The organism is Arthrobacter sp. M4 (assembly GCF_020251205.1).
Classification (GTDB): Bacteria; Actinomycetota; Actinomycetes; order Actinomycetales; family Micrococcaceae; genus Arthrobacter.
The window spans coordinates 1-52,090 of record NZ_JAIWYX010000022.1; the positions used below are offsets into that span (position 1 = coordinate 1).

The following is a 52,090-nucleotide window of genomic DNA, read 5'->3' on the forward strand; positions in this document are numbered from 1 at the left end:
ATCACGATCAGGCAGCTGGTTCGTCAACACGCTAAGGATGTGTGAGGTGTCTTCTCCTACAGCCACGTCCAACCTCTTTCTTCTTTGAATGTGTGGGCGCTGTACGCACAGTGGAGCCCGCGCGCAGGGTGTGTTCCCGCGCAGACATAGTGTTTCTCGTATAGTGAGAAAGTTTTTCTGTAATTCGAGATTATCGAGGTGGTATCTAGGCAGTCAAGGCGAGGCCGCCGCCATCGGGCATTAAGGCTGTCAGGGATGATTGTGACCGCGCCCCAAATCCGGACACCTTGACCTCCTGTGATCGGGCTCATACCATTATTCCACTATTCAAAACCTAGATTCCGTAATGTGAAAAAGTCTTCCAAGTGCAGGAAGCGCAAAACGACACGCAGGCAAGGTGCAGTCAATGACGACGCCGCAGCCTCAAGCGGAATCGGATCGAAAGCGGAGAATCACCATGATGCAGACGCGTTCCTCAGGCGTCGAAGCTCCGGAAGCAATGGAGGTGGACGCAGCATCCACCCAGCAGCAGGCCAACGAAGCCCTGCTGTTCGACGCTTCCTCGGCCGTAGGCCATTCCATTAGTCCCCAGCTTTACAACCCGGACCTCGCACCCACCAAGCAAAAGGGCCGTAAATGGACCGCCTACAGCATCTTCACGCTGTGGGCCAACGACGTGCATAGCCTCGGCAACTACGCGTTCGCCGTCGGGCTCTTCTCACTGGGCCTCGGTGCCTGGCAAATCCTCCTTGCCCTTGGCATTGGCGCAGTGCTGCTGTTTGGCCTGCTGAGTTTCTCCGGATTCATGGGCCACAAGACGGGTGTTCCCTTCCCTGTCATGAGCCGCATCAGTTTCGGCATCCGGGGCGCGCAGATCGCAAGCCTGATCCGCGGCGCAGTGGCCGTGGCGTGGTTCGGCATCCAGACCTTCCTGGCCTCGGTGGTCTTCCGAGTCATGCTGGTGGCCATGTTCCCGGGCCTGAAGGAATTGGACACCAACTCCATCCTGGGCCTTTCAACGCTCGGCTGGATGACATTCGGCACGCTGTGGCTGATCCAGTTGGTCATCGTCAGCTTCGGCATGGAGATGATCCGCAAGTACGAGGCCTTCGCCGGTCCCATCATCCTGGTCACCATGGTCTCCCTGGCAATCTGGGTGTTCGTCGAGGCCGGCGGAGCAATCGAATGGTCCGGCATCAAGAACCTCGAAGGTGGCGAAATGTGGCGGAGCATCTTCGCCGGCGGCGCCCTATGGGTTTCCATTTACGGCACGTTCGTCCTGAACTTCTGCGACTTCACGCGTTCCTCCACCACCAGGAAGTCGATTGTCCGTGGCAACTTCTGGGGTATTCCTATCAACATGCTGGTCTTTGGCGCCATCGTGGTGATCCTGGCCGGCGGTCAGTACAAGATCAACGGCAAGGTCATCGAAACGCCGTCGGACATCATCCAGACCATCCCCAACACCTTCTTCCTGGTCCTGGCCTGCGCCGCCATCCTCATCCTCACCATCGCCGTGAACCTCATGGCCAACTTCGTGGCACCGGTCTACGCGCTCACCAACCTCCTCCCCAAGAAGCTCGATTTCCGCAAGGCGGCCTGGGTCAGCGGCACCATCGGGCTGGTCATCCTGCCGTGGAACCTGTACAACAACCCCTTGGTCATCGTGTACTTCCTAGGCGGCCTGGGCGCCCTGCTCGGTCCGCTGTTCGGCGTCGTAATGGCCGACTACTGGCTGGTCCGCAAGAGCCGCGTCAACGTCCCGCAACTCTACACGGAAGAGTCCACCGGCGCCTACTTCTACAAGAAGGGCGTTAATCCCAAGGCGATCCTTGCCATGATGCCGGCAGCCGCCGTCGCAATCCTGGTGGCGTTTATCCCCGCCCTGGAGCCGGTGGCGCCGTTCTCCTGGTTCTTCGGTGCGGGCCTCGCCGCGGTGCTGTACTTTGTGATCGCGGACCGCAAGAGGCAGTATGACGACGTGTCGGGTGAGCCGATCGCCGTCGAAAGCGTCCACTAGAGCAAAACGAGAGGGCACCATGCGAATCCTTGTCGCGAATGTCAACACCACCGCATCCATGACGGAGTCGATCGCGGCCCAAGCCAGGCTCGCCGCGGCCCCCGGCACGGAGATCATCGGGATCACACCGCGCTTCGGCGCCGACTCCTGCGAAGGAAACTTCGAAAGCTACCTTGCCGCCATCGCCGTGATGGACGCCGTGGTCAACTATCCGGAACCGTTCGACGCCGTCATCCAGGCCGGCTACGGCGAACATGGCCGCGAGGGCCTGCAGGAACTCCTGGATGTGCCTGTCGTGGACATCACGGAAGCGGCAGCGAGCACCGCCATGTTCCTGGGGCACAAGTACTCGGTGGTCACAACACTGGACCGCGCGGTTCCACTCATCGAGGACCGGCTCAAGTTGGCCGGACTGGAAGCACGCTGTGCGTCGGTGCGCGCCAGCGGCATGGCCGTCCTGGAACTCGAAGAGCACCCGGACCGCGCCGTGGAGGCGATCGTTGGGCAGGCCGAGAAGGCCGTCCAGGATGACAAGGCCGAGGTCATCGTCCTGGGCTGTGGCGGTATGGCGGGCCTGGATGAACAGATCCGCCAGCGCTGCGGCGTCCCGGTAGTCGACGGCGTCGCTGCCGCGGTCACCATCGCCGAATCGCTCGTCCGGCTGGGACTCTCGACGTCGAAGGTCCGCACTTATGCTGCGCCGCGACCCAAAACGGTGATCGGCTGGCCGATTTCGGGCAGCTTGGCCGGCACTGAGACGCCTACCTCCGTGGCATCCCAGGGCCAGGGCCGCTGAGCGTGGCCGAGCACGCAACGTCTGGATCCGGCAACCCCGACGGCGGCAGCCCGGCAGCGGAAGGCCGCGTCGCCGTCGTCACCGGCGCCGGATCGGGGATTGGCCGGGCCGTCGCCCGAATGATGTTCGCCGAAGGCTATCGCGTCGCCCTTGCCGGGCGGCGCGAAGCCGCGTTGCTTGAGACTGCCGCGGGTAACCCCAACGCGCTGACAGTGCCGTGCGATATCACGGCGCCCGACGACGTCGAACGACTTTTCGAAGCCGCGCAGCAACGTTGGGGCCGGGTTGATGTGCTGTTTAACAATGCAGGCACGTTCGGCCCCGCCGGAGGGGTTGACGAGATCAGCGTCGCCGACTGGGAAGCAACCGTGGCCGTGAACGTCACCGGGGCGATGCTGTGCGCGGCTGCGGCGGTGCGCGCCATGAAAGCCCAGTCCCCGCAAGGTGGCCGGATCATCAACAACGGCTCCATCTCCGCGCATTCGCCCAGGCCTCGTTCTGTCGCGTACACAGTGACAAAGCATGCGATTACGGGGCTGACCAAGAGCATCGAGCTGGATGGCAGGGCTTTTGGCATCACCTGCGGGCAGATCGACATCGGCAATACCTGGACCGAGATCATGGATACCATCGGCGTCGGCACGGGAGCTCTCCAGGCCGATGGTACCCGCAAAGTCGAGCCGATGTTCCCGGTGGAGGACGCCGCCCGCGCGGTGCTGCTCATGGCCAACATGCCTCCGTCGGCGAGTGTCGGTTCCCTGCTGGTCACCGCTGCGGGCATGCCGTTCATCGGGCGGGGTTAGGGATTACCGGGTGTTGCTGGCCGCGTTGCCGAGGGGCCCGGGTTAGTCTCGCCCCATGACATCCACCATTGCTGCCAAAGCCACCGAACTCCGCCGCCTCCACGAGGCTCCGCAGGTTCTCCAGATCATCAACGTCTGGGACGTCGTCAGCGCCAAAGTCGCCAGCGAGGTTCCCGGGACGGCCGCCTTGGCCACAGCGAGCCACTCCATCGCCGCGTCCCTTGGATATGAAGATGGCGAGAACATCCCTGTGGACCTCATGATCGAGGCGGCGGGACGAATCGCTGCCTCCTCCAATCTCCCTGTCAGCGCGGACCTCGAGTCCGGATACGGCAACCCAGGGGAGACGGTCCGCAAGGCGATTGGCGTCGGCGTCGTGGGTGCCAATATCGAGGACCAGGCGCGTCCGCTCCCTGACGCCGTCGCCCAGATGTCCGCGGCGGTCCGGGCAGCTGAGTCCGAGGGTATCGATTTCGTCCTCAATGCCCGCACCGACGTCTTGCTCAGAGGCCAGGGGCGTGAACGGCAGGATGTGTTGGCGGACGCGGTTGAACGCGGCCGGGCGTTCCTGGAGGTCGGCGCCACCAACGTCTTTGTGCCGGGCCTGTTGGATGAGGCTGACGTATCAGCCCTGGTTGAAGGCATTGGCTGGAACAAGGTGTCAGTCATCAATGTCCCCGGCTCCTTGCTTCCCGCACGGCTCCAGGAGCTTGGCGTATCCCGGATTTCCTACGGCCCGTGGACCCAGCGGGTGGCTCTCACGGCGTTCGCCGATGCCGTGGCCGGTCTGCTGGACGGAGGGAACCTTCCGGAGGGAACGCGCATCTTGAACTAGCCGTTTCATCCGGCCGTCGTGTCCGGCCTCAGAAAATCGACCAGCCCGAGCGCGTGGTGAAGGCATCCAGCGCTGCCACTCCGGCCACCGAGTTGCCGGAGCGGTCCAGCGCTGGGCTCCAGACGCAGATGGTGCAGTTATTCGGCACGACGGCGATGACGCCGCCGCCCACGCCGCTCTTGCCCGGCAGGCCCACGCGGTAGGCGAATTCGCCAGCGGCGTCATAGGTTCCGCAGGTCAGCATGACGGCGTTAATCCGTTTGGTTTGCGACGCCGGTAGGAAGGCAGTGCCGTCGGCCCGCCTGCCGTTGGTGGCCAGGAACCTGGCCGCGAGTGCAAGGTCTGTGCAACTCATCGCCAGGGCGCACTGTGCGATGTACGCGTCCAGCACCTCGTCTACCGGGTTCTCCAGGTTTCCGTAGCTGGCAAGGAAATGCGCCAGGGAGGCGTTGCGGTGGCTGTTTCGAGCTTCCGAGGCGGCCACTTCGGCATCGGAATCGATGCCGGGGTTGCCGCTTTCGTCCCGCATGAAGCTACGCACGGCTTCCGCCGCGGAGCCGTCCGTGAGGCTGAGCAGCCTATCCGTGACCACCAGCGCACCGGCGTTGATGAACGGGTTGCGCGGAATCCCGTCTTCGTGCTCCAACTGGACCAGGGAGTTGAAGGGGTTGCCGGAAGGCTCACGGAAGACGCGTTTCCAGACGCTGTCGTCGTCGCCAGCCAGCACCAACGCCAGCGTGAATACCTTCGAGATGCTCTGGATCGAAAACGGCACGGTGGCGTCGCCGGAAGCATAGACCTCGCCGCCGCGGGTAGCGACCGCGATGCCGAACTGGCTTGTATCCACGGTCGCTAGTCCAGGGATATAGTCCGCTGCCGCGCCCTGTCCAAGGAATGGCTGGATGTCCCCGACGATATCGTCCAGGAGGTTTTGCAGGTCAATCATTGGGGGCGGCCTCGAATTGCTCGTCCAGCGGCGGCATGGAGTGTGTCCAGAGGCGGATCTGCAGGTGGGCAAGGAGCCGCTGGTCGGGATCCTGCAGGTCGATGCCGCTCAACTCGCAGGCACGGCGGAGCCGGTAATGCACGGTGTTCCGGTGGACTGCGAGTTCTTCTGCGCACCGGTTCACGTCTCCGAAGAACTCCAAGTACGCAAGGAGAGTGGCAGCGAACTCGGGATACCGGTAGCAGAGCAAGGTGATGCCGTCGTGCCGGAGGCGGGTCCTGGAGCCCAGAAGCCCAAAAAGCTCCCGAGTGAGCACTTTGGTTTCAACGTCACTGTAGGAAGCGACGTTGATGGATGGCGTGTCCTCCAAGACCTTCAGCACGCTCCTGACACGGTCCAGCGTGCTGTGCAGTTCATCGAGGCGGTCGACGACGGGCCCCACCGCAGCCTGCACCTGGCAGTGCAGGTGGACGCGGGCATCCCGCACGATCGCCTTGACCAAGCGGTTGATCGCAGGGGGTGACTTCACGGGATCGAGGTCGGGCAGGATCATCGCTATCTCCAGCCCGATGGCCCCCACCACCGCGCCGGGCCGATAGGCCGCGGCGTGGATCGATGCTACGTTGGCCAGCTCACCACGCCGCAGTTGCAGGCCCGGGGCCGTGTCGTCGTCGCCCTTGGCCGAGATAAGAACCAGGGCTGCAGGCTTGGCGGGATCGATGCCCGCGGATTGTGCCTGCGAATGGATCTGAGGCGTGCCGCTCAGCAGGCTGGAAATCCGGTCGCGCCGCAGGGCCTGGGACTGTTCGTTGCGGTGCCTGACAAGTTCGATCGCCGCATGGCGCGCCGCGCCCACCAAGATCTTGTCCGTGTTGGGAGCCAGGGGCTCGGTCCCTTCCTGCAACCAGATGTACCCGAGCACCCGGCGCCCGGCGTGGATCCCCACAGCCACCCGCTCCCGGAGGCCTTCCTGTGGATTGGCGGCCATATGTATGGGCGTTTCAGACGCCTGCAGATGCTTGTACACACCGGATTCCTTGAGCAGCTTTTGGTACCGCTCGGGCCCCCTCCGGCTAAGGATGGACAGCCGGCGCAGCTCGTCGACGTCGTGGGAGGCCGGCGAGTAGGCCAGCACCCTGTTGGCGGGGTCCTCGATGACTACATGTCCATTGGCCAGCGTGGCAGTGGTCGCGGCGATGGCGAAGAGGTCCCGATGCATGACGTCAGAGGCCTCGCTGGAGAGACCGGGCTCCTGGATGCGGTCCCGTGCGATGCCCTCAAAGGCATCCCACCGCATGGTCGGGGGAACTGAGATCAGTCCGACGCCTGCCGGGCGCAGCAGCTCCGCCATGGGCTCAAGCTCGGCCTCGGTGCCCTTGACCGCAATGGCCACGGGCCGTCGCGGGAGCAGCCTGCGAACTGCCGGCAGGGCGGCGCGGCCGCGGGCTCCGATCAGCAGGACCAAGGATCCGGGCTGGAGGGGTTCATCGTCCTCGGCGTCGGCTATGACGGTTCCGCGAACTGTTCCGTTATCCGCAGCCGGGGCTACTACCAGCCGTCCGTGGTCGACTCCGATGTCTTCAAGTATGTCGCTGAGCATGGCGCCTTTGACATGCTCAGCAGATTTGTGGGGTGCCACCGAATTTCTTTCTTTGAGGAGGTTGTTCGGCCAAGAACTTTACTCTCCGCGCGCCGAAGTGGTTTTGTTTTCGCGGCACAACCAGCATCGCGCGAATTTAGCGGCCCGGACAGTTCTTTGTTCGAGGCTGGAACCTAGAGTGGTCTACCGTGCGCCGGGCAATGGGGCCGGGCTCATGAATTCAATGGAGTCAAAGGAGACCCCAGGAATGAAAACCACGCAGTTCGATCCAGCGGACGCCGTAGAAAACGGCCGGGAACTAGTCGGTGACGCGTCCCTGATGTCCTCCATCGCAAGCTAAACCACCAAACCCAGAACCGCTGGCCCGCACCCAAACCAACAATGGAAAACAACTCAACAGTGAATATCGAAGCTGCCCCGAACGACGTTGACACCCCCAGCAGCGCTTGGCGCTCCCGCGCGGACTCCTGGGAGTTCCTGGGCTACGCCTTCAGGCAACTGGCCAAGGGCCGCACGAGACCTGGCGGCCAAGCGGCCAACACTGCCCTGAAGGCTCAGGCGCGTCAGGCGCTCAGCCTGCTGCACGCCGTCGAGCTCTATTGGGCCGCACCGGGGCAAGCCGCGGTGGGACAGTTGCGAGCGGCCCTGGGAAGCGGTGACTTCCAAGCGGGGCTTGAACTGCTTCACGGCCTGGCGCCAAAAGCGCCGGGTCGTGGGGGAGCCCAGTCTCGGAACAACCAGCCGCCGCCCGGCGCTGCTGAAGGGCAGGACGACGACGGCGATGCCCACCGGCTCAATGTGACGCAGCGTGCCGACGAACGGCCCCGATTCGAGGTGCTGGTGGTGGACGACATGACCGCCGACGAAGCGGGCGAACTCAAGGCGGAGCTGATCGCCCAACGGCGGCCCGGCGACGCCTTCACATACGAGCTTGTGGTGGTTCCCAGCTATCAGGACGCCCTCGTTGCAATGCTGCTGAATCCCGCGATCCAGGCCTGCATCCTTCGTCCCGGCTTTGTGGCGACCAGCAGCCAGCCACTGGGCCGGGACCTCCGGACCTACCTGACAACGCACACCACGCCCGCGCCGGCGGGTGCGCGGCCGTTGCAACAAATCCTGGCACTCGCGGAGCAACTCACTGTCCTTCGGCCCGAGGTTGACGTGTACCTGACGGCGGGCGTCTCGATCGAAAGCCTGGCCGGTTCGCTGACTAGGCGCTTCCGGAGGATCTTCCGCAAACAGGATCATCTCGACTTGCACCTGTCGCTCCTGTCCGGCGTCGCGGAGCGCTACCGCACGCCGTTCTTCACCGCCCTGCAGGAGTACAGCCGGAAGCCCGCCAGCGTGTTCCACGCCCTGCCGGTGTCGAGGGGAGGCTCCGTAGTGGGTTCGCCGTGGATCCGCGACATGGCGGATTTCTACGGACTCAACCTGCTCCTGGCGGAGACCTCGGCTACCTCGGGCGGGCTGGATTCCCTGTTGGATCCGCATGGCTCCATCAAGGAGGCCCAGGTCCTTGCGGCGCGCGCGTTCGGATCGCAGCAGACATTCTTCGTCACCAACGGTACGTCCACGGCCAACAAGATCGTCCACCAGTCCATCCTTGCTCCGGGCGACGTGGTCCTCGTGGACCGAAACTGCCATAAGTCCCACCACTACGCCTTTGCACTTGCCGGGGCGCAGGTCAGCTACTTGGACGCCTACCCCCTGGACCGCTACGCCTTCTACGGCGCTGTGCCGCTGGCCAGCATCAAAGCCAGGCTCCTGGAATACCGGAGAGCCGGCCGGCTGGACGAGGTCAAGATGATCACGCTCACCAACTGCACTTTCGACGGCATCGTGTACGACGTGGAGCGCGTCATGGAGGAGTGCCTGGCCATTAAGCCGGACCTGGTGTTCCTCTGGGACGAGGCATGGTTCGCGTTCGCCCGCTCCCACCCGGTCTTCCGCCGCCGCACCGCAATGGCGGCGGCCCGGAAACTGGAAGCGTCCTTCGGCGATCCTGCCTACGGGACCCGCCACGCCGAACAGGCGGCGCGGCTCTGGGATCCGGTGACTGGGCAGCCGGTTGACGATCAAGCCTGGCTGGAGACCCGGCTGATCCCGGATCCCGTCAAGGCGCGACTCCGCGTCTACGCCACGCAGTCCACGCATAAGACGCTGACGTCGCTCCGCCAAGGCTCCATGATCCATGTCTTTGACCAGGACTTCGCCGAGCGCAACCGTGAGTCGTTCCGCGAGGCGTACATGACCCACACATCCACCTCGCCCAATTACCAGATCCTCGCGTCCCTGGACGTCGGGCGGCGCCAGGTGGAGCTGGAGGGTTTCGGACTGGTTCAGCGACAGGCCGACCTTGCCACCAGTGTGGCGCAGTCAGTCGCCCGGCATCCCCTCCTCAAGAAATACTTCCGCGTCCTCACTTCGCGGGACCTCATCGAGGCGCCCTACCGGAAGACCGGCCCGGCAATGCCGCACCGCGACGGTCTGGCCGCACTCGCGGACGCCTGGCAGCACGACGAGTTCGTGGTCGATCCCAGCCGCCTCACCCTGGACATCAGCGGGACCGGGATCGACGGCGACACCTTCCGGCACCGCTACCTCGCCGACGGCCACGGCATCCAGGTCAACAAGACATCCCGCAACACGGTGCTGTTCATGACCAACATCGGCACGTCCCGTAGTTCGGTCGCGTACTTGATCGAAGTCCTCGTCAAGCTCGCCGAATCGTTCGAGGAGGAGCGGTCGACGACGGCACCCGCCACCCGCCGTCGGGCACTTGCCGCGGTTGCTTCGCACGGGCGGTCGGCCATCGGTGCCGTCACCGCAGCCTCCGACGACGGCGGGACGCCGCCGCTGCCTGACTTCAGCCGGTTCGCGGACCGCTTCCGTAGGGACGGGCTGTGTCCCGATGGCGACCTTCGGGCCGCTTACTTCGAAGGCTACAAAGCAGGGTCTACTGAGTACCTTTTCGCGGAGGAACTGGCGGCAAGGATCGAAGCCGGGAAGGAGGTAGTGTCCGCGGGCTTCGTCACGCCGTACCCGCCAGGCTTCCCGATCCTGGTTCCAGGGCAGGTCATTACGCACAAGACGCTGGAATTCATGGCTGCCTTGGACACCAAGGAGGTCCACGGCTTCGATCCGGAAAGGGGGTACAGGGTATTCGTGGAAGCAGGACTTCAGCCTGAACGCCGAACAGCGGACCTGGAGAGAACTGAGTCACAATTCGTCGATAAAGCTTCCGCATCGTGAAAATTCAATTCCCTCTTGTGGAATAGTGTGATCTGGAATACCTTGAAAGAGTCCCCGGTAACCGGGGAGTTCTCAACTGATTGGTACAGATCAATGAAGATCCCAGACTCCGCGGCGCTGAAGGCGAGTTCGGCCCCGCTGAAGAAGAAGCCCCTGTACAGGTCGCTCTTCTTCCAAATTCTGATCGCCGTCGTCGCGGGTGTGCTCATCGGCAATTTCTGGCCGAACATCGGGTCCACCCTCCGGCCCTTGGGCGATGGCTTTATCCAACTCATCAAGATGATCATCGCTCCGCTGATCTTCCTCGTGATTGTCACGGGAATCTCGGCAGTGGGCGACGTCAAGGCTGTCGGAAGGGTCGGGGTCAAGGCACTCCTGTACTTCACGGCTGCAACCCTCTTCGCCCTGGTGTTCGGACTGGTGGTCGGCAACGTCGTCCAGCCCGGTGCGGGCCTCCACATCGATCCCACCACCCTGTCCCAGGAAGCGGTTGACGCCAAGACAGGCCACGCTGTCCCGAAGGACGCCGCCCAGTTCCTCCTGGACGTCATCCCCACCAGCGTCGTCGGAGCATTCGCAAACAACAGCCTGCTCCAGGTCCTGTTCTTCTCCGTGTTCTTCGGTGCCGCAATCGTAGTGATTGGACGCCAGCGCTGCCTCCCGGTCATCAGCCTCATGGAGACAGTCCTGGAACTGATCTTCAAGATCATGTCCTGGATCATGAAGGTCGCTCCCATCGGCGCCTTCGGTGCCATGGCGTTCATCATCGGCCAGTATGGGCTTGGCACGCTGGGGACCTACGCGCTGCTGATACTGGCGTGCTACGGCGCGGCAATTGTGTTCATCGGCTTGCTGTTCATCGTGGCCTGGTCCTTCGCACGCGTTCCGCTGTGGAGCTTCCTCAAGTACACCCGGGAAGAATTCCTCCTGGCGCTGGGCACCGCGTCCACCGAAGCCGTTATGCCCCGCATCATGACCAAGCTGACCAATGCCGGCTGCTCGCGGGCAACCACGGGCCTGGTTGTTCCGACGGGCTACTCCTTCAACCTGGATGGCGCGGCGATCTACCTGTCCATTTCGCTGCTGTTCCTGGCCCAGGCTTTCGGCCACAACCTGGACCTTGGCCAGCAGCTGGCCGCCCTGGGCGTGCTGCTGCTGACGTCCAAAGGCATGGCTGGCGTTCCCGGATCGTCGTTCCTCGCCCTGTCCGCCACGGCCGCTGCCCTCGGCATCTTCCCGGTTGCCGGCGTCGCCCTGCTCCTTGGTGCTGACCGGCTCATGGACTCCATGCGGGTTGTAGTGAACCTGCTCGGCAACTGCGTAGCGACCTTCGTGGTGGCGAAGTGGGAGGGCCAGTTCGACCGCAGCGTTATGGTCCGCGCCTTCCGCGGCGAGATCACCAACGAGGACTCCGCCATCATGCTCGGCCAGGAGGAAGCCTACGAGGAGCAGGAACTCGAGCGCCTCAGTGAAGGCCAGGCCCCGTCACCGAAGTTCCGCGGCGGACCCACCAGCGACGACATCCCGCAGTTCGAGATGAGCAAGCGAGGTCGCGCAGAGCACTCCGGCAGCCAGCAGAACGCCGTCAGTCCGGACTGACCAGCAATGGACGTTTCTTGCCCGCTGTTTCGTTGTTGCCCAGCAACAAAATTGCGGGCGAGGGACGTTTCTTGCGAGGCCTTAGAGCGGGAGGATCCCCGACAAGTCCGCACGCAAACCGGAGGCGGCAACCCGGCCGCCGTCCAGCGCCTCAGCCCAAGCAAGGCGGCCGGTTACCAGGCCAAGCCAAGTATCGGCGTCGCACTCGATCACGTTAGGCGGGGTTCCACGCGTGTGCCGCGGCCCCTCCACGCACTGGGTCACGCCGAAAGGCGGGACCCGCACCTCCACCGAGTTCCCCGGCGCCCGCGCCGTTACCTCCTCGAGCGAATACCGTACCGCCGTCGCGATGACAGACCGCGACGGCGGTGCGGCGTTTCCGTCCGAACCCTGAATTGCGTCCTGCGTCGCCACCCAGGCGGCCAGCGCCGCCTGTCCCTCGCCGACGTCGATGCGGCGACGTGCTCCTGCCATGACCGGGGTCTCCTTATGAGTATCGAAAAGCCTAGTCAAGCATTGCGGACACGGCCCGACCCAGGCGAATCTTGCCCACGGGACGGCCGCCGCCCAGCACCGGCTCCACGACTTTCTCCAGCACGCTCGCAACGCCCGGGATATCCACGGCTCCGGCGACGGCCAAAAGCGTGAGCCCCACCAGCGTCGTCGCGCGGGGGTTCCCGTCCAGCATCTTGATCGCGACGGCGGCGCCCGCCGAGGTGGCCATCGCCAGCACCCCCTCGGCACCGACCTTGGCGATCACATCGAGTTCATTCATCACGATGGTGTTCGCCTCGCCCTTGCCCTGCACGGCCCACGGATAATCCAACATGGACGTGGCAATCGTGGCTGCTCGGGCGTTCGACGACGGGTCCCCCGGAGCACGCCCCAAGCGCGAATAGGCCCGGGCAAGACCCGTCAGGGACACTGCTGCAACCGGCGCGCCACAGCCATCTATGCCGAGGTGCGCTATGGACTCCTCGCTGTACTCCTCGATCACGGCACGAACACGCTGTTGCAGCGGGTGATTAGGTTCCAGGTAGCTGTGCGTGTCCCAATGGTTCTCGACACAGGCCCAAAGGAATGCGGCGTGCTTGCCGGAGCAGTTGTTGGCCAGCCGGGACTGCCCGCTCTCCGAACGCACCAGCCAATTCCTGGCGGTCTCGTCAATTGGCCAGTCAGGCGGGCACAGCAACTGCTCCTCTTTGAGTCCGGCCGCCTTCAACATCCCGGAAACGACGTCCATGTGGTCCAAGGAACCGGTGTGGCTTGCACAGGCAACTGCCACCTGGGCTCCGCGTAGGGGGACGCCAGACTGCATGGAGGCCAGGGCTTGCAGCGGTTTGAGTGCCGAGCGGGCAAAGATTGGTGCGATGATGTCGCCCAGTTGGGTCACCACGCTTCCGTCACGGGCGACGACCACAGCGGAACCGATGTGTCGTGATTCGATGAAGCCGCTACGCTCAATGACTGCCAGCTCGACGGCGGACTCAACTGAGAAGGTTTCATGCGCACGCGTCGGCATGCCAAGAGTCTATGGCCGCGATGCTGTAAACCCCGGTAATCCGCGGCAAAGCCAGCCCCGCAACGTATTCAGCTGGCACGGACTTGGCCCGCGCGGAGCTAGTTTGCGCGGACTTAGGCTCCGGCGAGGAGCAACAGGAAGCCCCCGATGACTGAGAGGATGCCAACAGCGGTCAAGATCCAGCCGAGAATCAGCAGGGTGTTGTCATGCCTAGGCCGTGTGAGGGACCAACGGGCAGGGTGGCACGAGTCGAAGTGAACCGTAATGAGGTTTCCGGGCTCCACGTCCCCGGCTTCGTCACGGGGCAGCAGCGTCAAACGCGTTGATCCGGGTGCGTCCGCCCAGCGGAACCCGGTGTAATTTCCGGCCGCAACAACTTCGGCCGGGGTACTGATCCACGGACAGCGGCGTCTCCGGCGCAGCCAGCCGACCAGGAGTAAGGGCAGCCCTGGGACAAGCCCCACCCAGGTCATCACTTCCAGGATGGGGCCCAGAACATTTCCTGCGGCCATGGCCTGATCTTATCCAGCGCCGTGCCCGCCAACGTAATGCTGGCCACTGTGACAAAACAGCAGATGAAGGAGACTCCAGATCCGGATTGATCCAATCATTGGATGCGGATGGCTCCGGTCATGCTTAGGAGCCAGCAGGGTCTGAGAAGTACGCTAAGAGATTGTGAAGGTACTCGTCATTGGCCCCGGCGGCCGCGAACACGCCATTGTCCGCTCCCTGCTCGAAGACCCAAACGTCTCGGAAGTCCACGCGGCTCCGGGCAACGCAGGCATCAGCAAGCTTGTTCCCACGTACGCAATCGACGGGAACAACCCGGAGGCCGTTGCAGCCCTGGCAACCAAGCTCGCCGTCGACCTGGTGGTCATCGGCCCCGAGGCGCCGCTGGCAGCCGGTGTGTCCGACGCTGTCCGCGAAGCTGGCATCCCGGTGTTCGGTCCCAGCAAGGAAGCCGCGCAGCTGGAGGCCTCCAAGGCGTTCGCCAAGCAGGTCATGGCCGAGGCTGGCGTTCCCACCGCCATGGCCCGTGTGGCCAGCACCCTTGAAGAAGCCGTCGACGCCCTGGATGCCTTCGGCGCTCCCTATGTCGTCAAGGATGACGGCCTGGCCGCCGGCAAGGGAGTTGTGGTCACCAAAAACCGCGACGAAGCCCTGGCCCACGCCCAGTCCTGCTTCGACGCCGGCGGTTCCGTAGTCATTGAGGAGTTCCTGGACGGCCCCGAGGTCTCCCTGTTTGTCCTCTGCGACGGCCACACCACCGTGCCCTTGTCCCCGGCGCAGGACTTCAAGCGCATCTTCGACAACGATGAAGGCCCCAACACCGGCGGCATGGGTGCTTACACCCCGCTGGATTGGGCTCCGGAAGGCCTGGTCCAGGAAGTCATCGACCGCGTTGCCCAGCCCACCGTGGACGAGATGGCCCGCCGCGGTACACCGTTTGTTGGCGTACTCTACTGCGGCCTCGCCCTGACCTCGCGCGGCACGCGCGTCATCGAATTCAACGTGCGCTTTGGCGACCCGGAGACCCAGGCAGTCCTCGCCCGACTGAAGACCCCGCTCGGCGCCCTTCTCCTCGCAGCCGCCAAGGGCGAACTGGACAAGGCAGAAGAGCTGCGCTGGTCCAAGGACTCGGCTGTCGCCGTCGTGGTTGCCGCCGAAAACTACCCGGACACGCCCCGTACCGGTGACCGCATTCGCGGCCTGAAGAAGGTGGACGAGCTGGAAGGCGTGCACGTCATCCACGCCGGTACCAAGCTCGACGACGAAGGCAAGGTTGTCTCCGCCGGCGGCCGGGTCCTCGCCGTGGTTGCCCTGGGGACGGACCTCGTTGAGGCACGCGAACGGGCGTACGACGGCGTTGAACTGGTTCAGCTCGAGGGCTCCCAGTTCCGCACGGACATAGCAGGCAAGGCCGCCCGCGGCGGCATCCGCGTCCCGTATGCGTCCACCGGAACTATCCCGAAGGTGCAGGCCTAAATATGAGCGAATCCACCACGCGAGGCTTTGCCGCGCCCATCCTGGACCTGCCTGGCTGGAAGCACGTTTACTCCGGCAAGGTCCGCGACCTTTACGAGCCTGCCGATGACGCGATCCGCGACGCCATCGGCCAGGACGCCGTCCTGGTGGTCGCCAGCGACCGCATCAGCGCCTACGACCACGTTCTGTCCAGCGAGATCCCGGACAAGGGCCGCATCCTGACGCAGCTCAGCCTCTGGTGGTTTGAGCAATTGGACGTGGAACACCACGTTATTGCCTCAACGGTGGACGGCGGGGTTCCGGCGGCCGTTGAGGGCCGCGCCATGATTTGTAAACGCCTGGAGATGTTCCCCGTGGAGTGCATCGCCCGCGGCTACCTCACCGGATCCGGCCTGGCTGAATACAAGGAGTCCGGGACGGTGTGCAGCATTCCGCTGCCTCCGGGACTTGTGGACGGCTCCCGCTTGGAGCAGGCCATTTTCACGCCGTCAGCCAAGGCCGAGGTAGGCGAGCACGATGAAAACATCACCTACGAGGACGTTGTGGCGATTGTGGGGGACGACATCGCCGCACGGCTTGCGGAGCTCACGCTGAAGATCTACACCCGGGCCGAGGAAATCGCCCGGGAACGTGGCATCATTCTGGCCGACACCAAGGTGGAGTTCGGCGTGGATGTAGCTACTGGCGTGATCACCCTGGGCGATGAGGTCCTCACCCCGGACTCGTCCCGCTTCTGGGACGCATCAACGTACCAGCCCGGGAAGGCTCAGCCGTCCTACGACAAGCAGTTTGTCCGCGACTGGCTGACCTCTGCGGAATCCGGTTGGGACAGGGCCGCTGACACCCCGCCGCCTGCGCTGCCCGAGGACATCGTGGCCCGGACGCGAGCCAGGTATGTCGAGGCCTTCGAGAAGCTGACCGGCAGGACGTTCGCCTAAACCCTCCAGCAACCCCCATTACCGCGAGATGGCATTTAATGGCAGTGTTTTTCAAAAACATCGCCATTAAATGCCATCTCGCGGGTGCGTTGACGTCTAGCTTGCCTTGGCTGGCCCGGCTTGCTCCGGACGGGCCTGGGCTCGGCGTTCTGCCAAGCGAATCTCCAGGGTGGCGTCCATGACCTGCTGCACGCGGTCGGCTGCCCCGGCTTCGGTGAACTCGTGCTGCGCTTCGTCGAGGTGAACCAGCGCCTCCGAGTTCTCCCCCGCTGCCTTCAGCGCCTTGCCCAGCAGCAGCGAGACCTCGCCAGCCGTGTGCCGCGCCAGCACCTTGCGTTCTGCGTGGATGGTGCGCAGTTTGGCCACCGCACTCAGGATGTCCCCGGTTAGGTACAGCCAGCGGGCGCGAATAAACGCCACCTCCAGCTGGTCTGTCTTGTTGCCGCCAACAATGGACAGCGCCAACTCGGCCCGCTCGATGGCGGACAGGGTCTCCGGTTCAACGATTCCGGAGGACAGGCGGACGGCAGCGGACGCCTTGTTGAAGCGGGCCCACAGGTCTATGTCGTTGGCGGGGGAGAGCAGCTTGGCCGCGCGCTCGTGGTGCTTGATGCCTTCTGCATAGTCGTGCCGCATAAACGCCACGTTGCCCACCACCCAGGCCACCTCGCCTGCCAGTTGGGTCATGGCGTGCTCGTCCATGTGCTCCATCATGTCCTGGCAGTACTTCCACGCCTCGTCCAGCTTGCCGCTCTCGGCCAGGGCGCCGATGAGCGCGCGATGCGCGCCGATCACCAGGGTCGAGCCCTTGGGCAGCTGCGCCGCCTGCCTAACGGCGTCCGTGGCATGTTCGACGGCGGTAGTCAGCTGGCCTTGTCCGTGACAGACCGCAGCCAGCATCTGGCGCGCCCTGACACCAAGTCCCGCGGATTCCGTTGCCATGGGATGGTCCAGGAGGTGCTGGATGATCTGCTGGCATTCCTTGAGCTGCCCCTGTTTCATGAGGCACTCGGCCTGCATGTAGGTCATATTCCACCAGGCGCTTGTGTTCTTGGCCTCGAGGGCAATCTGCGCGGCCGTGGCGGCATGGCTGGCGGCCAGCGGGTAGTCCCTGAGGTCCCAGGCCTGCCGTGCGTAAAGCCCTGCCAAGACATATTCCGCGTCGCTCACGGAAACAGGCTGGCTCCAAGCTTCCAAGGCCTTGGGCGCCAGCTCCAACCTGCGGGCAAGTTCTTCTATTACTTCAGGCGTCGGCTCGCGACGGCCGGTCTCCAGCAAGGAGATGTAACTTGGTGAGTAGAGGTCCCGTCCAAGTTCGGCCTGGGTTAAACCGCGTTCCAGACGCTCGGCACGAAGTTTCTCTCCGAATCCGTTTCCCACCGATTCCTCCTCGCTGTGGGCTGCCTCGCACCAAACCTTGACAGTCTCTGTGGAAAACATTTTACAATGTGTGTCAACAGGGACCGCGTTATTCAATCACGAATCCGACTCGCATTGAGGAACCAACCATGTTTAAGAAGATTGCTGCGTCCGCCGCTCTGGCGGGTGCACTCGCTTTTTCTGCTGCGGCCCCCGCTGTCGTCTCCGCCGCTCCGGTGGCCGACTCGGTCAGCGTCATTCTGGGCATTGGCAACTGGCCTGACCCCATGAGCGCACTGAGCGCCATTGGAAACTGGCCTGACCCCATGGGAGCACAGCTTCAGCCCCAGGCCATCGGCAACTGGCCCGATCCAATGTGATGGGTGGCCCTTATATGACAAAGTCAGCCTGACGAAGAGCGGCAGTTGTAACACTGCTCCTACCAATAATCTTGTGAAGTGAATAAACCCCGGGACATTCCTTAAGCGACATTCGCGAGCCTGCCCCGGGGTTTTATTTGTGCCGAAATTGGAATGAACGCAAATGGGTTGTTAAAAACGTTAGGACCCTCCACAAAGGAGGGTCCTAACGTTATTTGTCGGGATGACAGGATTTGAACCTGCGACCTCTTCGTCCCGAACGAAGCGCGCTACCAAGCTGCGCTACATCCCGATCCGCTGCAAAAGCAACTGTTCAAGGATATAGGAGTCGGCTCTGGATGTGAAATCGGGGGCCAGCCGGCTCGGGGCCCCTTGGCGTCACACCAACGAGTCCTTCCAAGCCCCATGCAACCTGGCGAATCGTCCACCGTCGGAAATAAGTTCCGCCGGGCTTCCGTCCTCTACCACATGGCCGTCGTGGATGACGAGGACCCGGTCGGCCGTCTCCACAGTGGAGAGGCGGTGGGCGATGATCAGCGCAGTTCGGCCGCCTCCCGCAAGCTCCGTCTGGGTAGTCCCGGCCAGAAGGCTCGCCAGCCCGGCCTGCACCATCCGCTCGGACGGGATATCCAGGGAGGAGGTTGCTTCGTCCAGGATGAGCACTGCCGGGGCGGCAAGGAAAGCGCGGGCGAAGCCGATGAGCTGCCGCTGGCCGGCTGAGACACGTCCACCGCGTTTGTTCACGTCAGTGTCGTAGCCTTCCGGCAGTTCGGTGATGAAGTGGTGGGCGCCCACAGCCTTGGCGGCAGCTTCAATTTCGTCCCGCGACGCTTCCGGACGGCCCAGCGCAATATTGTCCGCCACGGAGCCGCTGAAGAGGAATGCCTCTTGGGTGACCATCACCACGTTGCGGCGCAAGTCCGCCGTCGAGAGTTCACGCAAGTCGACGCCGTCGAGCGTGATCGAGCCCGAGGTGACGTCGTAGAACCGGGCGATCAGTTTTGCCAGGGTGGATTTGCCGGCGCCGGTTTGGCCCACCAATGCCACTGTCTGGCCGGACGGAATGTGAAGGTCCAGCGTTGGCACCACCACCGGGCCTTCGCCGTAGCCGAACTGGACACCGCGGAACTGGATGTCGCCCTTGGCTTTGGCCAGTGGGATGGGGTTCCGTGGCGGGCGCACCGTGGGCACTTCCTCAAGGAGGCCGGAAACCTTCTCCAAGGCGGCCTGCGCGCTCTGGAACGAGTTGTAGAACATGGCCATCTGGTCCACAGGCTGGAAAAAGCGCTTGGTGGACAGGATAAGGGCCAGAAGGACACCAACCTCAAGTCCCCCGGTAATCACCCGGAATCCTCCCACGAGCAACACCACTGCCACGCAGACGTTGCCGATCAGCACCAGGCCCGGCTGGAAGATGCCGTTGAGGTTGATCGACCTGACAGTGACTTTCCGGTAGGACTCAGAGAGCTCGCCAAATTGTTCCGCGTTTTCCCGCTCCTTGCGGAATGCCTTCACAGCGCGGATACCCGTCATCGTTTCTACGAAGTGCACGATAAGCCTTGCCGAGGCCACCCGCGACTCTCGGAATGCTATTTGGGAGTGCTTTTGGTACCAGCGCGTTAGGAAGTACATCGGGAATCCTGCCGCGAGGAGGATCAGCCCACTGCGCCAGTCGAGCGCGAAGATGGTGAATGCCGTAAACACCATAAACAGCAGCCCGGACACCAACGAGCTGACCCCGGAGTCCAGGAGTTCGCGGAGCGCCTCAAGATCAGACGTCTGCCGCGCGATAATGCGGCCGGACGTGTACTTCTCGTGGAATTCAAGGCTCAGCCGCTGTGTGTGCCGGAACACCCGCAGGCGAAGGTCCAGCAGCATGGCCTGGCTCAGCTTTGCCGTGGACGTCACGTAGAGTGCCGTGAGACCTGCCGTGGCGACGGCGGCAAGCAGGTAGAGCGCGCCCGTCAGGACAACCAGGCTGCTGTCCGCGGAGCGTAGGGCGGGCAATGCGCGGTCTATCCCGAACGCGATGATCACCGGGAACGAGACCCGGGCCAGCTGGGACAGCACCACGGTGGCGATCGTCAGCCAGAACCGGACGCGGACCGGCCGGATGAGGGACCCCAGCAAGGCGAGCGACCGCCGTCGTACGGCCCGGCTGTCCGCGCGGTTGAGGTGGGCATTGTCTTCGTTAGCGGTGCCGAAGGTTGTGGCGCTCATCGTGCGGCCTTTCCGGCGTCGTCCAGGGCATTGCCGAGTTCATTCGCCAATTCCCCCTCGAGTTCTTCGTGCAGTTCGGTGTCCAGGTCCTTGGGTTCTGTGTCCAGGCTGGCGATGACGTATCGGTAGTGGGCGTTGCCTGCGAGGAGTTCCGAATGGGTCCCGACGGCGGTAATGGTTCCGTTCTGTAGCAGCGCCACGCGGTCTGCCAACGCGACGGTTGAAGGCCGGTGCGCGACGATCAGCGTTGTGGTGTCCCTCAGGACTTCCCGCAGCCGGGCCTCTACGCGTTCCTCTGTGTTGACGTCCAGCGCGGACAGGGGATCGTCGAGGACCAGCACGCGCGGCTTGGCTGCGATTGCGCGGGCCAGCGCAATACGTTGCCGCTGCCCGCCGGAAAGGCTCAGGCCTTCCTCGCCGATCAACGTGTCCACGCCGTCGGGCAGGGAGAACGCGAATTGCGCCTGTGCAACATCCAGCGCTTCCTCGAGGGCAGCGTCGCTGCGATCCGGCGCGCCGAGCAGGACGTTGTCACGGACCGAGCTTGAAAACAGGGTGGTGTCTTCGAATGCGACCGCCACCACGGTCCGCAGTTCTTCCAGGCTGAAGTTCCTCACGTCGACCCCGTCGATTGTCACCGAACCAGTGGTCACGTCGAAGAGTCGCGGCACCAGCTGCAGCAGTGCACTCTTGCCGCTGCCCGTCACGCCCACAAGGGCCATGGTCTCGCCCGGGCGAATGTCCAGGTTTACATCGCGCAGCAGCCGCCCGCCGTCGTCGAACCCAAAACCGGCGCCGCTGAAACGCACCGCCCCGCGAACGACGGCGGGGCGTGCCGGCTCTGCCGGGCTGGAGATGTCATTGGGGGTGTCCATCACCTCAAAGTGGCGGTCGACGGCGGTCTTTGCCGTGAGTGCCATGGCAAGCAGCATCCCGGAGAATTCCACCGGTGCCGCGACCACCGCCGCGGTTGCGAAGAACGCCACGAGGGAGCCGATGCTCAGTTCGCCGTTGGCGGCGAGCAGGATGCCGACCACGAGCCCCAGGCCGAGGGCCAGTTCCGGGAGCAGCGTCACCACCATGGTGAACATGGCCTGCTGGCGTGCCTTGGTGATTTCGGTTTGCCGCAGCTCCTCGGCTTGCTCATTGAAACTTTCCAAGGCTTCCCGGCTCCGGCCGAAGGCTTTGAGGACGCGGATGCCATGGACCGATTCCTCAACAGTTGTGGCGAGGTCGCCGGCCTGGTCCTGGCTGAGCCGCGTTACGCGGCTAAAGCGCCTGCGGAAGCGGAAGGAGTAAAACATGATGGGGATTGCGGCGCCCAAGAAGATCAGGGCCAACTGCCAGCTCATCGTGAACATCACACCCACGCCAATGAGCACTGTCAGCGTAGTCACTACCAGCATGATGGCGCCGAACGCCATCCAGCGGCGCAGGAAGTTCAAGTCCGTCATGGAGCGTGAGAGCAACTGTCCCGAGCCCCATCGATCGTGGAAGGAGACGGCAAGGTCCTGCAGGTGGCCATAGAGGGACACCCGCATTTTGGTCTCCACGGAAGTGGCGGGGTTGATGACGAATTGCCGCCGCAACGCGACGAGTCCGGCCTCGGCCACGCCCAGGGCCAGAATGACGGCGGCCGCCACCCACACCGTGTTCGCGTCTCCTCCCGGATACAACGTTCCGTTGACCAGGACCTTGAGCACCTGCGGGATTGCCAGGGCAACAATACTGGCCATCAGGGCACTGACCAGGCCCATAACAAGCCGGGGGAGGATCGGTGAGACGTGCGGATAGAGACGCTTGATGGAGGTAAGAAAAGAGGTCTGCTTGGCCATTCCCGCTTCTCAGGTCAGAGCGCTCACGTCAGAGCGAAGGGCGCTCACATCGAATGTAGTTTCCCGTAGCAACTACCCTATGCCATGGCGTGACAGGATTCACAGCAGGATTACGGTACGTTATGGAAACGATTTCTGGCTGTGTTGGCGCGGGGTTTAGGAGCTGGGCGTCAACGTCAGCAGCACGGCCTCTGGCCGGCACGCGATACGGACCGGAGCGAAGCGTGAGGTGCCGATTCCGCCTGACACGTTGAGCGGCGTCGAACGGCCGTCCAGCTCCCAATCGTGGAGGCCCTTGGCACGCCACGTAGGCAAGTCGCAGTTGGACACCAAGGCGCCATAACCGGGGATGCAGATCTGGCCGCCGTGGGTGTGGCCTGCCAAGATGAGGTCTGCTCCCTCTGCCGTGAAGTGATCCAGGACCCGCTGGTAGGGAGCGTGGATGACGGCCACGCGAAGGTGGGGGCGGGCATCCTGGCCAGCTGTGCCGCGCGGCCACCCGGCGTAGCGTTCCCGGTTGAGGTGCGGATCGTCCACGCCGGAGAAGTCGAAGCGCAGCCCCTTCAGCACAAACTGTTGATGGCGATTTGTCAGATCGATCCAGCCGGACATTCCGAAACCGGAGCGCAGCCGCGGCCAGTCGAGGGGCACGGCGTCGCTTCTCAGCTTGGACGGGCCCAGGAAGTACGTAGCGGGGTTCTTCATCCTGGGACCGAAGTAGTCGTTGGACCCTGGGACGAACACGCCCGGGAACTTCAGGAGCGGCTGTAGTGCCGCAAGGAGCGGATCGATCGCGTCCTTGTGGCTCAGGTTGTCACCTGTGTTGACCACCAGATCCGGTTCCAGTTCGGCGAGTGATCGCAGCCAGTCCGCCTTGGCGTCCTGGCCAGGGACAAAGTGGATGTCGCTCAAATGAAGCACACGGAGCGGAGCCGTGCCTTCCGGGAGGATTGGAAGGGTCTCCTCGCGCACGGTGAACTGGTTCTTTTCCCAAAGCCCGTAGGCGGCTAATGCCGCTCCGGCGGCTGCGCCAAGAGCGGTGGTGACGGCAAAGCCGCGCCCGAAGGACCGGGCGCGGCGGGCCAAGGTATCGAGGGCGGTCACGGAACGTTAGGGTTTCTTGCCGTTTCCGTTGCCATCACCAGGGTTGCTGCCCGTGCTGGGTGCCGGGGCTTGCGTGGCGGGCGCTGGTGCAGGACTCGGGTTATTCCGAACGGTGGGTGCTCCACTGACCAGGTTCGACGGTGGCGCGGGGAACGGGTTGGTCCCGTAAGCAGGCGCCACGGCAAGCATGTAATTGGCGAACTGCGGGCCAGCGATCATGTAACCGTCGACGTTTGTATAGAACTTGCCGTTGACCGTGATGTTTCGACCAACACGGGTCTGACCGCCAAGGGGATCACCGAACCACGTAGCAGTGGCGAGTCCGGTGGTGTAGCCCACCACCCAGGTGGAGCCGTTGGTGTCGTTGGTACCGGTCTTGGCCGCAACCGGGAAGTTGGTCTTGGTGGAAATGCGCGGTTGGATCAGGGAGCCCGATCCGGAGTTGAGGACTTCCTGCATACCGTAGGCCACACCACGGGCAACTTCCGGCTTCACGGCATCCCGGCAGTTTGAGGACTGCGCGGGTAGCTTGGCGCCGGACTGGTCCACCACCGAGGTGATCGCAATCGGCTCGCAGTATTTTCCGTCGTTCGCGAAAGTTGCGAAGGCGCTGGCCAGCGTCAGCGGTGCCGTCTGCGTGGACCCGATGAGGTTGGAGATCGTGGTCATCGGAACCTTGGGGTTGGGATCCTTGACTGCGTTGTTCTCGTAGCTTGGCAGGCCACCGTGGATACCAACGGCGTCAACAATCTTTTGGATGCCACAGAGGTCCAGTTGCGAGGCCGAGGCGAAGGTTGCGGTGTTGATGGAGTTCGCCAGACCGTACAGGACCGGCATGGTCCGGTAGTAGCCTTCTTCAGCGTTTTGCAGGTCTGTTGACTGGTTGGTGCTGTCATACCAGCCGACAACGGGGGAGGGACAGGTGTTCCGCCAAGGGAAGTTCTGCGGGTACCGACGGACAGCCGCATTCACCGTGGTGTTCATCGACTTGCCTTCGTTGAGCCACTCCGCGAAGGTGAACGGCTTCATCGTCGACCCGGGCTGGAATCCACCCAATCCGTTGAGGTCCTGGCCGTTCCCGTCCAGTTTGTCCACGTTGAAGTTTTGCTCAGCTTGGAACTTGCCTTCGGCAGGCAACCACACCGTGTTTTGGGCCATCGAAATAATCTTGCCCGAGTTCGGCTGCACCGACACAAGGGAAGCGCCCCACTTGTCCGGGTTGGCGCCAGCAGAGGCGTCTACCTGGGCCTGTGCCACGTTCTGCGCATTGGGATCCAAAGTTGTGGTGATGGTTAAGCCACCACGGAACACCTTCTTCTCGCGCTCTTTGGCGTCGGCGCCGTAGGCGGGGTTATTCAGCAGGAGGTGCAGAACGTAGTCACAGAAGTACGGGGCTTTGGAAGCGTACGCGCAACCTTGGCGGGCCGGCGTGACCTTTGTTTCCACCGGCGCTGCAACCGCGGCGTCGTACTGGTCCTTCTTGATCTTGCCTTGGGACAACATGGCCTGGAGCACCAGGTTGCGGCGCTGCTTGGCGTTGTCCGGGTTGGTGATGGGGTCGTAGAAGGACGGGCTGTTAACCACACCCGCCAGCAATGCGGCCTGGGGGAGGGTCAGATCCTTGGCGCTGGTGCTGAAGAAGAACTTGGAGGCGGCCTCGATGCCGTAGGCGTCCCGGTTGAAGAAGACGATGTTGAGGTAGCCCTCAAGGATCTGCTCCTTGGAGAACTTCTTCTCCAGCGCGATTGCGAGCTTCATTTCGCGGAGCTTGTCGCCCACGCCCTTGTTCACACCATTGAGCTTGACGTCGGCATCCTTGCCTTCGGAGACAAGCGACTCGTTGATGACGTTGTTGACGTACTGTTGCGTAATGGTGGAGGCGCCCTGCTTGTTGCCTCGGGCGGTGCTGACCAGCGCACGCAGGATACCGGTGGTGTCCACACCGCCGTGCTCGTAAAAGCGGCTGTCTTCGATGGCGATGATGGCGTCCTTAATATAAGGACTCATCTGGTCAAGCGGGACTCGCGTGCGGTTCTCCGCAAATAGCGTGGCGAGCGGACTTCCGTCGGCAGCCAGGATCTTGGTCGACTGGCTGGGCGGGTCTACCTGCAGTTCTGCCGGAAGGGTGTCAAAGAACTGGATGGAACCGCTGGCGGCACTGCCGGACACAGCAGCGGCGGGGACCAAAAGCCCCGCCACCAGGACACCGCAAACCGCGGACACGCCTAGGAAGCCGAGAATCTTCCCTAGGGTCGTGGCAGTGTCGAATATGGGGTTCTTGCGAGTCGCCATGTTTTCCACTGTACCGGCAAGGGCTACGCTTTCTGTCATGACCAAATGGGAGTACGCGACGATTCCGCTCATCATTCATGCGACAAAACAGATCCTCGACCAGTGGGGTGACGACGGCTGGGAACTGGTACAGGTTGTCCCCGGACCGGACGGAAATGGCCTAGTCGCGTACTTGAAGAGGGAGAAGCAGTAATTATGTCAACGTCCGCAGAAACCACAGAATCCACGGGATCGCAGGCTCCCGCTTCCGCCGTCGAGAAGCGACTCGCAGAACTCGGAATCATCCTTCCCGAGGTTGCCGCGCCGGTGGCCGCCTACGTCCCGGCACTCGTTTCCGGCAACCACGTCTACACGTCCGGACAGCTTCCCTTTATTAACGGCAAACTCGAAGCTACCGGCAAAGTTTCAACCGGTGACGAAGGCAGCTCCGATGAGCCGACCATTTCCCCCGAGGACGCCAAAGCCTACGCCGCCGTGTGTGCCGTGAACGCGCTTGCCGCGGTAAAGAGCGTCATCGGTGACCTGGACCGCGTCACCCGCATCGTCAAGGTTGTGGGCTTTGTGTCCTCCGACCCGTCCTTCACCGGCCAGCCCGGCGTCATCAACGGCGCTTCTGAACTGCTGGGTCGCGTCTTCGGTGACGCTGGCCAGCACGCACGTTCCGCCGTCGGCGTTTCCGTGCTCCCCCTCGACTCGCCCGTTGAGGTCGAGTTGATTGCCGAATTCAGCTAGACCGGAAAACACTGTGCCTCAATTAGCCCGACGCCTGTTTGTGCTGCCCCCCGAACTTGAGGGGGCAGCACGAAACTGGCAGCAACTGGGGGAGCGGACACCGCGCGCCGCGCGGCTGGCCTCCTCCGTTGTCCTCCTCCGCGACTCGCCCCACGGTCTGGAAACGTGGATGGGTTACCGTCCGGGTTCCTCGCCGTTGGGCGTGGTCGCTTTCCCCGGCGGCTCCCTGGACGCCTCCGACGACGACCCCGTCGCATGGCTGGGTCCCTCACCACAGCATTGGGCTGAGGCCCTTGGAACAGACGACGTCGGACTGGCCCGCCGCCATGTGGTGGGCGCCATTCGCGAACTCTTCGAGGAAACCGGCGTCCTGCTCGCGGGACCGGATCTGTCAACCACTGTTGAGGGAACGTCCGGCACTGAATGGATGAAAGCCCGCGTGGCCATCAGCGACCAAGAGAAAACGTTCGGCGAATTCCTCGCCAAGCGCGGATTGCTGCTGCGCACGGACCTCCTCAAGCCCTTGGTCAACTGGCTGAGCCCCGACTTTGCGCACCGCCGCTTCAACACGCGCTACTTCGCGGCCACGCTTCCCATGAACCAACAACCTACCCTCCTGGAAGGCAAAGGCGTCTGGGGCCGTTGGGTTACCGCCACCCAGGCCATCGCGGATCGCAACACCACAACCCTCGGGGATGAAATAGGCCAGGAAAACACGGTGGGACTGACCCTCGGCCAACTCCTGGTGCCGGGGGCGGAGATCATGCTCGAAAAAATGGCAGCGGCCAACGGCTGCATCGCCTACCTAAGCTACAAACGCAAGGCGCACATGTACCAGCCAAAACTGGTTGAAGAAGACGGTGTGCTTATGCTCGAAGTCGAAGCCGCCAGAACCACCCCGGGCGACCCCCAGCGCGAGCGCTGACCTCATCGGCCTCCGGGGGTTGGCTTGTGCGGGGCTCGTGCCTTCGGTGGGAAGGTCGCTCCACGTCATGGGCTCGCCAAAAGCCGCAGAGGCTACCGCGCCGGAGGCGCTGTCGATTGGCGTTCCACCAGAGTGGTTGGATGCAGGTGGAGGCCCGGGCGGAGATGGCGGGGGTTTATGAGGGCCGTCAGTGCTTCTTGGGCCATCTTCTCGATAGGCTGACGCATCGCGGTGATTCCGGGGAACGCGAATGCCGACTCGGGAGAGTCATCGAAGGAGACGATTGACACGTCTTCGGGGACGCGGATCTTGGCTTCGTGGAGGGCCCGAAGGGCTCCGATGGCGATCATGTCCGAGCTCGCGAATACGGCAGTCGGTGGTTCGCCCGCCAGGAGGAGTTCCTTCATTCCGGCCACGCCGCCCTCGCGGCTGAAGGGTGCGTGCGCGGAGGGTCCGGGGGCGGCGCCGAGTTCCCGCAGCGCGTCGCGCCAGCCGGCGTGGCGCGGCTCGCCGTCGTCGAGGTCTCCCAGGAAGGCGACGGTCTGGTGGCCTAAAGCGATGAGGTGCCTCACGGCGTCGCGCGCTCCGTTGTAAAGGTCGGCGGCGACGCTAACGCCGCCGGCAACCGGGCGGGGATCGTTGAGCTGGACGATGCGCGTGGACACCTTGTGGACCAGTGGTTCGTCCCGGGGATCCAGGATTGCCAACATCAGGATGCCGTGGACACGCAACGAATCCAGGTGGCGGACGTAATAGGCCGTCGAGTTGCTGTGCGTGCTGCAGATCATCACGTCGAACCCCTGGCTTCTCGCCGCCGATTCGATCGCGGATGCGAAGGCACCAAAGAACGGGTTGCCGATGTCCGGGATGATGAGGCCGATCACTTGGCTGGTGCCGCGGCTCAGCGTCTGGGCCGCGGCGTTGGGCTGATAACCGAGTTTCGCGACGGCGTCCAGTACTTTGGCGGCGGTGCCCGGCGCCACCGGCCTCGGCCCGCCGTTGAGCGTATAACTCACGACGGCGGTACTCACCCCAGCGAGCCGCGCCACATCTGCCCTGGTGACGGTTCTGTTGGGCTGCAGGACTTCCTTCACGTTTCCACCCCTGCTCCTTGGTATCCATTTGGGGGTCAATGCCGCGGAGGTGCTGTGCCGGCCCACCGAGGGGCGGCACAGCACCTTGCCGGCTGCCGGCTAGCGGTTCACCGCGGCCTGGTCGCGGTTGCGGTGGACCAAGGCGGCGGGCGGTTCGCCGAGGTCCGGGATCTCCAGCCGCTCGCCGCCTTGGAGAGCGGAGCGGTGCGCGATGATGCCGGGCAGGGTGAATCGGGCAGCCACCCAGGCGTTGACCGGCGGGAGCGTTCCGGTGTTGACCGCCGTCACGAAGTCGTCCACCAGGAAGTGGTGGCTGCCCTCGTGCCCGTTGTGGACGCCGTCGAATTCCTTGGGCAGCCTGTCAATGTCGTGGACGGGCGAGTGACCTGACACGAAGGCGTCCCGGAGGGCCGGGGCGATGTCCGCGAGTGACGGGTCGTCGAGGGACATGGTGGACGACGTCGACACCAGGCTCGTCACATCTTCGACGCCTTCTTTGTTCTGCCAGAAGGCCACTGTGGCCAGTTGTTCGAAGCTGGCCTCCGTGCCGAAGTAGCGGAAGCGCGATTCCCGGATATGCGAAGGGTAGCCGACACGACGCATCTCGTTGATGCGCATCACGCCACCGTCAGCGAGTTCGAAGAGCGCGGAGGCGTTGGAGATGTCGTTCTGGAACATGCTCACGTCTTTGTCGAAAACACCGTCGGCCCGGTTGTCCTGGACACCGATGCAGCTTACCGACACGGCGTGCGTGGGGATAGCCCCCAGAACGCCACCAATCGAGTGCGTGGGGTAGAGCATGGGCGGGTAGCTGGCGGTTTCCTTCCAACGGTCGCCACCGCTGTAACGGTAGGCGTCGTAGAAGCCGAGGTCCATGTCGTGGACGTAGTCGCCTTCCGAGTAGAACACACGGCCAAAGTCACCTGCGGCGTAGCGCTGGCGGGCATAGATGGTGGCCGGATTGTAGTAGCTGGTTTCGCCCATCATGTAGGTGAGGCCGGTGCGGGTCACGATGTCGATGATGGTCCGGATCTCGTCCTCGGTGATAGCCATGGGCACAGCCGAATAGACGTGCTTGCCGGCTTCGAGGGCCTGCACCACCAGGGAACCGTGGGTCCACCGCTGCGTGAACAGGGCCACGGCATCGATGGAGGGGTCGGCCAGCATCGATTCAAAGGACTCGTGCGTCGTTGCATTGCCCAAGCGTCCTGTGAGTTCAGCGGCGCGCTCAGGCAGCAGGTCGGTGATGCTCACCCGCGAGACACCAGGGTGCAGGTCGAAGAGGGTCGCGAACTGGCTGGCGAACTGGCCGGCACCAACGATACCCAGGCTGAACGTCATATCAGGAAGCCTTCCAATGGATTCTGTGTGTGGAGTAGGCGCAAATGGCCGATGTGGGGCAGGAGTGGGATTTGCGCTTGGATCAAATCTACGCGTGTAGATTTCTAGGCGCAATACCCCAATTTTTCCCTGATTTTTGGCGGAGTATCTGCAAACTTTAGCTATTTACCCGCGTAGACAACTCTTCGCCGAGTGATGCTCTTAAACCAGCAAGGCCGCCCCGGAATTTTCCGGGACGGCCTTGCGAAGTGCTTTGGTGCGCGGTTCCTAGCGGGAGCGCTGGCGGAGCCGCTGCATGTCCAGGATAACCACCGCACGAGCCTCGAGGCGAAGCCATCCGCGCTGGACGAATTCGGCCAATGCCTTGTTGACGGTCTCGCGGGAAGCGCCTACCAGCTGGGCCAGCTCTTCCTGCGTCAGTTCGTGGGCTACCAGCACGCCGTCAGTGGCCGGGCGGCCGAAGCGGTCGGCGAGGTCCAGGAGCGCCTTGGCAACACGGCCGGGGACGTCAGAGAAGACCAGGTCGGACAGTGAGTCGTTAGTGCGGCGGAGACGACGGGCCAGGGCCTGAAGGAGCTGGGCAGACACCTCGGGGCGCGTGCGCAGCAAGGTGTTGAGGCTTTCGTTCTTCAGGCCTGCCAGGCGGGTCTCGGAAACAGCCGTTGCCGTGGCGGTTCGGGGACTGGGGTCGAAGAGTGCCATTTCGCCGAACAGTTCGCCCGGGCCGAGGATGGCCAGGAGGGACTCGCGGCCGTCGGGGGAAGTGCGTCCCAGCTTCACTTTGCCGGACACGATGAAGTAAAGCTGGTCGCCCTGGTCTCCTTCGCGGAACACCGACGCCCCGCGGGACAGATCCACCTCGGTGAGTTCGTCCGTCAGCAGGCGGAAAGCGTCGTCGTCTAGGGTCGCGAAGAGAGGCGCGCGGCGCAGTACCTCGATGTCCATGAAATCTCCTGAGTAAATATGTCGGCTGTGGCGCTTCAGCCATTGTTTCAGAACTTTCGGGCTTCTGTGACGTACTTGGCAGGCGAAACGGCGGCAAATCCGGGGAATCTGTGGTCTCGGACGCTCGGCTGCCTGTCAGGGAGGGCACTTAGAATGGGGGCTTGACCGGCTCTGCGGAGCACGGCCGTCTATAAGGAGTAACTGGTGTTCGGCCTGACCATCCTGGATCTGCTGTTGATCCTGACCCTCCTCTCCTATGCCCTCTATGGCCTGCGCAACGGTTTCTTGATTACCGTAGGCGGCATTGCCGGCTTCGCCGCTGGTGCCCTGGCCGCGTTCGTGGCCGTCCCATTGGTGGGCGGCTGGGTCCCGGACAGTTCGTGGCGACTGACCGCCATCATCGGCTCGGCGATTCTGCTGATCGTTCTGGGCCACGGTTTGGGCACCATGCTTGGCAGGCAGCTTCGGGGCGTGGTGAGCATACGCGAACTCCACGTCGTAGACAGGCTGGCCGGCTGTGTACTGAGCCTGGTTGTGTCTGCGCTGGTCCTGTCCATGCTGGCCTTCAGCGTCAGTGCACTTGGTGTGCCGTTTGTCTCACAACAATTGGCTGACTCCAAAGTGATCCGCTTCATCGACGGAGCTACACCCGGTCCGCTCAGGGCCGGCATGGCCCAATTGCGCTCCGCCGTTCTGGGCAATGGCATTCCCAAGCTCATTGAAGGAGCCGGGCCAGGGAAAGCCGTCCAGATCCCCAACTCGAGCACCGATACGCCGGCCTTGAACGCGGCCGCCAGGTCTGTGCTGCGCATCGCGGGAACCGCCTACCAGTGCGGCCAGAACCAGACCGGCTCGGGCTTTGTTGTGTCACCGGGTCGTGTGGTTACCAACGCGCACGTGGTGGCCGGCGTCCCGGAGCCTGTGGTGGAAATTCCCGACGCCGGCGCGTTGCCCGGGCGTGTCGTCTACTTTGACAGCCAGCACGATATTGCCGTCCTTGCCGTTGACGGACTGCCGAGTAGTCCGCTTCAGCTTTCCGGGAACCTGCCCGCCGGCACTTCGGCCGCCTTTGCCGGCTACCCGCACGGTGGACCTTTCCAGTCAAAGCCGGCCGCGGTGGAGGGAATCTCGACGGTGCTTGTGCCGGACATCTATGGCAACAACCCGGCCCCGGAGAACGTCTATCGCATTGCCGGTGACGTCCAGCCGGGGAACTCCGGCGGTCCACTGCTCACGAGCGAAGGGCAAGTTGCCGGCCTGATTTTCGCAAAGACCACCTCGGATGCCGCCCTTGGTTTCGCCCTGACCATGGATGACCTGGCCCCTGTGGCACAGCAGGCACCGGGATTGAACGCAGCAGTGTCGGCGGGACAGTGCACCCGGAAATAGCCAGCAGCCAGCTTGGTGCGTTCCTCCCGGAGGATCTCCTACAGGACGCTCGCCAGGTAATCGATCGCAAGCTTGTAGCCCTGCACGCCTGCGCCGACGATGACAGCCGAGCAGACGGGGGAGAGGTACGAGTGGTGCCGGAATTCCTCACGCTGGTGCACGTTGGTGATGTGGACCTCGACGGCGGGAAGGGACACGGCCGCGAGGGCGTCGCGCAGGGCCACGGACGTGTGCGTGAAGGCACCGGCATTGATGACGATGCCCACGGCATTAGTCCGGGCATCGTGGATCGCGTCCAGAAGGTCGCCTTCATGGTTGGACTGGACGCAGTCCACGCTGAAGCCGTGGGCCTCCGCCGCGTTGATGGCGAGCTGCTCGACGTCGGCCAGGGTTGAAGTACCGTACTTCTCCGGTTCCCGGGTGCCCAGCAGGTTCAGGTTGGGACCGTTGACAACAAGGATAGTGCCGCGGCTGGCTTCAGTGGCGGAGGAGGCTTCAGTCATGCGTCCAATCTATCGGCTCGGCGCGCACGGTCCCTTTTCGTGACGCGGCCCGTGGGGTCCCTGGGCTTATCGATGCAAAGGCCTTCCAGACCCGCCACTTTTGAGCTCCTACCGGACCTCGGCGTCGCTGGCGAAGAACTCGGTGAGCGCCGGACCAATCACGTCATCTTTCGCTTGGTGCGTCTGGCCCGCCAGGGATTCATGCCGTGAGTCGGGAATCGCATCGGCTGTGTTCTTGACGGCAGCCGCCATATTTGCCTTCGACTTGCCGCCGCCCATAATGAGCGTGGGCACCGTGATCTTCTGCAGGGTGTCACGGGGAACCTCGAAGTTGCCCATAACGGCTGCGTCGTAGGGGAGCGTGTGGGCGACGCCGGTGAGCTGTTTCCACACCTTGGGAGAGAGCCGCATCAAGAGCGGTACAAACGGCGGGGCACCGACCATCTTCACCATGAAGAAGGCAACAGCCCCGGCTCTGTCGCCTTTTGCGATGAGCTGCCTGAGCTGTCCGTGGTAGTCGAGCTCCTGCCTTTTGACCTTGTGGAGTCCAACGTAGGGTGCCTCGTAGGAGGCAATCCTGCGCATTCCCACTCCGGAAGCTGCGGCGTGCAAGGCGAGCGCCCCGCCCGAGGAGAAACCGGCCACAAACGGATTCCCACCCGCCGCGATGATCACTGCCTCAAGGTCTTCGTACTCCCGCTCCACGGCGTAGGGCTGGGTGTCACCGCTCCCGCCGCGGCCTCGTCGATCGTAGAAATAGACGGTGAACCGGTCCGCGAGATGGTTTGCCAGGCTGCGGCTGGGACCAAAGTCGCGGTAGCACAGGGCCCCATCCACAAGCACGAGTTCCGGGCCGGAACCGACTTTCTCATAGGCGATGGGCGTGCCGTCCTTGGACGTTACTGTCTGGGTTTCTGCCACTATTTCCCCTTACGTCCCCGACTGGTTGCTGAGGTCCCAGTGGATTCGGATGGCCTCGGCAATCGGCCCGCCGGCCACGTCTACCCTGAATGCCACTGGTGCCGTGCCCGTTTCCTCGATGACTGAATCACGGTAGACGCGGCCGCAGGACGGGCACAGCGTGAAGAGTTCTCCGTCTTCGGGCCATGCCGCAAGTCCTTTTGGCGCCGGAAGTTCACCTCCATGAATGGGAATGCCTTGCGAGTTGGCCGGGATCAGTCCGTCCCTGCCTACGGTGTTTCCGCAGATGCACGTGATTGTGGTGACATCATGGCCGCTGACTTCGGCGTATTCGGTGTCCATGGCGAGCCTCCGATTATGGGAAGTGGACCCTTTTACCTCAGGGTACGTTGGCGCATTACCGCTGGTAAGGGGTCCGGCACGCCAAAGGGGGCTGCCGTTAGTCGGGCAGCCCCCTGGGCACGGTCTTTCTACGCTACGCCACGGTTACTTCAAGCAGCAGCGCATGCTCGGGGTTCAGAATCGGCATGGGCAACCCGACCTCGGCCAAGAAGCTACCTGTCACCTCAGCCCCGGATGCCAGCCATGCTGGCGGCTGGACCTGCGTGAACGTGTGGGTGTAGTCCGCGTCTCCGGGCGCCGGGAAAATGGCGTCCACCCGGTAGTTGCGTTCCGGGTCGAGTCCGGGGATGGCGATCCGCCCAGGCCGGTCGGCGAAGGAAGTGCGGGTACTGACGACGGCGAACAAGGCCGCCGTCGAACCGTCACCGAAGCCGGCGGTGCCGTCCGCCACCACGCCATGGATATTGAGTGAGTCGTCGGGTACGTCGGCACGGACCATCCGGCCGCTGTGGATGAGGTCGCGGTGCTTCTTGTACAGGCCGATGAACCGCTTGAGTTCCTCACGTTCGGTGCCCTTCGCTTCCCGGATGTCCCACTCCATGCCGAAGTGCCCAAAGAGCGCTGTGATGGCCCGGAAGGACAGGTCGTGGGTGCGGGCCGTGGTGTGCGAGGTGGTGGGGCCGATGTGCTGGCCGATGAGTTCAGGCGGGACCACCAGTCCGGTCCAGCGCTGGATTGTCTGCCGTTCCAGGGCGTCGTTGCAGTCCGAGGCCCAGATCCGGTCTGTCCGCTCTAGGATGCCGAGGTCCACCCGCGCACCGCCGGAGGAGCAGGATTCAATCTCCACGGAGGGGTGCTTTTCCTTGAGGGCGTCGAAAAGTCGGTACGCGGCAAGGGTTTGCTCGTGGACGGATGCCTTGCCGTTGTGGCCGTGTTCCAGCAGGTCGCGGTTCTGGTCCCATTTGAGGTAGCTGATGTTGTTCTCGCTGAGCAGGGCACTCATCCGGTCGAAAATGTACTGCCAGGCCTCGGGGTTGACCAGGTCGATGATGTGCTGGTTGCGCCATTCAAGCGGCAGGCGGCCGCCGTCCTTGTGGGATGCGGCGGAGGGGCTGACGATCCAGTCCGGGTGGGCCCGGGCGACGTCGGAGTCCAGGTTGATCATTTCCGGCTCCACCCACAGGCCGAATTCCATGCCGCGCGATGTCACGGCGTCGATGAGGGGAGTGAGGCCGTTGGGCCAGATTTTTTCGTCCGCGTACCAGTCGCCCAGCCCGGCCTTGTCGTCGCGGCGTCCGCGGAACCAACCGTCGTCGAGCACAAAGCGCTCCACGCCCAGGTCCGCGGCGGACTCGGCCAGTTCCAGGAGCGTGTCGAGGTTGTGGTCGAAGTACACGGCCTCCCAGGTGTTGAGGTTTACCGGTCGGGGCTTTCCTGCGGGCAGGCCGGTTGATGCTGTCGGCAGAACGTGGTGCGGGCGACTGCGGAACCAGGAATAGAAAGCCTCGCTGATGCCGTCGAGTCCGCGGTCGGAGAAGGCGGCGAATAGTGCTGGCGTCGTGTAGCTCTCTCCGGGCTCCAGGACTACTTCGGCCGGGCCCAGCAGTTCCGAGCCGCCAATCATGGTGCGTCCGTCGGCCAGGGAATCGGCGAATTGCTCGTGGTTGCCGCTCCACGCGAGGTGCGTCGCCCACACTTTGCCGCGGCGGTTGCCGAAGCCAGGTGTGCCGGCGGCGAACAGCAGGGAGGAGTCGTGTCCGGTGCGGCCATGCCTGCCTGTGCGGACCCAGGTTCCCTGGGTAACGGCCCGCCGCTGCGGGTGCCTCTCCCTGGCCCAGCGCCCAGTGAGGTCGAGAAGTTCGACGGCGTCACGCCCCACCGGGAGGACGGTCGCCAGGTCGTCGAGCTGGAAAGGCGAGTCGCCGTCGTTGTTCAGTGTGTGGCGCAGCTCCAGCAGGCCGCCCGGGTGCAGGGTAAGCCGGGAGGTCACGGTGATACCGGCGTCGGGGTCAGCCTGGGTGATGACCGCCGAGCCGGAGCCGTCCGCGGATGCCAGGCGGCCGGCGTCGGAGAAACTGGCGTCCATAACGCGAAGCCTCACCGAGAAGTCCAGTCCGGGGACCCCGTTCACAATACGGTGGCCCCGCAGTCCTGGGCGACCCTGCCAACCGGAAGAACCTTGGGGAAGAAGACCTGTGGGGACGTTGGCGTCGATAGCGGAAGGTGGGATGGCGTCGCCAAGAATGGCCAGGTCCGGCAGGGTGGGGCCCAGGTCGGCGCCCCAATGGATGACCTCGGCCTCTCCGCTGTTGAAGGCGATCACCAGGCTCGTTCCGGCGGAGCGAAGGTGCAGGGGGTCCATGTGGATAGTTCTCTTTCCAGTCGTTTGCGTGGTGGTGCAGGCCTGCCGGCGCCTGCTATGAGTTCGCAGGGTGCCGCCGGCAGGCGGGGTTTGTGGGTGTGCCGGACAGGGCCCGGCACACCGGTGTCTTACTTGAAGAGGTTGTTGACCTGCTCGTTGGCGGCCGTCAGGGAGCTGGCGGGCTGCTTGCCGGAGACCACGGAGTCCATGGCCGGCTTCATGATGCCGTCCACCTTGGCTGCCTTGTCCGCGATCGGGAACAGGAAGGTGGTGCCGTTGTCGACGTGCTGCGTGAAGGCGGTCACGTCAACGCCCTTGGCCTTGAAGGCTGCGGCTGCCTTTTCGGAGGAGGTGGAGATGGCGGGGAAGACAACGGCCTTGGATGCAACGACGTCCTGGCAGGCGGCGGAGCCCAGGTATTCGACCCACTTGGCGGCTGCGGCGGGCTTTTTGGTGCCGGCCCAGATGGAATCGGCCAGGCCGTTGAACATGGAGGCGCGCTTGCCGTTGGGGCCGGTGGGGGTCGGTGCGATGCCGACTTCGACGCCCTTGTAGCCGGTGTATTGGCCGATCATCCAGGATCCGTTGCTGTTGATGGCGGCCTTGCCTGCGGCGAAGTTGTCGGCCACGCTTGCGCCCACGGTGGTTTCAAGCTTGGGCATGTAGCCCTTCTCGGAGAGTCCTGCCCACCACTTGATGGTGTCTTGGAACTTGGGGTCGTCGTAGTTGAAGTGCTTGCCCCAAGGGTTTTTGTCCGTGTGGGTCCAGCCGGTTGTGGCTGTTAGGAAGCTCCACTGGGTCTGGCCCTGGCCGGAGCCGGCGGACTCCAGGCCGAGTCCGTAGACGGCCACGTTGTTCTTGTCGAAGCCTGCCTCGTCGCCGCGTTTGCCGTTCTTGTCCACGGTGAGGTGGGCGACGGTCTTCTCGTAGGTGCCGCCGTCCTGCGGGTTCCACGTGAGGTTCTTCATCTGCTCCTCGGTGATTCCGGCGTCGGCTGCCATCTTCTTGTTGTAGAAGAGGGCGATGGTGTCCCAGTCCTTGGGCAGGCCGTAGCGTTTGCCGTCCTCGCCGACCCAGAGGTCGGCCAGGCCCTTGTTGTAGACGTTGAGATCGACGTTGTCCTTCTTCACCGCGTCATCGATGGAAAGCAGCTGCTTGTTCTTGATGAATTCGGGGTACTTCGACAGGTGGTCAGTGAACACGTCCGGGGCGGTGCCTGCCACGAAGCCGTTGGTCAGGGTGGACCAGTAGTCGTCCCAGCCGCGCTGGGTGATCTTCACCGTGATGTTCGGGTTGGCCTTCTGGAAGTCTTCGGCGCACTGTTTGTACGCGGGAAGCTGGTTGGCGTCCCAGAGCCAGTAGTTGATTTCACCCTTGGCCTCTTCGCTGGAGGTGCCTCCGCTGGCGTTGCTGCATGCAGAGAGGGCAAGGACAGCGGCGGCCGCGGCGGCGAGGGCGCCGGCTGCTTTCTTCTTCATGGGGGTCCTTTCAGGGACGTTGGTTCCTGGGCCTGCGGAGAGGCCAGGCCTGATGGGTTGGGGTGGTGTTCGGTGGAGCGGGGTTGGTTATTTGATTCCGGAGAAACCGATGGAGTTGACGATCTTCTTGCCGAAGGCGATGAACAGGATGAGGACCGGCAGGGCGGAAATGAGGGTGGCTGCCATGAGGCCGGACCAGTCGGGGGCGCCCTGGGGTGATTGTGATTTGAAGACGCCCAACCCCACAGTGAGGACCCGGGTGCCTTCGTCGTTGCCGACCAGGAGGGGCCAGAAGTATTCGTTCCACTGGCCGATGAAGGTCAGCAGGGCCAGTGTTGCGATGGGGGCGGCCGCGTTAGGAAGCACGATCTGGAAGAAGATGCGCAGGTGCTTGGCACCGTCCAGCATGGCGGCCTCTTCGACTTCCCTGGACATGTTCAGGAAGAACTGGCGCAGGAAGAAGATGGCGAACGGCGTCATGAAGACGTAGGGCAGGACCAGGCCGAGCATGGTGTTCAGCAGGCCCAGGTTCTTGATGAGGAGGAAATTGGGCAGTGCCGTGAAGATCGGCGGCACCATCATGGTGGCCAGGAAGAGGCTGAACACCACGTTCCTGCCCCGCCAGCGAAGGCGGGCGAAGGCGTAGGCTGCCATCGCGCTGAAGAAGACCGCACCGGCTGTTGTGATGGAGGAGAACAGGATGGAGTTGCGCAGGTACGCCCAGAAGTCGATCTGTGCTCCTGAACCGCCCTCCGCGATGGCCTGCTCAGCGGACTGGAGGCCGAACACCCTCATGTAGGAGCCGACGTTGAACTCGGCCGGCAGTATGTTGGTGGCGTTGGCGGCCAGTGCGCTGTTGGTGGAAAGCGAGGTCCGCAGCACCCAGTAGAACGGGAGGACGGAGACCGCGATGGCCAGGATCACCAGCGCCCAGGCACCGGCGGTGCGCCAGGTGAATGGCTTGCGGCGCCTTGTAACGGCAGGGGCGGACGTGGAAGCTGTGGTGGTAGTCATGGTATTTCCCTAGTTCCTTGGTCCGTTAGTCCAGGTCCGACTCGTTGCCGCGGAGGAACTTCATCTGAATGAAGGCCACCAGGGCGAGGATGACGAAGAGGATGACGGCCAGTGCCGAGCCGTAGCCGAAGTCCGATTCGGTGAAGGCGCGCTGGTAGATGTAGTACTGCAGCACGCGGCTGGCGTTGACGGGACCGCCCTGCGTGGTCACCGCCACCGTGTCGAACACCTGGAATGAACCGATGACGGTCACTACGAGGACCAGCACGATGACCGGGCGAAGCAGGGGCATGGTGATCCGCCAGAATGTCTGCCACGGGTTGGCGCCGTCCAGGTTGGCCACCTCATAGACATGGCCGGGAATTGCCTGCAGGCCCGCGAAGATGAGCAGCGCCGTGTAGCCCATGTGGCGCCAGGTGTTGATCAGCGCCTGGGTGGGGATGGCCCACTGCTCACTGCCGAAGAAGGCAACCTTGGGCAGTCCCACCGCGTCGATCAAGTGGTTCACGATGCCGATCTGGTAATCCAGCAACCAGAACCACAAAAGTGCGGCGATCACGTTGGCCATCAGGTAGGGGAGCAGCAGGCTTCCCCGGATCAGCGTGGACTTGGCAACACGCTGCATCAGGAGCGCCAGGCCCAGCGCGAGGACCGTCTGGAGTCCGATGTTGATCAACACGTACTGCACGGTGACCCACAGGGCGTTCCAGAACAGCGGATCCTTGGCAATGGCCTCATAGTTCTTCGCCCCGATCCATTCCGGATCACCCAGGATGCTGTACTCCGTGAAGCTCAGGTAGATACCCCGGATGGTGGGAACCAGGAAGAAAACGATGAAGCCGATCATCGCCGGAGCAATGAACAAAAGGGCGATCTTGAAGTCTCCCTTGTTTCGGCGCCAGCCGTTGGAAACAGTCCCTCCTGTTCCTCGACGGCTCGCCTTGCGGACCGGAACGGCCCGGGCGGTGGTGGTGGTCATCCTTGATCCCTCCGCTGTGATGTGAGTTACAACTGACATCGAATCTACACGAGTAGAAATGTGCGTGCAAGGCGTCATGCTCAGTAAAATCAATGGAAATAACGTGGTCAGATGTCTGACAGAAGCGGTACTGTTGACTCGAGTAGATTGCGATGTAAGGATTTCTGGGAAACTAAGCTGCCTGCTGAAGGGATTGACAATGGTGTTCTTGAACAGCCTGCCGGGCGTTGCCTGCCCTTCCGGAATGGGCTGCGGCACCACCGTCCGGATGCCGGCCTCGCAGTTCGTGCCGCGCGCGGATCGTTAGCATTGATCACTATGACCACCACCCAGGCAGACAATCCAACACGCGGACCGGTGACGCGCAAGGACGTGGCCCGCTATGCGGGCGTCAGCACCGCCGTCGTGAGCTATGTGGTCAATGGCGGACCCAAGAAAGTGGCTCCAGCCACGGAAGCAAGGGTCCAACACGCCATCCGCGTCCTGGGTTACCGGCCCAATGCAGCTGCGCGCGCTCTCAAACTCGGATCAAGCGAGACGTTTGGCTTGGTAATACCTGACAACAGCAACCCGTTCTTCGCCCGATTGGCCCATGCCGTAGAGGATGCCGCAGCCGAGCGGGGCTTTGCGTTGGTCCTTGCCAACTCTGATGCCAATCTGGCCAAGGAACGCAGGAACGTCCGTAACCTGGCGTCGCGTCAGGTGGATGGCGTGCTGCTGGCCAGCGTGCTTTTCGAGCCTGACCTCACTGACCTCGAACTAGCGGATATCCCGTCGGTATTGCTAAACCAGGGAAGGGAAGCCCCGGGGTTCAATAGCGTTGGAGTCGATCTGGCTGCCGGGGCACGGCTTGCCACGGAGCACCTGATCGGCCACGGCCATACGAACATTGCCGCCTGCATCGGCATCAACACCTCCGAGGAGATGGATGGCCGCGAGCACGGATGGCGCCAGGCGCTTAAAGACGCTGGCCTGAGGGAAGGGATCATTGTCAGAAGCCCCTTCGATCGCCCCGGAGGTTACGAAGCGGGTAGGCGGCTGCTCGGGGCCGCTGACCGTCCCAAAGCTATTTTTGCCAGTTCCGACCTGCAGGCAGTGGGCCTGTTGCGGGCCATCCGCGAGGCGGGGCTGTCCGTACCGGAAGATGTGGCGATTGTGTCCTTCGACGGCATTGTTGAGGGTGAATACACGTGGCCGCCCCTGACCACAGTGACGCAGCCGGTCCGGGAAATGGCCGACTGCGCCGTGGATGCCTTGCTCGCCGCAAAACGTGGCGAGGCTCCGCAGCACCGGATCTTTGCAACCACGTTGCAGATCCGGCAGTCCTGCGGCTGCAACTAGGCCGTGTAGCCATTCGGGTTGTTCTTCTGCCAGCGCCAGTGGTCCTGGCACATCTCGTCGAGAGTTTTGGTGGTGGACCAACCAAGGTCGGCGAGGGCAGCTGAGGCGTCCGCCCAGAATGCGGGAAGGTCTCCGGCTCGACGGCCCGTGATCTCGTAGGGCAGCTCCCGTCCAACCGCCTTTTCGAAGGAATGCAGGACCTCCAGCACCGAGGAGCCGGTGCCGGAGCCAAGGTTCCAGCGGAAGACACCCGCCTTGTCCGCAACATGGTTCAGGGCGGCAACGTGGCCATCGGCAAGGTCGGTGACGTGGATGTAGTCGCGGAGGCACGTGCCATCCGGCGTGTCATAGTCGCCGCCGAAGACCATGAGCTTTTCGCGGCGGCCCACTGCCACCTGCGCGATAAACGGAACCAGGTTGTTGGGGATGCCCTGCGGGTCCTCGCCGATTCGGCCCGACGGGTGGGCGCCCACAGGGTTGAAGTAGCGTAGGAGAGCGATGTGCCAGCGATCGTCTGCCGAGCCAAGGTCGGACAGGATGTCCTCGATCTGCTCCTTGGTGCGGCCGTACGGGTTGTTGGCCCCGATCTCCATCTTCTCCACGTAGGGGATGGGGTTGTGCTCTCCGTACACCGTGGCTGAAGAGCTAAAGACGATCCGGCGGACGTTATGTCCGTCCATGACTCGGATAAGGTTCAGCGTGCCGACGATGTTGTTGTAGTAGTACTTCAACGGTTCCTTGACCGATTCGCCAACGGCTTTGAGTCCGGCGAAGTGGATGACCGCGTCGATGGCGTGCTCCCGGAAGACCCCATCCAAAGCCTGCTCGTCCAGCAAATCCACTTGGTGGAACGCGGCCGTCTTGCCGCTCAGTTCCGCCACGCGCCGCAGCGACTCCTCGCTGGAGTTCGCCAGGTTGTCGACGACAACCACGTCGTGGCCGGCTTCCTGCAGGGACAGAACGGTGTGCGAACCGATGTAGCCGGTGCCGCCGGTGACAAGAATTTTCACGTCATCTCCAGAACTTGAGGCGAGGCTTTCCTCACCATAATACGAACATTTCCGCAACTAAAGCAACAAAAGCTAACAAATCGCCTGGGCCGGTATCCGCGGGCAATCCGCCCCTACTCTCCAGCGATCCGCAGGCGTCCTACGCCCTCACTCAGAACCCTTCGTGCGTCTTCGCCCAGTTGGGCGTCGGTGATGACCTCATCTGCAGCCTCCAGCGCCGCGATGGAGGCGATGCCCACCGTCCCCCACTTGCTGTGGTCGGCCAGGACGACGACGTTGCGCGCCGCGTCCATGAACGCCCGGTCAGTCTCCGCCTCCAGGATGTTCGGGGTCGTGAAGCCGGCTTTGGCATCCATCCCGTGCACCCCAAGGAACAGCACGTCCAAATGCAGCTGCTTGAGTGCACCGGTGGCGATGGGCCCCACCAAGGCATCCGACGGAGTGCGCTCCCCGCCGATCAGGATGACAGTGGAGTCCATGCGTCCAGCACCCATGGAAGACCCGGCATGGAAGAGCTCGGCAATCCGGATCGAATTTGTGACCACGGTGATTCGGGGTCCGGGCACTAGAAGTTCGGCGAGGGCGTAGGTGGTTGTTCCTGCGCTCAGGCCGATCGCCATTCCTTCGCGCACCAGGCTGGCCGCGGCGAGTGCGATGGCTTGCTTCTCTGTAGTCAGCTGGGTTGATTTCAGCTCGAAACCCGGCTCGTGTGCCCGGGTGTCGCCCAGGACCTTGGCGCCGCCATGGATCCGTTCCAGCTGACCGCTTTCTTCGAGCGCTTCGATGTCACGGCGCACCGTCATGGCCGACACGCCCAGGACCTGAGCCAAATCGGAGATTCGTACCACGCGCTCACGCTGGACGGCGTCAAGAATTGCGGCATGGCGGGCAGCCTGCAGCATCGGGCACCTTTCGTTGATGGACTCGCTCTGTGTCCATCATTGCCCATCGCAGCAGGTTAACGACGTTTGGGCCCGTCGAATGTCATCGGCGGGCCCAAACGCCAGCGGGTGTGGTGTTGCGCTACTTCCGTAGTGAGGTGGCGATTTCCTGCATGATCGTGGGGTCGGACAGGGTGGTGGCGTCGCCCACTTCGCGGCCTTCGGCGACGTCTTTGAGGAGTCGGCGCATGATTTTGCCGGAGCGCGTCTTGGGCAGTTCGGGGACTACCAGGATGTGCTTGGGTTTGGCGATGGGGCCGATTTCCTTGCCGACGTGGTTGCGCAGTTCCTGCACGGTGGCGTCGCCGTTGTTCGCGGCGTCGCCGCGGAGGATGACGAACGCGACGACGGCCTGGCCGGTGGTTTCGTCGGCGGCACCCACGACGGCGGCCTCCGCGACGGACGGGTGGGACACCAGCGCGGATTCGATTTCGGTGGTGGAGAGCCGGTGTCCGGAAACGTTCATGACGTCGTCCACGCGCCCGAGCAGCCAGATGTCGCCGTCGTCGTCCTTCTTGGCGCCGTCACCGGCGAAGTACATGTTCTCGAACCGGGACCAGTAGGTTTCCTTGAACCGTTCCGGGTCGCCCCAGATACCGCGCAGCATGGACGGCCACGGTTCGCGGATCACCAGGAAGCCGCCGTGCCCGTTGGGGACGGACTCGCCGAGTTCGTCGACGACGTCCACGGCGATTCCGGGCAGCGGCACCTGCGCGGACCCGGGCTTGGTGGCGGTGACGCCGGGCAGCGGGGCGATCATTTGCGCACCGGTTTCGGTCTGCCACCAGGTGTCCACAATCGGGGCCGGGTTGTCCTTCTGCTCGCCGTTCTTCCCGGCGTTGGAGCCGATGACCTCGCGGTACCACATCCAGGCTTCGGGGTTGATCGGTTCGCCCACGGTGCCCAGGACGCGGATGGAGGACAGGTCGTACTTGGCCGGGATGTCCTTGCCCCACTTCATGAAGGTGCGGATCGCGGTGGGGGCGGTGTAGAGGATGGAGACCTTGTACTTCTCCACGATTTCCCACCAGCGGCCCTGGTGCGGGGAGTCCGGGGTTCCCTCGTACATGACCTGGGTGGCGCCGTTGATCAGCGGGGCGTAGGCGACGTAGGAGTGGCCGGTGACCCAGCCGACGTCGGCGGTGCACCAGTACACGTCCGTTTCCGGGTGCAGGTCGAAGACCGCCTTGTGCGTGTACGCGGTCTGGGTGAGGAAACCACCGGTGGTGTGCAGGATGCCCTTGGGCTTGCCGGTGGTGCCGGAGGTGTAGAGGATGAACAGCGGGTGCTCGCTGTCATGCCCGACGGCGGTGTGCTGCGCCGGGGCGGCCTCCACCGTGTCGTTCCACCAGTGGTCCCGGCCCTTAACCCAGTTGATCGGCTCGCCGTTGCGCTTGACCACCACGACGTGCTCCACACCGTGGCCCGGCTTGGACAGCGCTTCGTCCACCGCAGGCTTCAGCGAGCTGGGCTTGCCGCGGCGGTAAGTCCCATCGGCTGTGACCACCAGCTTGGCTTCGGCGTCGTCGATACGTGAGCGCAGGGCGTCGGCGGAGAAGCCACCGAACACTACCGAGTGCACGGCGCCGATCCGGGCGCAGGCCAGCATGGTGATGACCGCCTCGGGGATCATCGGCAGGTACACGGCAACGCGGTCGCCCTTGGCCACGCCCAGGGACTCGAAGGCGTTGGCGGCCTTCTGCACTTCCTCGGCGAGCTCGGCGTAGGTGTAGCTGCGGGTGTCGCCCGGCTCGCCCTCGAAGAAGATCGCAACGCGGTCGCCGATCCCGTTCTCAACGTGCCGGTCCAGCGCGTTGTACGCCGCATTGACTTCCCCGCCCACAAACCACTTCGCAAACGGAGGATTGGACCAATCCAGCGCCTGATCAAAATCCTTGCTCCAGCTCAGCAGCTCACGGGCCTGCCGCGCCCAAAAAGCGGGGCGGTCACCGTCGGCCTCAACATAATCGGCAGCGGTGACCACCGCGTTCGCTGCGAACTCCTCTGACGGCGGAAAACTACGCTCCTCATGAAGCAGATTCTCAAGCGCATCGCCCTGCGACGCTTGGCCAGCTGCAGCGGGGGAGTTGGCTGTGGTGGGTGCAGCGGTGGCCGTTGATCCGGTGGTGTCCTGAGACATGGTGAACCTCATTATTCATCGATCTTTGCTGCGCGGACGCCGGTTGCCTGACCCTTCCCGCAGCTTCTTGAGCTGCGGCAAAAGATCATCCGGCGGTCCGCCAGGAACTGTCCACATCCAACCTTAGCCGTTGGCACAGGCATGACGTGTCGGGCGTCACAGTCCAGCTGGGTTGTGGCGCCAAGTGGCGCCCTTTTCGCGCCGAATGGTGGCAGTCATAAGTTTCAGCGAAGAGCGGACAACCCCTCCACATAGGGTTCCGAGCTAGTGGCCGAACATGGCGTTGGCTAGGCTGAGAATGAATCCACACCAGCGGGTGTCGGCGGCCTTGGCCCTTGACCAATTGTCAAGGAGCCGTGCCTGTCGACGCCGGCCGGCGCCGCCCAAGGTGCCGACGCAGTAAGGAGAAACGAATGACCCAGCCAAGCCAGGGGCCGATCGACGACGCGGGATCGCCGGCGTCGCCGGCTCCTTCAGCCCATACTGGAGAGCAGGCACAAATGCAGTCGGCTCAATCGGCGCCACGTGCCGACGAGTCCTCGGCCAAGCCCGATTCGCAGCCGTCCGGTCTGCAGCCTTCTGACCCCAAGTTGTCCGGTTCGCAGCCTTCTGCTTCCCAACGGCCTGCTTCCCAGCAGGCCAGCGGGAGTTATCAGGCGATCGTTGGCCCCTTTACCTATCGTGATCTGGCCGTTTTCGGGTCCACCCTGCTTTTGTTCATTGCGTCATTGCTCCCGATGTTTGGCGGCCGTGTCAATCTTTGGGGCGTCAACAACCTTTTCTTCCTGGGGCTGGGGATTCTCCTGCCCATCACGGTGTCGGCAATGTTCGTTGCCCGCAGGCTGCAGCCCACCACGATTATCCGCGTTGGCTCCCTGTCGATTGACCAATTTGCCTCCGTGGTGGCGTCGTTCGCTTTCGCGCTCTACTTCCTGACGACGGCCGTCAGCTTTGGCGGAAGCGCGCTTCTCGGTCTGATCGGGGCCTTGGGGCTTTTCGCATCAACGGTTCTGGGCCCGCACATTCCCTATCTCTCCGTTGACTTCAAGGACCGGGTGGAGGTTCCCGCCCACGTTGTGGCCCGTGAAGCGGTTGTGCCCACCCGCAAGCCCGCCGTGCCCAAGGCGCCCAAACCGGCCAAGGAACAAGCCGCCAAAGCGCAGACTGCCAAGTCCGGCGGATGGCGTGGTGCCCTCAGCGGTGCGCTGGGAGGCACTGGGGCTGGCGCGGCTGGTGCCGGGGCTGGCGCGGCTGGAGCTGGGGCAGGAGCAGGTGCCAGTGCGGCCGGTGCCGGCGCCGTCGGTACCGGGGCTGGCGCGGCTGGAGCTGGCGCTGGGGCAGGTGCCAGTGCGGCTGGTGTCGGCGCCGTTGGCACCGGGGCTGGCGCGGCTGCCGCACCTGAAGCTGCCACCGTCGGCGCTGCTTCCGGCCCGGCTGGAAGGCCCGACGCCGACGCGACCCAGGCGTCCGCCGTCGTACCTTCCGCCGGGGTCGCCTCAGGCGGCGCTTCGGCGTCAAGCGCGGCCCCGAGCGCCGGTTCAGTGGGCTCGTCGCCAGCCGATGCGCTTCCCCCGACTACAGCCTCGCCGGTCGTTCCGTCCGGAGGGCAGAGTTCGACGCGTGAGCCGCAGACCCGTATCGGCGCCACGGTGGACCCTTCCAGCCGGGTCGATGAGGACCACGGACCGCATTACGAAGCGTTCTGGTTTGCCGTGGCCCAGCCGCGCACGGCGGTGGATGAGCACTCGGGTGCTCCGGTCTTTACGATCGAACCCGGTGGCTGGGTGCTTGCGCTTGAGGACCGTGGCCACGAGTTCCTTGTTCAGCACAGCGACGGCAGGGTAGGCGTCCTGCGCGACCTTAGCCACATAGAACGCGGCTAGCAATGGCCGCGGTAGTGGCAGCGTCGGCCGAGTCTCCGCTTGCGTTGAAACGCCGGGCAAGGCGCATCAACAAGGTTCTGGCGGAGAAGTATCCGTATGCCCATGCGGAACTGGATTTCACCAATCCTTTCGAGCTTCTGGTAGCCACGATTCTGTCCGCGCAGACCACGGATGTCCTGGTCAACCAGGTCACCAAGGTGCTGTTCCGGCGGTATCCGGATGCTCGGAGCATGGCCGAAGCTGACCCTGCCGAGCTAGAGGCCATTATCCAACCGACCGGGTTTTTCCGGGCCAAGGCCCGCAACATTTTGGCGATGTCCACCCGGCTGGTGGACGAGTTCGACGGAGTGGTGCCTGGCAGGCTGGAAGACCTGGTGAAACTTCCTGGCGTGGGACGGAAAACAGCAAACGTGGTGCTGGGCAACGCATTCGGTGTGCCCGGCATCACCGTTGACACGCACTTCGCCCGCCTTGCGCGTCGCTTTGGGTGGACCGCCTCCGAGGACCCGGTGAAGATCGAGTTCGACGTGGCGGAACTGTTTGAACCGAAGGACTGGACCATGCTGTCGCACCGTGTGGTGTTCCACGGGCGCCGTGTATGCCATTCCCGGAGGCCCGCCTGCGGGGCGTGTCCTGTGGCGAACTGGTGTCCCAGTTATGGCGAAGGAGAGACCGATCCGGTGAAAGCGGCCAAGCTGCTGAAGTACGAACTGGCCCCCGGCAAGGAGCAACTCCTGGCGAAGCTCCTCGCCGAGACCCACCGGGCCGCCGAGATTCGCATGGAGTCGCAGCGGAGGATCCCATGACGGCTTACGAGGACCTTTCCAAGCTGGCTCGGAGGGCCGCTGCCGGTGATGTACCGGACCTCGATCCCCGCATTACCGCGCATGCCGTCGATCCCTCGAAAGCCCGTCGCGCTGCCGTGTTGATGCTGTTCGGTGTCCTGGACAACGTGCCCGCGGATTCAGATAAGCCGCTGGCCCCCGCTGACTTGGACGTGCTCCTCCTTGAACGTGCCCACACCCTGGATGATCACCCCGGCCAGGTCGCGTTTCCCGGGGGCAGCATCGATCCTGGCGATCAGACTCCTGTGGCCGCGGCATTACGTGAAGCTGTGGAGGAAACCGGACTCGATGCCAGCGGGGTCCAGGTGCTCGGAAGCATGCCGGACCTGGGGCTCACCCGCAGCAACTTTGTGGTAACGCCCGTGTTGGCCTGGTGGGCTGCGCCGTCGCCGGTGCGGGTGGTGGACTACGCCGAATCGGCGCAGGTCTTTAGGGTCCCCGTGCGCGACCTGCTGGACCCCGAAAACCGCTTTACCGCAACTATCAGTCGGGGTGGCAGGACCTTCGAAAGTCCGGGCTTTTCGGTCAACGGCTTGGTGGTCTGGGGGTTTACGGGGCTGGTCCTCAGTGGGCTGTTCCAGCAGTTGGACTGGAGTGTTGCCTGGGACGAAAAGCGACAGCGGGAGATCAGCGTTTAAGCTGCCCGGGACTGATCGACGATGATGCCGGTTGCTGCGTTCTCGCGGACAGCGTTGATTCCGGCCACAACTGCCTTTAAATGTTGGAACCTGGGCGATACGGCGACGACGGTTCCATCATCGGCGGTGAGCCGGAAGCGGTAGGAGTCTTCGCCGTCTTTGAGAATTTCGAACTTTCCGGCCATGGGCGCGGTTCCCCCTTCATATGCGTCATTGCACTGTGTCGGCGATCACCTTCAGCCACCACAGGTGATGACCATATCGGGTATGGACAAGGGGGCCCAAGTTACTGCGGGGTACGTTACCCCGGATGGACGACCGTGCCGAAAAACGACTCTGTGTGACCGCCACTCCAGGATTTTCAGGGTCTTGCGGGATTCAAGCGCACAAGGTGGGAGGCCGGACGTACCGAGCAGCGCAGTCATGCGGGCGGCGTCGAGCACGCGCCGTCGAGTGGGCGTCGTGGAGCGGGCGCAGTTGTGCGGGCGCAGTCGAGCGGGCGTCCTAGAGCGTACGCCGTCGAGCACGCTGCCGCTACTTCGCCTGATCGTAAGAATCGACCACCGCGACGCTCACCGGAAACTCAACCGGAATAGATCCGAAGAGCAACTCTTTGGCAGCTGCGGCGGCATCCTCTATGGCGCGCACGCAGTGCTCCACTGCGTGTTCTGGTGCGTGAACCATCACTTCGTCGTGAAGGAAAAACACCAATTCCCCAGAAGCACCCTCCGCACGCATGGCTCGCAGCCGACGTCGTAATTCCGCAAGCCAGCACGCCGCCCAGTCCGCAGCGGAACCCTGCACTACAAAGTTCCGCGTGAAACGTCCGCGCGAGCGGGCCACGGCGTCAGCGCGGCGCTGCTCTTCCGCCGTCGTCGACCGCTGGCTGCGGAACCAGCCCTCGGAAGGCGGCGGGCTGCTCCTCCCAAGACGTGACGTTACGGTTTTGCCGGCCTCGCCGTCCCGGGCGGCCTGTTCAACGAACCCGACTGCCCGCGGGTAGGTTTTTGCGAGCTGGGGCATCAGCCTGCCGGATTCACCCGTGGTGGCGCCATAGATGGCTCCGAGGAGGGCAATTTTCGCCTTCGCCCGATCGCCGCCGAAGCCCTGGGCCGCGATGCCGGCGTAGAGGTCCTTCCCCCTCGCGGCCTCGGCCATCCTGGTGTCCTGCGCTAAAGCCACCAACACCCTTGGCTCCAGCTGCGAGGCATCGGCAACGATGAGCTTGTGTCCAGGGTCCGCACGGACAGCGCCGCGGACCTGGCGCGGAATCTGCAGCGCGCCGCCACCCCGGGAGGCCCAACGCCCTGACACTACGCCACCTACCACGTATTCCGGGTGGAACCGCCCGTTATCGACCCAGGCATCCAGCCACGCCCAGCCGTTGGCGGTGTGGAGGCGCGAAAGCTTTTTGTATGTCAACAAGGGTTCAATGGCGGGATGCCTGGATTCCTGCAATTCCCACTGCCGGGTGCTCTTGACCTCGATCCCGTTGCGATGCAGTGCCCGAATCAGGTCCTGTGGAGAGTCCGGGTTGAGTGTCGGAGTCCCCAGCAGTCCCCGCAACTCATCGCACAGGTCTTGCAGTTTGGCAGGTCGGTGGCCCGGGAGGGGACGCGGGCCAAGATTCTCGGCGAGGATCTGCTCGTGGAGCGCTGAGCGCCACGGGACGCCCGTGTGCTGCATTTCCGTAGCGATGATCGCGCTAGCCGACTCCGCCGCGAGCAAGAGCCTGAGCCGGTGCCTGTTGCCGTTTTCCGTGGACACTTCTTCCAGGGCTCGCTGCTGGGCGGCAAATTCCGTTGAAATCAGTTCCAATCCCGGGCCTTCCGGGGCGGCCAGCGGGCCGTCGAAGAGGAGTCCCTGATTCGGTGAGTGTGGGACGAGGCTGCGAACCTGTGGAGCCGTGTCGTCGTCCTGGGTCAGCTTGTCAGCGTTCTGGGCGTACAGAGTGTGCGCGCTGAACGCCGAGTGCGCAAGAATGGCGCCGCATAGGGAGAGGTCATGGCAGCGCTCCACTTCGACGCCCGCTTCCAGCAGGGAAGGGTACCAGTCCTGGGTGCGGTGCCAGACCCAGCGTGGCCGCACCTTTTCGAAACCACGTACGACGTCGGCAAGCTCGCCCGTGTGGACAACTTGCGGCTCACCTTGGGGGTGCCCCTTGCCGTCGGCTTTCTGTATGGCCGCACCATCCGGATGGGAGGCGAGGAACACATACATAGTGACCATTTTGCCGTGCGAGGGTGGGCATTTCTCAGCGTGGGGTCTGCGCGGGTTATTGAGCGGGTTATTGCGCGGGGGTGACACTGACCGTTTTCGCGCGGCTATCCACATACGCCCAATGCGGCCTGTACGCCTCGCTCCGGCGGGATGAGGCTGGTTTCATGAGCAGGCGTTCCATGAGTAAGCGCGAATCGGACCAACCACTGCCCACACTGCCGTCTTTGGGGTCCGGAGGTGACCGAGACCCGAGCCCTGGTCGGCATTGGAGCAGTAGCGAGGACGACGTCGGCTGGTTACCGGACTCCCATACCGACGCCGGCGGGTACATCCTGCTTGTGTCGGGCCAACCGTACATTCGAGACATGGTGGAGCAAATCGTCGCTGCGATAGGTGGCGTGCTCCACGTTGAGTCCGAACCGGCTGCGATCTCGGCCGCCTGGCAGCAGGCCGAGATCGTCCTTGTAGGCAGTGATATCCGCGAGGTGCCACCCCGTCGCGCCGCCCCTGCAGTCCTCTTGGGTGTGGAAACCGACGGCCAGGCGCTGTGGCAGACGGCTGCATCCCTAGGTGCGGAGCGCGTGGCCGTTCTTCCGGATGCCGGACCATGGCTGGCCGAATACCTCAGTCGTTCGCAGGCTCCTGAGCCCGGAGGGACAGTGCTCGGAGTGACTGGCGGCTGCGGTGGAGCTGGCGCCACCACATCCGCAATCTGGCTTGCACAGGTGGCAGCCCGGTACGACATCCGAACACTGTTGGTAGACGGAGACCCGTGGGGTGGCGGCATCGAACTCAGCTTGGCGGCCGAGGACGTCCCCGGCTTGCGGTGGCCCGATTTCACAGAAGCACATGGGAGTTTGGATCCTGGACAACTGGCAGATTCGCTGCCGGTTTGTGGAGGGTTTTCGTTCTTGTCCTGGCCGGGTTCAAGGGAGAGACCAGCGCGGTACGATGGCGCCATTTCGTCGGTCCTCGAAGCTGCCCGTCGAGGGTTTGAACTGGTGATCGTGGACATCGGGCGCGGACGTGACACTGTGGCGGCGCACGCTTGGGAATGCGACCGGATCCTCTTGGTTACGCCTCCGCAGCTGCGCGCGGCAGTGGCCGCGGCCAGGCTCATCGGGGAGTTGCCGCCTGTTGACGTTGATCTTGTGGTCAGGGGTGGACCGGCTTCCTCCCTGGACGGCGAATTGATTGCCGAAGCAGTGGGCCTGCCGTTGAGCGGCGTGGTCCCTGACATCAAGGCCACTCCCATGGCCGTAGAGCAGGGCCGACTCCTTGAGATTGGCCAACGGAGGAACGTGCGCCGTTTCGCGCTTGAAGTGCTCGGTTTGGCTGACGGACGCAATGGCAACAGGAACCACGCATGAACCACCAAGGAATTGTCCCGTCCGGACGCGCTGTCTCACCGGGACGCCCTGCTTCACCACTAGGGCCCGTCAACGCGGGGCGGAGTGCTGCCTCTGGACCGGCTGTCGCCTCGGGACCGGCTGTCGCCGCGGGGCGGGCTGCTGCTGCTGGACCGGCTGTCGCCGCGGGGCGGGCTGCTGCTGCTGGACC

General features: G+C 63.7%; 43 protein-coding genes and 1 tRNA gene. 18 read left to right on the plus strand and 26 right to left on the minus strand.

The window, feature by feature from the left end:
- The first annotated feature begins 460 nt into the window (after window positions 1–460).
- The 4 genes from LD110_RS21240 to LD110_RS21255 are packed head-to-tail and all read left to right on the plus strand — an operon-like array spanning window position 461 to window position 4,454.
- Window positions 461–2,020 carry an NCS1 family nucleobase:cation symporter-1 gene (locus LD110_RS21240; protein WP_225501961.1) on the plus strand — a complete coding sequence of 520 codons (1,560 nt, stop codon included), beginning with the start codon at window positions 461–463 and terminating at the stop codon, window positions 2,018–2,020.
- A gap of 19 nt (window positions 2,021–2,039) precedes the next feature.
- On the plus strand, window positions 2,040–2,816 hold the full coding sequence (locus LD110_RS21245) for an aspartate/glutamate racemase family protein (RefSeq protein WP_225501926.1): 777 nt from the start codon (window positions 2,040–2,042) through the stop codon (window positions 2,814–2,816).
- A 2-nt stretch (window positions 2,817–2,818) separates the two neighbouring features.
- Window positions 2,819–3,619, plus strand: a complete 801-nt coding sequence (locus LD110_RS21250) for an SDR family oxidoreductase (protein ID WP_225501927.1) — start codon at window positions 2,819–2,821, stop codon at window positions 3,617–3,619.
- 55 nt (window positions 3,620–3,674) lie between these two features.
- The gene (locus LD110_RS21255) at window positions 3,675–4,454 is read left to right on the plus strand and encodes an isocitrate lyase/phosphoenolpyruvate mutase family protein (RefSeq protein ID WP_225501928.1); all 780 of its coding nucleotides are present in this window, start codon (window positions 3,675–3,677) and stop codon (window positions 4,452–4,454) included.
- Between the two features lie 28 nt (window positions 4,455–4,482).
- Here LD110_RS21255 and LD110_RS21260 read toward each other — a convergent pair whose 3' ends face one another.
- Both LD110_RS21260 and LD110_RS21265 read right to left on the minus strand, forming a co-directional pair.
- Entirely contained in the window at window positions 4,483–5,397 is a 915-nt protein-coding gene (locus LD110_RS21260) for a glutaminase (RefSeq protein ID WP_225501962.1), read from the minus strand.
- Window positions 5,393–7,039 (minus strand): CdaR family transcriptional regulator, encoded by a 1,647-nt coding sequence (locus tag LD110_RS21265; RefSeq protein ID WP_225501929.1) that lies wholly within the window; start codon window positions 7,037–7,039, stop codon window positions 5,393–5,395. The genes LD110_RS21260 and LD110_RS21265 overlap by 5 nt, the downstream gene beginning before the upstream one ends.
- A 360-nt stretch (window positions 7,040–7,399) precedes the next feature.
- On the opposite strand from LD110_RS21265, the gene LD110_RS21270 reads away from it, so the two are divergent.
- Both LD110_RS21270 and LD110_RS21275 read left to right on the plus strand, forming a co-directional pair.
- Entirely contained in the window at window positions 7,400–10,252 is a 2,853-nt protein-coding gene (locus tag LD110_RS21270; protein WP_225501930.1) for an aminotransferase class I/II-fold pyridoxal phosphate-dependent enzyme, read from the plus strand.
- A 93-nt stretch (window positions 10,253–10,345) separates the two neighbouring features.
- Complete coding sequence (locus LD110_RS21275) at window positions 10,346–11,851, plus strand: cation:dicarboxylate symporter family transporter (RefSeq protein WP_225501931.1); 1,506 nt, start codon at window positions 10,346–10,348, stop codon at window positions 11,849–11,851.
- Window positions 11,852–11,932: 81 nt separating this feature from the next.
- On the opposite strand, the gene LD110_RS21280 is transcribed toward LD110_RS21275, so the two are convergent.
- The 3 genes from LD110_RS21280 to LD110_RS21290 form a co-directional block, all read right to left on the minus strand.
- Window positions 11,933–12,325 carry a sterol carrier family protein gene (locus LD110_RS21280; protein WP_225501932.1) on the minus strand — a complete coding sequence of 131 codons (393 nt, stop codon included), beginning with the start codon at window positions 12,323–12,325 and terminating at the stop codon, window positions 11,933–11,935.
- Between the two features lie 31 nt (window positions 12,326–12,356).
- Window positions 12,357–13,373 carry an asparaginase gene (locus tag LD110_RS21285; protein WP_225501933.1) on the minus strand — a complete coding sequence of 339 codons (1,017 nt, stop codon included), beginning with the start codon at window positions 13,371–13,373 and terminating at the stop codon, window positions 12,357–12,359.
- Between the two features lie 113 nt (window positions 13,374–13,486).
- Complete coding sequence (locus LD110_RS21290) at window positions 13,487–13,885, minus strand: hypothetical protein (protein WP_225501934.1); 399 nt, start codon at window positions 13,883–13,885, stop codon at window positions 13,487–13,489.
- A gap of 163 nt (window positions 13,886–14,048) precedes the next feature.
- Between LD110_RS21290 and purD the strand changes: the two genes are divergently transcribed.
- Together purD and LD110_RS21300 are read left to right on the plus strand one after the other, a co-directional pair.
- Window positions 14,049–15,359 carry a phosphoribosylamine--glycine ligase gene (gene purD, locus LD110_RS21295; RefSeq protein ID WP_225501935.1) on the plus strand — a complete coding sequence of 437 codons (1,311 nt, stop codon included), beginning with the start codon at window positions 14,049–14,051 and terminating at the stop codon, window positions 15,357–15,359.
- Between the two features lie 2 nt (window positions 15,360–15,361).
- The gene (locus tag LD110_RS21300; RefSeq protein ID WP_225501936.1) at window positions 15,362–16,297 is read left to right on the plus strand and encodes a phosphoribosylaminoimidazolesuccinocarboxamide synthase; all 936 of its coding nucleotides are present in this window, start codon (window positions 15,362–15,364) and stop codon (window positions 16,295–16,297) included.
- A gap of 96 nt (window positions 16,298–16,393) precedes the next feature.
- Here LD110_RS21300 and LD110_RS21305 read toward each other — a convergent pair whose 3' ends face one another.
- Window positions 16,394–17,677: a helix-turn-helix transcriptional regulator gene (locus LD110_RS21305; RefSeq protein WP_225501963.1), complete on the minus strand. Its 1,284-nt coding sequence runs from the start codon at window positions 17,675–17,677 to the stop codon at window positions 16,394–16,396.
- A gap of 128 nt (window positions 17,678–17,805) precedes the next feature.
- Between LD110_RS21305 and LD110_RS21310 the strand changes: the two genes are divergently transcribed.
- Window positions 17,806–18,036, plus strand: coding sequence for a hypothetical protein (locus LD110_RS21310; protein WP_225501937.1), 231 nt, complete (start codon window positions 17,806–17,808; stop codon window positions 18,034–18,036).
- 218 nt (window positions 18,037–18,254) lie between these two features.
- On the opposite strand, the gene LD110_RS21315 is transcribed toward LD110_RS21310, so the two are convergent.
- From LD110_RS21315 to LD110_RS21335, 5 genes are all read right to left on the minus strand, one after another.
- A tRNA-Pro gene (locus tag LD110_RS21315) sits at window positions 18,255–18,328 on the minus strand.
- A gap of 86 nt (window positions 18,329–18,414) precedes the next feature.
- Window positions 18,415–20,256 carry an ABC transporter ATP-binding protein gene (locus LD110_RS21320; protein ID WP_225501938.1) on the minus strand — a complete coding sequence of 614 codons (1,842 nt, stop codon included), beginning with the start codon at window positions 20,254–20,256 and terminating at the stop codon, window positions 18,415–18,417.
- Window positions 20,253–22,091 carry an ABC transporter ATP-binding protein gene (locus LD110_RS21325; protein WP_225501939.1) on the minus strand — a complete coding sequence of 613 codons (1,839 nt, stop codon included), beginning with the start codon at window positions 22,089–22,091 and terminating at the stop codon, window positions 20,253–20,255. Before LD110_RS21325 ends, LD110_RS21320 begins: the two co-directional genes overlap by 4 nt.
- A gap of 156 nt (window positions 22,092–22,247) precedes the next feature.
- Entirely contained in the window at window positions 22,248–23,195 is a 948-nt protein-coding gene (locus LD110_RS21330) for a metallophosphoesterase (protein ID WP_225501940.1), read from the minus strand.
- A gap of 6 nt (window positions 23,196–23,201) precedes the next feature.
- Complete coding sequence (locus LD110_RS21335; RefSeq protein ID WP_225501941.1) at window positions 23,202–25,526, minus strand: transglycosylase domain-containing protein; 2,325 nt, start codon at window positions 25,524–25,526, stop codon at window positions 23,202–23,204.
- Between LD110_RS21335 and LD110_RS21340 the strand changes: the two genes are divergently transcribed.
- From LD110_RS21340 to LD110_RS21350, 3 genes are read left to right on the plus strand one after another with little or no spacing between them, the layout of a single operon-like run.
- Window positions 25,525–25,680, plus strand: a complete 156-nt coding sequence (locus LD110_RS21340; protein WP_003797879.1) for a DUF4177 domain-containing protein — start codon at window positions 25,525–25,527, stop codon at window positions 25,678–25,680. The genes LD110_RS21335 and LD110_RS21340 overlap by 2 nt on opposite strands.
- 2 nt (window positions 25,681–25,682) lie before the next feature.
- Window positions 25,683–26,219, plus strand: coding sequence for a RidA family protein (locus LD110_RS21345; RefSeq protein ID WP_225501942.1), 537 nt, complete (start codon window positions 25,683–25,685; stop codon window positions 26,217–26,219).
- Between the two features lie 13 nt (window positions 26,220–26,232).
- Window positions 26,233–27,144, plus strand: a complete 912-nt coding sequence (locus LD110_RS21350) for an NUDIX hydrolase (RefSeq protein WP_225501943.1) — start codon at window positions 26,233–26,235, stop codon at window positions 27,142–27,144.
- A gap of 92 nt (window positions 27,145–27,236) precedes the next feature.
- Here the strand turns inward: LD110_RS21350 and LD110_RS21355 are convergent, their stop codons facing one another.
- From LD110_RS21355 to LD110_RS21365, 3 genes are all read right to left on the minus strand, one after another.
- Window positions 27,237–28,238 carry a LacI family DNA-binding transcriptional regulator gene (locus tag LD110_RS21355; RefSeq protein WP_225501944.1) on the minus strand — a complete coding sequence of 334 codons (1,002 nt, stop codon included), beginning with the start codon at window positions 28,236–28,238 and terminating at the stop codon, window positions 27,237–27,239.
- Window positions 28,239–28,337: 99 nt separating this feature from the next.
- Window positions 28,338–29,579, minus strand: a complete 1,242-nt coding sequence (locus LD110_RS21360; protein ID WP_225501945.1) for a Gfo/Idh/MocA family protein — start codon at window positions 29,577–29,579, stop codon at window positions 28,338–28,340.
- A 267-nt stretch (window positions 29,580–29,846) separates the two neighbouring features.
- The gene (locus LD110_RS21365; protein WP_013602309.1) at window positions 29,847–30,524 is read right to left on the minus strand and encodes a Crp/Fnr family transcriptional regulator; all 678 of its coding nucleotides are present in this window, start codon (window positions 30,522–30,524) and stop codon (window positions 29,847–29,849) included.
- A 204-nt stretch (window positions 30,525–30,728) separates the two neighbouring features.
- On the opposite strand from LD110_RS21365, the gene LD110_RS21370 reads away from it, so the two are divergent.
- A complete protein-coding gene (locus LD110_RS21370; RefSeq protein WP_225501946.1) occupies window positions 30,729–31,913 on the plus strand; it encodes a MarP family serine protease in 1,185 nt (394 codons plus the stop codon).
- Between the two features lie 38 nt (window positions 31,914–31,951).
- On the opposite strand, the gene aroQ is transcribed toward LD110_RS21370, so the two are convergent.
- The 7 genes from aroQ to LD110_RS21405 form a co-directional block, all read right to left on the minus strand.
- Window positions 31,952–32,416: a type II 3-dehydroquinate dehydratase gene (gene aroQ / locus LD110_RS21375; RefSeq protein ID WP_225501947.1), complete on the minus strand. Its 465-nt coding sequence runs from the start codon at window positions 32,414–32,416 to the stop codon at window positions 31,952–31,954.
- A 108-nt stretch (window positions 32,417–32,524) separates the two neighbouring features.
- The gene (locus LD110_RS21380) at window positions 32,525–33,337 is read right to left on the minus strand and encodes an alpha/beta fold hydrolase (RefSeq protein ID WP_225501948.1); all 813 of its coding nucleotides are present in this window, start codon (window positions 33,335–33,337) and stop codon (window positions 32,525–32,527) included.
- Between the two features lie 9 nt (window positions 33,338–33,346).
- Entirely contained in the window at window positions 33,347–33,679 is a 333-nt protein-coding gene (locus LD110_RS21385) for a hypothetical protein (protein ID WP_225501949.1), read from the minus strand.
- Window positions 33,680–33,812: 133 nt separating this feature from the next.
- Complete coding sequence (locus LD110_RS21390) at window positions 33,813–36,041, minus strand: alpha-galactosidase (protein ID WP_225501950.1); 2,229 nt, start codon at window positions 36,039–36,041, stop codon at window positions 33,813–33,815.
- 128 nt (window positions 36,042–36,169) lie between these two features.
- Window positions 36,170–37,519, minus strand: a complete 1,350-nt coding sequence (locus LD110_RS21395) for a sugar ABC transporter substrate-binding protein (RefSeq protein ID WP_225501951.1) — start codon at window positions 37,517–37,519, stop codon at window positions 36,170–36,172.
- Window positions 37,520–37,606: 87 nt separating this feature from the next.
- On the minus strand, window positions 37,607–38,533 hold the full coding sequence (locus tag LD110_RS21400; protein ID WP_225501952.1) for a carbohydrate ABC transporter permease: 927 nt from the start codon (window positions 38,531–38,533) through the stop codon (window positions 37,607–37,609).
- Between the two features lie 25 nt (window positions 38,534–38,558).
- Window positions 38,559–39,512, minus strand: a complete 954-nt coding sequence (locus LD110_RS21405) for a carbohydrate ABC transporter permease (protein ID WP_374200379.1) — start codon at window positions 39,510–39,512, stop codon at window positions 38,559–38,561.
- Between the two features lie 318 nt (window positions 39,513–39,830).
- Between LD110_RS21405 and LD110_RS21410 the strand changes: the two genes are divergently transcribed.
- Entirely contained in the window at window positions 39,831–40,853 is a 1,023-nt protein-coding gene (locus LD110_RS21410) for a LacI family DNA-binding transcriptional regulator (RefSeq protein ID WP_225501953.1), read from the plus strand.
- Here LD110_RS21410 and galE read toward each other — a convergent pair.
- From galE to acs, 3 genes are all read right to left on the minus strand, one after another.
- A complete protein-coding gene (galE, locus tag LD110_RS21415) occupies window positions 40,850–41,863 on the minus strand; it encodes a UDP-glucose 4-epimerase GalE (protein ID WP_225501954.1) in 1,014 nt (337 codons plus the stop codon). The genes LD110_RS21410 and galE overlap by 4 nt on opposite strands.
- Before the next feature lie 113 nt (window positions 41,864–41,976).
- Complete coding sequence (locus tag LD110_RS21420; RefSeq protein WP_225501955.1) at window positions 41,977–42,765, minus strand: DeoR/GlpR family DNA-binding transcription regulator; 789 nt, start codon at window positions 42,763–42,765, stop codon at window positions 41,977–41,979.
- A 121-nt stretch (window positions 42,766–42,886) separates the two neighbouring features.
- Window positions 42,887–44,944 (minus strand): acetate--CoA ligase, encoded by a 2,058-nt coding sequence (gene acs, locus LD110_RS21425; RefSeq protein ID WP_225501956.1) that lies wholly within the window; start codon window positions 44,942–44,944, stop codon window positions 42,887–42,889.
- A gap of 413 nt (window positions 44,945–45,357) precedes the next feature.
- On the opposite strand from acs, the gene LD110_RS21430 reads away from it, so the two are divergent.
- From LD110_RS21430 to LD110_RS21440, 3 genes are read left to right on the plus strand one after another with little or no spacing between them, the layout of a single operon-like run.
- The gene (locus LD110_RS21430; protein WP_225501957.1) at window positions 45,358–46,827 is read left to right on the plus strand and encodes a hypothetical protein; all 1,470 of its coding nucleotides are present in this window, start codon (window positions 45,358–45,360) and stop codon (window positions 46,825–46,827) included.
- A 2-nt stretch (window positions 46,828–46,829) separates the two neighbouring features.
- Entirely contained in the window at window positions 46,830–47,633 is an 804-nt protein-coding gene (nth, locus tag LD110_RS21435; protein ID WP_225501958.1) for an endonuclease III, read from the plus strand.
- On the plus strand, window positions 47,630–48,310 hold the full coding sequence (locus LD110_RS21440) for a CoA pyrophosphatase (RefSeq protein WP_225501959.1): 681 nt from the start codon (window positions 47,630–47,632) through the stop codon (window positions 48,308–48,310). Before nth ends, LD110_RS21440 begins: the two co-directional genes overlap by 4 nt.
- Here the strand turns inward: LD110_RS21440 and LD110_RS21445 are convergent.
- Together LD110_RS21445 and LD110_RS21450 are read right to left on the minus strand one after the other, a co-directional pair.
- On the minus strand, window positions 48,307–48,495 hold the full coding sequence (locus LD110_RS21445; RefSeq protein ID WP_225501960.1) for a DUF1508 domain-containing protein: 189 nt from the start codon (window positions 48,493–48,495) through the stop codon (window positions 48,307–48,309). The two genes, LD110_RS21440 and LD110_RS21445, sit on opposite strands and share 4 nt — an antisense overlap.
- Before the next feature lie 349 nt (window positions 48,496–48,844).
- Window positions 48,845–50,530, minus strand: a complete 1,686-nt coding sequence (locus tag LD110_RS21450; RefSeq protein ID WP_225501965.1) for a bifunctional 3'-5' exonuclease/DNA polymerase — start codon at window positions 50,528–50,530, stop codon at window positions 48,845–48,847.
- 365 nt (window positions 50,531–50,895) lie between these two features.
- On the opposite strand from LD110_RS21450, the gene ssd reads away from it, so the two are divergent.
- Window positions 50,896–51,900, plus strand: a complete 1,005-nt coding sequence (gene ssd / locus LD110_RS21455) for a septum site-determining protein Ssd (protein ID WP_263855427.1) — start codon at window positions 50,896–50,898, stop codon at window positions 51,898–51,900.
- Window positions 51,901–52,090: the final 190 nt, after the last annotated feature.

Coding starts and splice junctions, on each gene's coding strand:
- LD110_RS21240 (WP_225501961.1), top strand. CDS start 461: ATGCAGACGCGTTCCTCAGGCGTCGAAGCTCCGGAAGCAATGGAGGTG.
- LD110_RS21245 (WP_225501926.1), top strand. CDS start 2,040: ATGCGAATCCTTGTCGCGAATGTCAACACCACCGCATCCATGACGGAG.
- LD110_RS21255 (WP_225501928.1), top strand. CDS start 3,675: ATGACATCCACCATTGCTGCCAAAGCCACCGAACTCCGCCGCCTCCAC.
- LD110_RS21275 (WP_225501931.1), top strand. CDS start 10,346: ATGAAGATCCCAGACTCCGCGGCGCTGAAGGCGAGTTCGGCCCCGCTG.
- LD110_RS21280 (WP_225501932.1), bottom strand. CDS start 12,325: ATGGCAGGAGCACGTCGCCGCATCGACGTCGGCGAGGGACAGGCGGCG.
- LD110_RS21285 (WP_225501933.1), bottom strand. CDS start 13,373: ATGCCGACGCGTGCGCATGAAACCTTCTCAGTTGAGTCCGCCGTCGAG.
- LD110_RS21290 (WP_225501934.1), bottom strand. CDS start 13,885: ATGGCCGCAGGAAATGTTCTGGGCCCCATCCTGGAAGTGATGACCTGG.
- LD110_RS21300 (WP_225501936.1), top strand. CDS start 15,362: ATGAGCGAATCCACCACGCGAGGCTTTGCCGCGCCCATCCTGGACCTG.
- LD110_RS21310 (WP_225501937.1), top strand. CDS start 17,806: ATGTTTAAGAAGATTGCTGCGTCCGCCGCTCTGGCGGGTGCACTCGCT.
- LD110_RS21320 (WP_225501938.1), bottom strand. CDS start 20,256: ATGAGCGCCACAACCTTCGGCACCGCTAACGAAGACAATGCCCACCTC.
- LD110_RS21325 (WP_225501939.1), bottom strand. CDS start 22,091: ATGGCCAAGCAGACCTCTTTTCTTACCTCCATCAAGCGTCTCTATCCG.
- LD110_RS21340 (WP_003797879.1), top strand. CDS start 25,525: ATGACCAAATGGGAGTACGCGACGATTCCGCTCATCATTCATGCGACA.
- LD110_RS21335 (WP_225501941.1), bottom strand. CDS start 25,526: ATGACAGAAAGCGTAGCCCTTGCCGGTACAGTGGAAAACATGGCGACT.
- LD110_RS21345 (WP_225501942.1), top strand. CDS start 25,683: ATGTCAACGTCCGCAGAAACCACAGAATCCACGGGATCGCAGGCTCCC.
- LD110_RS21360 (WP_225501945.1), bottom strand. CDS start 29,579: ATGACGTTCAGCCTGGGTATCGTTGGTGCCGGCCAGTTCGCCAGCCAG.
- LD110_RS21365 (WP_013602309.1), bottom strand. CDS start 30,524: ATGGACATCGAGGTACTGCGCCGCGCGCCTCTCTTCGCGACCCTAGAC.
- aroQ (WP_225501947.1), bottom strand. CDS start 32,416: ATGACTGAAGCCTCCTCCGCCACTGAAGCCAGCCGCGGCACTATCCTT.
- LD110_RS21385 (WP_225501949.1), bottom strand. CDS start 33,679: ATGGACACCGAATACGCCGAAGTCAGCGGCCATGATGTCACCACAATC.
- LD110_RS21390 (WP_225501950.1), bottom strand. CDS start 36,041: ATGGACCCCCTGCACCTTCGCTCCGCCGGAACGAGCCTGGTGATCGCC.
- LD110_RS21395 (WP_225501951.1), bottom strand. CDS start 37,519: ATGAAGAAGAAAGCAGCCGGCGCCCTCGCCGCCGCGGCCGCCGCTGTC.
- LD110_RS21400 (WP_225501952.1), bottom strand. CDS start 38,533: ATGACTACCACCACAGCTTCCACGTCCGCCCCTGCCGTTACAAGGCGC.
- LD110_RS21405 (WP_374200379.1), bottom strand. CDS start 39,512: ATGACCACCACCACCGCCCGGGCCGTTCCGGTCCGCAAGGCGAGCCGT.
- LD110_RS21410 (WP_225501953.1), top strand. CDS start 39,831: ATGACCACCACCCAGGCAGACAATCCAACACGCGGACCGGTGACGCGC.
- LD110_RS21420 (WP_225501955.1), bottom strand. CDS start 42,765: ATGCTGCAGGCTGCCCGCCATGCCGCAATTCTTGACGCCGTCCAGCGT.
- acs (WP_225501956.1), bottom strand. CDS start 44,944: ATGTCTCAGGACACCACCGGATCAACGGCCACCGCTGCACCCACCACA.
- LD110_RS21430 (WP_225501957.1), top strand. CDS start 45,358: ATGACCCAGCCAAGCCAGGGGCCGATCGACGACGCGGGATCGCCGGCG.
- nth (WP_225501958.1), top strand. CDS start 46,830: ATGGCCGCGGTAGTGGCAGCGTCGGCCGAGTCTCCGCTTGCGTTGAAA.
- LD110_RS21440 (WP_225501959.1), top strand. CDS start 47,630: ATGACGGCTTACGAGGACCTTTCCAAGCTGGCTCGGAGGGCCGCTGCC.
- LD110_RS21445 (WP_225501960.1), bottom strand. CDS start 48,495: ATGGCCGGAAAGTTCGAAATTCTCAAAGACGGCGAAGACTCCTACCGC.
- LD110_RS21450 (WP_225501965.1), bottom strand. CDS start 50,530: ATGTATGTGTTCCTCGCCTCCCATCCGGATGGTGCGGCCATACAGAAA.
- ssd (WP_263855427.1), top strand. CDS start 50,896: ATGGTGGAGCAAATCGTCGCTGCGATAGGTGGCGTGCTCCACGTTGAG.